The organism is Acidimicrobiia bacterium (assembly GCA_040289475.1).
Taxonomy (GTDB): Bacteria; Actinomycetota; Acidimicrobiia; order ATN3; family PSLF01; genus PSLF01.
Genome location: PSLF01000004.1, coordinates 90,862 through 148,532 on the forward strand (window position 1 = coordinate 90,862; position 57,671 = coordinate 148,532).

Below are 57,671 nucleotides of genomic sequence, written 5' to 3' on the forward strand. Positions count from 1 at the left end.
GCTGCCTCTTACTCCCTTAGTGAGTGGAACAAGAAAAATTCTTTTAGAGGGCGCTTCTTTCGTGTCTCTCGGCCCTCAAATACTGCTCCTCGGGGCGTGGGTGGTGGGATCTTCGATACTCGCCGTGTTCGGGTTCAAGAAACTGCTAGGGCACGAGTAGGAGTCGCGTGGGGAAGTACTTGTGATTAGGCGGGGTCAGAGCGGTCGCTTCGGTAGCTATTGTGAGGCCGTGCTAGTCGATAGTGCTCGATTAGAAGATGGCGTGCTAACGGCGGAGGAGCCACACAGAAACAATGAATCCGGCTGCTATGACCCTGTATATAACAAACGGTAGAAATGATCTGGTTTTCACCAACGTCGATAGAAACCAAGCTGCGGCGAATCCCGCGATAGCCGACGCTCCGATTCCTACTGCAAAGGGAAGCAAGAGCTGGGACTCCCAGCCTCCCTGGATCATAGAGATCACCTTGAAAGCGCCGGCGCCGGTAGTCACGGGAACCAACAGTAGAAACGAGAACTTAGTCGCGTTTGAGGAGTCAAAACCCCTGGCAAGCCCCGCGGTGATCGTTATGCCAGATCGACTTACGCCCGGTGACAGGGCGAGAACTTGGGCCGTACCAATTGTCAGGGCATCTGCAGTACCTATCTTGTCCAGATTTCTTCTTTTCGTTGAGATTCTTTCAACTATGAGAAGCAATACCCCGAATATGGCCAGTTGTACGGCGACCAGGAGCGGCGACCCGAGTCTTTCTTCTACAAACCGCTCACCTGCGACGCCAGCAAGGGCCGCAGGAATAGAGGCAACCACAACGAGTATCCCCAACCGTCTATACAGCCGAGTCTGTCGGTCGGAGTGCCTCGACAACGTCGAGCGCATCATCGCAAAAAGCTCCCGCCTGAGAAATACCGCGGCGGCCGCAGCGGTCCCAAGGTGCACAGCAGCATCAAAGCTTTTCTCTACAGCAGCGCTTCCGAGTTCCCACCCCAAAAGCCATCTCACAACAAGTAGGTGGCCAGACGAAGAGATCGGAAAAAACTCAGTGAGCCCCTGCACTATTCCCAGTACCAGTGCGCGCGCGAGACTCACAGACTTCCCATTCGGGTCGGATACCAACTAGAGATGCCTGTTATTTCCTTTTCCGCAAAGATCACCCTTGCGGTTCTGATCGGAATGCTCCTTTTGTCACTGGCACTACTCGCTGTCGAGGTGGCTACAGCAGATGATCTAAAACCTGCCCAAAAAGCTGGCTGGCTATTGGCTTTGCTCATCGGAACTTTCTTCACTGCGGTAATCTACTTCGCGCAAGGCCGAACAGGTAGGTTGGGAAGATTAGCTAGTGTTCTCATCGCATTGGGCATACTGCTGGCACTGGGCATAGTCGCGGTACTTGCGCTGAGACTTTGAGCCACTAACACTAGACTCGCTTCGGCCACTTGGCTTCTGCATATGAATAGGTACCTTTGTAAAGGTGCCCTGTCGAAAGAGCTCGCAAGAATTGGGTTGGATCCGAAGCGATCCGCTCGGGTGTGATTCCCTCAAAGGTCTCGGTTTCAACAAAAGCCCGGCCAACAAATTCGGGGTAGTGAGCGTCGCTAGCAGCAACCCCTATCAGGCCGTGATTCACAGCGAACGACAAGGCTCTTTCGTTCGCACAAGGCTGTGCTTTTGCGTTGTGAACCTCGACTATGTCGACCATCCCCTCCGCGACCAACTCTTCAAGCACCTCCATCTGCAAACCATTGTGTTGTCGACAGAAAGGATGCGGTATGTACACCAGCCCTGCCTGCTCTCGGATCCGAGCCACTACTTCGTGGGGATGAAGATTACCGGGAATACGCTCATACAAGAACAACCCGATGATTTCACCAGCCCACGTCCTGCACTCTTGCCCGATGACTATGCCTCCTTTCCACGGAGTGGAAGTCTCACTAGCTTTCTCTATGGCTTCTAACGCTCCATCTATTGTCCCGTGGTCGGTTATACACAACACGTCGATCCCAGCTTTATGCGCTGCCCGGAGAACTAAAGAGAGGGGAGATCTCGAGTCTCCGGACCTGTATGTGTGCACATGGGAATCGATCCTCATAGCGTGCCTCGCTCGGCTATTGTGAGGTTTGCCGTTCAAGCTGAAGTAGAATCGCACAGCACCAACTAAAAGAGGAGGATTACAAACGATGCAAGGCGATCCCAAAGTTATTGAAATTCTCAACAGAGCACTCGCTCTAGAGTTAACAGCGATAAACCAGTATCTCGTCAACTCAAAGCTCCTCGAAAACATCGGCGCCACCAAGCTTGCCAAGATGGCACGAGATGAGTCGTTTGGGGAAATGCGGCATGCCGAGTTGCTGATCGACCGAATTGTGTATCTAGAAGGCAAACCAGAGATGTCTTACTCGGCGTCGATAGTGACATGGTCTACCCTGGGCGAAATGCTCGGACAGCAGCTAGATCTAGAAAGAGACGCTGTAAAGCTTTACAACGATGGAATATCTGTAGCGCTCGCCTCCAACGACGCCGGTTCAAGAATGCTCATGGAAAAGATTCTCCAAGACGAAGAGGAAGAGGTGGAGTGGTACGAAGCGCAGCTGGAGCTGTTAGAGCGCATAGGAGAAGCAGCTTATTTGCAGCTGCAAGCCGAATCAGCCGAAGAAGATGACGAGTAGTACATCCGCAGGAATCGATGTCGGATCAGTGGGCCGAGCCTCGATGATCGTCGGAGCTTCGGACACCGCTCGCAGTCAGCACAGCGGTGACGTGGAAGTATTAGCGACACCCCGTCTTCTAGCACTGTGTGAAGAGGCTGCCGTGGCGACAATTTCTCCTTTTCTCCCGCCAGACAAGACCTCTGTCGGGGCCAGGGCCGAGATCGATCATCTGGCACCTTCTTTTATCGGAGCCCAGGTCGAGGCGACAGCGAAAGTTGTCGAGGTATCGGGCTCAAGAATCGTTTTCGACATTGAAGCTCTTGAAGGCGAAAAGCCAGTCGGGCGGTGCCGCCACGTCCGCGTAATCGTTGAGAGGAGCCGCTTCGACTTCGTGCAAAAAGGAGATCAAGATACCGGGCGCTAGATGAGCCTAGGAAACCCCATTTACACTCTTGACCCGGGATCTTGTCGCAGCAGATGGTATCGTCATCTTAACAGTCGTACGCCCCGCAGTCTCGATGTCCACCCAGGCGCCTACCATCTCCGCAACACGCCGCATAGTGGCTATGCCCAACTTACCATCCAATATGTACTCGTTCTCGGACTGCTCTCTAAAGCCTGGACCATCGTCAGAGACAGTAAGTTCGAGACCCGCTGTCGTTGCTGCCAATCTAAGCCTCGCTTTCTTGGGATGCGCATGCTGGAGGGCGTTTTCGAGAGCCTCGTTGGCGACTCTATAAATGGAAACTGCAACCTGACGGTCGACTGCTCCGGCCCAATCCCAGTCTGCCTCCACTGCAAGACCTTGGCGTCTATAAGCAGTGACCAATTCTTTAAGCGCCGCCTCCAGCCCCAGCTGCTCTAGGGTAGGCGGGTACACAGTAGTAACTAGTCCCCTCGCTTCGGCAATGTTCTCGGACAGGGAGGAAATTCCTTCATTTAGCAGTCGCGTTCCTGTCTCGCTGTCGCCTCGAACTAAGAGCATTCGCGCGTGTGACAGTTTTAGTAAAGACGCAGTCAGGGGCTGGACCAACCCGTCGTGGATCCTCGTAGCAACAGCACTACGCTCCCTGTCGACAGCCAGTAAGACCTCGTCGACCAGTGCTTTCTCGCCCATGAGCATGGAGGAGAGCACAGCAGAAGCTTTGAGCTCCGTCGATCTTTCGAATGCTAGCTTTGCGACCGACGCGGTCAAAGACACAGAGAATCCCGCGTAAAAAATGGCTCTGTGCACTACCGTCGCCTCGCTTTCTCTGCTAAAAGATGCAAGAAGAATGACAGCGAGAACGATGGGTCCGGCAACCGACACGAAAGGCCCTGCAATCCTTTTGAAATTTTGGGCGGAGGCGTCCGTACGAACTGCCATCTTGAGCGTGTCGATCTCCAAAGAGGGGTACAGCTCTCGTCGTAACCCTCCCCTTCCGCTGCGCAGCTGCGCCCCAACCCTATCGGCCTCGAAAGCCTCGCCGAAGGCTGCCGCTCCAATGATGAGAATGAGAGCAGCTTGGGCCGAGCCACCCGTGGGATGTCGCTCAAACGCGTTTAGAATCCGGGCCATAAGCATGGTGGTAGCCACACTTTGACATAGACAGCCCAAAAATATCCATCGGCTCGAGTGCTCGAAGAAGGTGTGGCCGTGCAAAAAGTTGACAAATGCACCGGCTACCGCTATAGACCAGCCTGCGATCTGCATGAGAGCGAGGACTTCTACCCAGGCAATGCTCGGGATCCCTTTAGGTATAGCGAGTACACTCTGGACAGCGAACAGGGCAGATCCCAAAGACAACACGTCCAGCGCTGCCAGGCGATGGTGATGTGGCTCTGGAAAAAACACTTTCGATCGCAAATACGCAGCACAGGCGATACCTACCAGAACCACCACTCCACTTGACCCGATTCCAAGAAACCATGCACTACCTGGGACAGTACCCGTTTGAGATAGAGAGGCGAGCGAGCCGCGCAAAATGCCAGCGAGGCCAAAGGCGAGCATCGTCCCAGAGGAGAAAAACCCTATAAATGCCAGTACCCTCCAAAAACGCTTCTCAAGATCTGGCATTGCTCTTGGAACCTGAAGCAACGAAGCTCCAGTAACAGCGAAGAAAAAGGCTGTGGGTAGCCACACAACGCCGGCATACGGCTTAGAGAGCGGATTCGCAAAGAACGCTATGGCAAGGACGAAAGATCCCGTCAGGACCACAGTTGCCCGACGGATTAGCGTAAGCTTGTGGGCTGCGTCGGCACGATCGATTGAAATTGTTCCAGCTTCCACCATTATCTCGCCGACGGGCGAGTGCTAAGTGGCGTACGGGCTTACTTTATCTTCACCGCTTTCTCCCATAGTTTTCGGGAGGCACTGCCGCCGTTATTACCCGAAGTTAGATCCCAGGCGGACAAGCTTGTAAGCTGCGGACAAACGAATCACAAGGCCGGTTGTCGCTACTAATCCCACAATACCTAAGGCAAGCGTTGGCTTGCCCAAGGCCATGAACACCGCCAAAATCAGCAGGCGCCCATCGCGTCCAGCAAGAAGATTGCCGATCAAGCGTTCGCTCCTTTCTATGTAGGAACGAACCTCTAAGGGAGCTACTAGCTCCAATCTATCCTTGGACGACATCGACAGTAGCGAGGAAGCCACCGAAATCCCCAAAAGCAATATCACATATTGAACCCGGGTTCCATATGCCAAAGATCGCAGTGCTACCCCCGTGAGGATGGCGGTGTCGCCGATCCGGTCAAAAACGCCGTCGAGAAGGCGGCCAAAGCGACTTTCTGAGAAAGTGGCCCTCGCGATCTCGCCGTCAACACCATCTATTACCGACACGAGCTGAATCAAAATTGCCACGAGCAACGGGGAAATTTCGCTGAGTGAAGCCGTCAGGGACGCCACTAATGCCAAAAACAAGGCGAAGGTCGATATCGCGTTGGGACTAGGTCGAAAACGCGCGATACCAGCCGTTATAGCCAAAGATAAGGGGCGGTTTATGTACCGAGCGATTATTCCATCTTTAGTACCGCGCAGCTCCTTGAGCGCTTTGCGCCTCGCCCAGGCCAGGTCTTGCGGAGTGTCTATGTCTTGCCAAGTACAGCCTTTTGGAACTTCCACGACGTACAGCGGGACGTCCTGTGCCATCGCTTCCAGAGCCGACGAAACGGTCACCTCCGACTGCACCCCGGTAGCCATGGAATCCAGGTAAGCAAAGACCTGAGAAGTGAGAAGGTGGGCCCCGGCGTCTAGGTACAGCCTGAAACAATCCACACCTTCGAGCTGCTTGCCAACCCTGATGACCCGCCCTTCCGCGTCACACAACACCTTGGTCGCTTCTTCTACGTCGACGCCCTCGGGTACCGAGGAGTCTACGAGGATAGAGGGTGCTCGTCCCTCGAGAAGTGCTTCGATACACCGCACCGGCGTGTAGTGATCTCCCGAAATCGAGACAAATCGTTCGCCCGGCTTTATAAAAGGCGCTACCGCTGTGAGGCTAGCACCGTTTCCCTCTTGCCACCGTGGAGCGTACACAACCTTCACTCGGCCTAGCTCGCCGTCTGTGCCGCCAAACACCCGCCTGCAATACTCTCCCACCTCGGGGTGAGCTCCGTAGACGACAATGACGGTGTCTAGGCCCGCTCTCAATAGCGTGTGAACCGCCCGCTCCACTAGAGGAACCCCGAGAAGGGGCTGAAGCATCTTGGGAGTGCGCGAATATCGGCTGAGACGCGTACCGCTGCCCGCAGCCAGTACCACGCCCTTGTTCGGGCGCACAATCGGTTCTGGTCTTTTAGGGTCGGTCCCTTGAACTTCTAAGGGCGGAGCCGACCAGTTGCGCGCGTACGATATGTCGCCAATTCCCATAGGTGTCGGGGCCTCCCGATTGAATCGAACGCCGCGACGAGATGACAGCCGAGTGCCTTAGCGTCAAGAAGCGATGTCGTGATCGCTGTAGTCTGATGGTTATGCTCTTGAAAATCGTCTGTATATCAATCTTAGCATCCAAAGCTATCTGCGCCGTAAGGGACTCAGTGCGCAATTTGGAAATCTCTAGGCCCCGTTTCTTCATTCGCGAGAAGTGGACGAAGTGATCCAAAAGGCTAAAAAGAACCGTTAAGCAGAGGACTCTAAGGTGGCCAAAGGGAGCGAGACCCCAACAAGAGGCGTAGCCAAAGAAGACAAAACTGGCAGAGACAACAAAACTATGAGACAAGAGCAAGAGAGGCGTCTATGAGGACCAGCGAAAATGCGTCAAATGCCGGCACGAGCAGTAACGACGAGTACGACAAGCTCCGCCGGCGAGTTCTGTGGAAGCTTCCGTATGGTCTCTACGTAGTAGGTAGTCGCTCGGGCGACCAAATGAACGGGATGACTCTCAACTGGGCTACTCAAGTTGCCTTCAAACCCAAACTTGTCGCTATCTCGGTCGAAAACGAAGCCTTTACGTACAAGCTGATATCTGAGGGTAAGGCTTTCTCTCTCAACATTCTCGACCGAGAAGACAGGGCCATTGTCCGAAAGTTCGTCAAGCCAGTGCAGGTCGATTTAGAGGCCCGCACATTGAACGGCTTTCCATTTCACCAGAGAAAAACCGGATGTCCGATCTTGGACCAGGCCGTTGCGTTCTTGGACTGCAGCCTCTGGAAAGCAGTACCGGTTGGATCCCACACTCTTTTTATAGGCGAGGTCGTCGATTGCGGGTTCCTAAAAGAAGAAGACACTCCAGCGCTTCGCATGGAAGACACCCGAATGAACTACGGAGGATAGACAAAGGCACAGTGTCTCGAAATTCCAGTGGTAAAAGCCAGCCTTAGGCCCCACGGAAAAGATCGACGGCAATCTGTATTCCACGGCTTTGACCTTCACAGTGGCATCAGCTTCCTAACTGATATTCCTGATGTCACGAGCCGATATCGGACCCCGCCGCAGGATCGCAGAGTATATAGGTGAACTTTTTCCCCACAATCGCAGAAGCGACCAAAGAGGGGTCTCGTCTTGCTAAACCCTGCACTACTCGTGCTTTTTTGGAACCGGAAGCCAAAAAAACCACTACTGAAGCGGAGTTCAAAGCAGCAGGGGTAAGCGTAAGACGCGGCCAATCGGGACCCGAAACACTAAGCACCAAAGGAGCTTCTGGATCTGTTGCTCGACAAGCCTCGGAGCCGGGAAACAACGAGGCTGTGTGACCATCTTCTCCTATCCCCAAAAGGGCCAGATCAATTTGGCGACGCCTCAAGGCAGCTTCATAGGCTTCCCCAGCACATCTCTCCGAAGAAAAGCGGTGAACCGTGGCTAGCAACCGACCAAAAAACGCGCGATAGGCAGCCCCAAAGTTTGAAGCACGGTGAGAGGGAGGGACACAGCGCTCGTCAGAAAAGAAAAACTCAGTCGAGTCAAGGGCTAGCCTATCGCGGGCTTTCAGAAGAACGGGATAGATGTGTCTAGGCGTCCTACCGCCAGGAAGTACGACCACACGGGGCCGGAGCTCGCACCATAGTTCTACGAGTCGAAGCGGCCACTCCGCGTCGACCAACGTAAGGATGTCGCTCCTAAAGGAGTGCAAAGGTCTCCCCAATGAGTCACCTCGTAACAGCGCCAGTGCCCGATGGCGCCTGCGATATTCAGGGCGCTAACTCAACCTGCGCCGAGTTAGAGTCACCCACCATTGAAATCCGCAACCCGCCAGAAAAAGTTCTCGGTCACGTCCAAGAGGCCAGCTGTGTCACGCAAGCAGCGCTCAATTTACAGCGCCCAATCTTTCGATGGCTATTTTGCGCGCTGAGGCATAGTCCACCTTTCCTGAAGGGGCTCTCCCCACCGAGTCTACGAAGACCACATGCTTGGGAGCTTTATAAGAGGCAATATTGGACTTTGCGTAGGATATGAGCTCATCGGGACTGACCTCCGCGCCTGGGCGCAGCTCTACTACGGCAGCCACTACCTCACCGAAACGATCGTTTGGGACGCCAACTGCTACTGCATCTTGTACCGCCGGATGCTCCTTTAACACCTCTTCTACCTCTTCAGGAAAGACCTTCTCCCCCCCGGTGTTGATGCATACAGACCCTCTCCCCAACAGCTTTATGGTCCCGTCCGCCTCCACTGTGGCAAAGTCACCGGGAATAACGTAGCGCTCCCCTCCAATCTGTCTGAAAGTCCTCGCGGTCTTTTCTGGATCTTTGTAATAGCCGATCGGATTGGGTCCTCTCAGCGCGACCATCCCTATCTCACCCGAGCCCGGCTCGACATCAGTACCGTCCTCTCTTATGACCCTGGCTCTCTCGCCGAGCTGAAACTTAGCCGTGTTCTCTGCTCGGCCACCAGCGGAAACCGACTGTCCCATCCCGAGCGCCTCAGAGGAGGAAAATGCGTCGACCAGTAGCATTCCCCGGTGGTGCGCTAGAAGACCCTTCTTTGTCTTCTGGCTCCACATCACACCAGAAGAGATCATAACTTTGAGGCTGGAGAGGTCCCACCGACCTGGGTTGGCATCCAACGCATCGAGAATGGGCTTTGCGAAAGCATCCCCCACGATCGACACCGAGTTCACTTTCTCGCGCTCTATAGTGTCGAGAAGTTCTATTGGATCGAAACTGCGGCTCTTCAGGGTGACAATGCAGCCCCCCAAGTTCAGAATTTGAAATGCTGTAATTGCCCCCGTTCCATGCATTAGAGGGCAGGCGGGAAGCCCCACAGGCCCGGGAGCTGAGGAGAGGCGTTTTGCAACTATGGCGAGGTCGGGCTCACCAGGATCACCGCCAGTTGACAGAGCAAATACGCGGTATAGATCGTCCTGGCGCCACATTACACCCTTGGGCATCCCGGTAGTGCCGCCCGTGTAGAGCATGTATATGTGATCTCCGCTCCGTCCCCATGGAGCAAGGCCATGGTCGTCATCGGATACGGAACAAGCTAGATCCTCGTAATCCAAAGCCCAAGAGGGTCTGTCGCCCGAGCCATCGTCCACCCAGATGAATAGCTTTATACGGTCCAGCTCTTTGCGCAACCGCTCCAGCCGATCTGAAAAAGTGCCGTGGAAGACGATGGCTTCGGTGTCGGAGTTGTCCCAAAGATAAAGGAGCTCCCTATCCTCGTACCTGTAATTCGTATTGACCGGTACCAGGCCGGCCTTGAAGCTGGCGTATACGGACTCAAGGTACTCGGGACAGTTGTACAAGTACTGCGCGACTTTCGACTGCTCTCCAAGTCCAGCATCGAGAAGGGCTCGGGCCAGACCCGAGGCGCGTCGCTCGAACTGTTGCCAGTTGTACTTTCGCTCGCCCTGGATCTGACAGATTTGTTGGGGGATGACTGCGGCGGCGGTGTCCCAGACATCTGCAAAGTTCCAGCCATCAGAGTGCATAGGCTACCTAACTCCTCGGTACTACTAGCAACAAAACGGGGCCTCGAACCTATCATTTTCTAGAAATCGCCTAGGATCCTCACGATAGCGAGCTGCCCCACCCCTGGGCTAACGATAGCAACCAGATGCTCTCAGCTCGGTATATGGCAACGGTAACCGGAGAGTGTATATCGTATGTGCCGCTATGGACTTAGAGCTTCCACCAGACGACGATCCTAGACGAGTCGAAATACGCAAGTGGCTCGCGGAACATCCTTCGCCCTCTGGCCGGGAGCTAGCTGAGGCAGGATATGTCGCCCCCCATTGGCCCCGGCCATGGGGACTAGAAGCCGACCCAATCCACCAACTCATCATCGAGGAAGAGCTCAAGCGCGCAGGGGTTCGCAAACCGACTAATCCGATAGGCATAGGATGGGCAGGACCCACGATACTGCACGCCGGAACCGAAGAGCAGAAACAGCGCTATTTGTTCCGAATCCTCTCGGGCGAAGACATATGGTGCCAGTTGTTTTCGGAGCCAGGAGCCGGCTCCGATCTTGCCTCCCTCCAAACAAAGGCCGTCGCCGACGGAGATGTCTTCATAGTCAACGGGCAAAAGATCTGGACCTCGCTGGCTCACATAGCGCGCTATGGAATTCTTCTTGCGCGCACAGATCCTACGGCACCCAAACGTGACGGAATTACATACTTCATCTGCCCGATGGATGCCGCAGGCATAACCATACGACCCATCGTGGAAATGACCGGTTCTCACACTTTCAACGAGGTGTTCTTTGACGATGTCCGCATACCAGCCGAAAACGTCGTGGGGGAGGTGAATAAAGGATGGTCCCTCGCCAAAGTCACTCTCGCCAACGAGAGAGTTTCTCTATCGGAGGAAGGAGCGATCTGGGGGGCGGGTCCTACGGCCCTAGATCTCATAGACCTAGTAAGGACAAGCGGCGGGGTGCGCGACGCTTGTCTTCGTCAGAGGCTTTCTAGGCTTTATACAGAGCACGAGATTCTACGTCTGTTGCGATTGAGGCAAATTACCTCTGCGATCAAAGGTTCAAATCCGGGTCCTTGGTCGTCTATAAGAAAACTTCTCGCAGACGAGCATGGCCAGCATGTGATGGAACTGGCAAAAGACCTGGCCGGAACTGGCGGCACCCTAGCGACAAAAGGACCTCTCGGCACCGGAGCAGGGATATGGCACTACGGCTTCTTATTCTCGCCCGCTCTAACCATTGGCGGTGGGACCTGGGCGATTCAGCGCAACATAATCGGCGAGAAAATTCTGGGGCTACCAAAGGATCCAGCCGTCAACTAAAGCGATCCACCAAGTCGAGACGGCCCTAAGCTGACGAGCTGAGAGCGCCGCGATCTAGTTCAACGGCCCATCTGCAGATGCTGTGGCCCCAGCTAAGAGCTCAGGCCTCCACAGTTTCCAGCTCAATCTCGGCAGCCTCGGATCCCTCTCCCAAGAACGCCTCTTCGTCGCTGAGTTGGAGAGCTTTCTCCATAACTTGGATTCGTCGCTCTACCTGATCGTAGCCGTTCTTTATAAAGCTGGAGATGAACTCTATCTCCCCGATGTCCACATTGAACGCATCCGCAAACGGCTGGGCCTTGTCGGTGAGGAATCGTCCTGACTCGTCAAAGAGAGAACTTACAGCCTCTTTAGGAAATCGGAACTGCCCGAAAAACTGGTCGGCCAGCTCGTACATGCGGGCCTTGCCAAACTCCATGAGCTCAGGGCTTTCTTGGAGGATTCTTCTGCATAGGTAGGTCCCATAAGTTATATGGCGTCCTTCGTCTCTCCGCACGAGTGAGAGGCCATGCTGTAATCCCGGCAGTACTTTCCACCTCTTGAAGAGCTCACCCCACAGCTTGTATCCAGAGATCGCAAGACAGCCCTCGATGAACTGGTTGTACGTAACCCCGCAGTCCAAGAAAGCCTTCGGTGACCTGTCGACGAGCACCCTACGCATAACTCTTGGAAGCTCGCTCTCGAACAACCCTGCGGTCGGATCCCGCTCCACCCCCATCTCTTTTCTGCGCTGCTGGCCTTCCTCGTAAAGGCGCTGAGGATCTTCTCCTACAGCGTCGAACCATCGTCTGAAAAAGTCCACATGCTTCGCCTCTTCCATAGCAAAGGTGGTGAGGTAAATAGCTTCCTCTACCCGTCCCTCGTCTGCAACGCCAACGATCAGCGGCACGATGTCAAGCGTTACAGATTCCTCGCCAACCATGAAGCCCCTTGCAAAAAACGCAATCGTGCGCCGTTGGGTCTCATCCATGGCCTCATAGTCTTCTCGGTCTTTGGAAAAATCGATCCTGGCCGGATCCCAAAACAGCTGCTTGGCCTTTTGGTACAGGCGCCATGGGACAATGTCGTATCGAAGTCCCCTGGAAGACTTCCACTCCGCTTCGTGGCGAACGATATCAAGAATCTCGGATCCGGTGGTGTCAGTAGCCATGAGCCTCTCCTAACTGGACTCGATACGCCCTACGTTCTTCATCCTACTCTATTAGACTACTTCACGTCCGCATGTCCGCATCCCCAAATCTCCACTTGGAAACCTGAGCGCGATATTCGAAAAGTGCACGGGAAACTAATGTACCCAGTTGGCCTGTGAAAGCTAGTAATGGCATCCTAGATGTGGCCGGTAAGGTAAACCATAAATCATCGCGAATAACGGTTCCTCGTTTCCGATTAAAATGCCTTTCCGACTTATTATCTGACGGAACATCTATGTCTTCAAACCGATGTCGATGAAACCACCGAATCCTGGAATTTCCCTCGGTCATATCAAAAAATTCCTTGGGCTCGGAAATGCAAAAAATCTTTCCGCTGTACCTCTTAGAAATAGGCCCTGCCTTTACTTCATAGAGCACAACACTTCCATTCTTCGCTTTTAGAGGGGCTTCTAATATCCTAAAGCCAATACGAGGAGGAATAAGTGCCGCTAGGTTTCCTGGCACAGAATAAAATCGAAACACCTCATCTTTTTCGGCTGCCACCTTGAAGGACGATTGAATCAGAACTCCTGGTCGCCCTCGGATTGGAGACATGAATTGTAAGGAACAATCTCCTTCAAACACCTCTTCTGGTAATACTTTTTTAGAAGTCAGCATTTTGATAGGCTTGAACAAATCTGCAAGTGCAACTTTTAACTCCGGAAAAGCAAAGTCAAACCCACCTTCCGCTAACTTCGATGGAATAACGCGCTGACCTTCTAATAGCGAAAGTGATCCCTCACCTAAAGCCAGCCTCAATGCTTCAGCAGGGATCGATAATCGTACCTTTGTGCCTAACTCCAAAGCTAAGCTCTGAACAAATTCTTTGTAAGTCGTCTCAGTGGGAGCAACCAGGTTGACAGGCCCTTCGAAAGTATCTTCTTCGACAAAGTTTGCCACTGCTCGGCAAACATCGGTTGTATGGATCCAAGAAAACGGTTGTTCTCCTGATGCGATCGATGCGCCCATTCCCGACCTGAACAGAGGCTCTAGGACCTCCAGCACGCCTCCAAACCGCCCTAGCACCACACCGAGCCTGGGAATTACGACCCGCATTCCCAACGAATCCGCACGCTGCGCAGCGTTTTCCCACCTTACACATAAATCGGAGAGAAACCCCGACCCGGGTGGATCTGACTCTTCAAAAGGGGGATTTGAAATAGATCCCGCACCGTAGTAGCCGACAGCGGAAGCTGACACGAGCACACGGGGCCTAAGAGAGGCTCCAGCCAAGGTTTTGACGAGCCGTTCGGTAAGGAGGATCCTGCTATTTTCTGCGTCTCGTATACGACGCTCGCTCCACCGCCTCCCAACCAACGGAGATCCAGCAACATTTACCACGGCATCACAGCGCGAGAGGGCGTCTTCGTCTGGGACTCCTGAGGGGTCGACAAAAAGCTCACAATCAAAACCGAGGACGCGCCGACCCTTTTCCTCCGATCGCACGCAAGCCAGAACAGCGTGGCCCCTGCTGCGCAAAAACAATGAAATTGCTTTACCTATGAACCCGGTTGCCCCGAGAACCGCGATCCGAATGAAATCACCCCTCTTCCTACATCATGGCACTTCTAGCATGCTGTTTTAGGATGCCCACCCAACTGAAGGATCAGTAGACCAAGTTCCCATTACAGGAATATCACCAGGTACGTGGCCATCGCAAAAGTCGGAAGCCCTCGGCGGTACCCCTTTACCATATACAACATTACTAGGAGGTACCATCTCAAGAATCATGCCGAAAGTATCTCCCGAGGGACTAAACACCGCCAAACAGAGATACTCGCCCCCCCTATAATCCACAGATACCTCTTTGAAATGGGTCGAGGGATTGGGCCCAATCCAGTAAAGCCCGTACTCTTCTGCCTGCAAAGCGTTGGTGTCGGAAGTAAAAACCTGCGCTCCTGACGAGTAGTAAGCCATCTCTGCAGTGACCGCAATTCTCAGGCTGGCTTGAGCCGCTCGGTTCATCGCTCTCCTCCTAGCCCCCACATACGTAGGTATCGCGATGGCCATCAGAATTGCAATGATCAAGACCACGACCATGAGCTCAACCATGGTAAAACCCGAGTCATTTCTGGAATGAAAATTGCAAGAAAGGCGTCTCATACGTGGGCTTTCTCGTATTTTTCTTTTAACCCTCACTAAACTGGCTTTTTTGTAAAGAACCGCCACTCCAGAGCACAGCGCAAAGGGGCAATCGTCTCACTCTTTGACAGAATTATCACGGTTAACAAAAAAAGGCAACAACCGACCACTGGTGTCGGTCGCTGCCCTCCCTTTGCTACGCCAATCTTCGGCACAACGAGCTCTAGAACTTTAGTGGAGCATTCGAACTCGGCCCCTATAGCGGGCGAGGAGCATAAAAAGAAGCGCCCCCGAGAGGGCGCTTCTTGCGGGTGGTGTCCAGGGGTCGGCACCCCAGCGCTGCCTCCCAGCCTTAGTTGACTTGTCTTACTCTCGCTTGAGAGGCGGGTTGCTCCGTTGGCTAAGCAACTATGGTGTCGAGCTCACGCTCCGCATCTTCTGCGCCGGCACCCAAAATTGCCTCTTCCTCACTGAGTTCCAACGCTTTCTCGAGAACCTGAATTCGCCGATCGACCTGATCCCAGGCGTTGTACATGAACGTCGCCAAGAACTCGACCAATCGCTGCTCGATCTGCATCAGCTCTGCAGGGGGAAGCTTCGACCTGTCCAAATTGCCATTTTCGTCGAAGAATCCCCGCACAACCTCTCTATCTATAGGGAACCCGAAAAAGTACCTGAAGTAGTAGTTTCCAAGTTCAACGAGGCGCTCTCTAGCAAAGTCCATCAATTCAGGATGCTCGGCCAATATACGCCTGCAGAGGTACGTCCCGTAAGTGATGTGGCGTCCCTCGTCTCTGCGCACCCACATCAGACCCTGCTGCAGTCCGGGAAAACCGCCTGTGTCCTCAAAGAACTGAGACCAAAGCTTGTATCCAGAGATAGCTAAGCACCCCTCGACAAACTGATTGTAAGTAAGGCCGCAGTCTAGAAAAGCCTGGGGTGAGCGGTCGAATAACACTCGCCTCATAACCTTTGGAAGCTGGCTGTTGAACATCCCCTCGGTTGGGTCGAATTGCACACCCGCCTGTTTGCGCCTCTCATCAGCCAAATCATAAATACGTTGGGGATCTTCACCGATGGCATCGAACCACAAACGGAAGAACTCGACGTGCTTGGCTTCTTCCAAAGCGAACGTCGTCAGATAAATGGCTTCCTCGGTTCGTCCCTCGTCTGCCACTCCAATAATGAGCGGGACAATATCCAAGGTGACTGATTCCTCGCCAACCATGAAACCTCTCGCCAAAACGGCAGCTGCGAGCCTCTCCTCCTCCGAAAGTCTCTGCCAGTCCTTGGCATCCTGACTGAAATCAATCTGAGCCGGGTCCCAGAAAAACTTCTTGGCCTTCTCGTACAACTTCCAGGGCACTGTGTCGTAGCGCAAGCCAGTGGACGACCGCCACTCGCCCTCGTGGCGCTTGATCTCTAGGATGTCTCTCTGGGTAAGCGTTTGGCTCATCGAGCTCCCTCCCCATGGTTCATATTTGGCAGATGACATGCGGCCAGCCGCCTTGCGCTAAAAGTCAGATCCTAACCGAAGGCCGAGTTCTCGGATCTTCCCGTCTGCTCGGTTGCGCAACTTATACAGTCAAACACTGAGACAAATTGCGTTGGTTTGTCTCACACCATCACGAATTTTATAGCGCTGTACTCAACGTGGCAATACTACGCCGGTATACTGTGCTAAATCTCACATTGCTGCCTGGAGGACTGCCGCCTACATTCAGCTTGTTAGCTCTTGCATAATTCCGAGCAGTTTACTAAGATTTGGCAGTGCTGTTTCGTAACCCCAACTAACGCTACGCCTTCCTTATCTCACACGAATGAGTTCAACAATGCACACTAACTTGAAATCCCAAAAACCCTATAACGAGCTGAATTCGGAGGCACGAGGCAGATGATCACAACCAGCCTAAGCTCCGATGTTGCAAAAGAGATAGATCGGTTCGAGGAGTCGATCAAGAAGTACCTAGCTGGACACCTCGACGAGGAGGTCTTCCGCCCTATCCGCTTGACCAATGGGATTTACGGAATCAGGCAAGGCAACAATCTTCAGATGGTGCGGGTCAAGATACCTCAGGGCAGGCTAAATCCCACTCAGCTCGAGACATTGGGACACATCGCAGAAGAATACTCCAGAGGCTTCGGTCACGTAACAACAAGACAGAACATTCAGTTCCACTTCGTGAGGCTAGAACGGTGCCCAGACGTCATGCGTCTCGTCAACTCCGTCGGGCTGACCACTCGAGAGGCTTGTGGCGATACCGTGCGAAACATAACAGGATGCCCACTTGCGGGAACTTGCCCGCTTGAGAACGCTGATATATCAGCGTGGGCACGTGCCGCAACCGACTACTTTTTGCGCCACCCTATATCGCAGAGACTGCCCCGCAAGTTCAAAATCTCTTTTTCCGGCTGCGAAAAGGACTGCTCTGCTGGAACTATCAACGACATCGGGGTCATAGCCGTAAAAGACGCTGATGGAAACCTCGCTTTTAGGCTTCTGGTCGGTGGTGGTCTCGGCACAACTCCGTACCCAGCCAAGCTGCTAGAGGAGTACACACCCCCTGAGGATTTGATCCTGACAATGGAAGCGATCCTTAGGATCTTCGATCGCAGAGGAAATAGAGAAAACAAGCTTCGAGCTCGGATGAAGTGGCTCGTCGAACAGATGGGCATAGAGGAATTTCGCAACGCTGTCTTTGACGAGAGAGAAAAGCTTCGCTCGGTAGTGGGAGAGCGCACTCCCTCGGGTATTCCCGACTCGGTGCTGACCGCAAGTCCGGAAACGTTCGGGCAATTGGGTCCCCTGGGAGACTCCCGCGTCTCCGAAAACGGGAGTCGCATCGAAAGATTCGTCAAGCCCACTTTCGAGAACTGGCGGGCATCTAACGTAGTTTCTCAGCGTCAAGATGGAAAGTTCGCCGCATTTGTTTCTCTTCCTATAGGAGACATAACCGCTGAACAGTTCAGAGAATTGGCAGACCTATGCCGGCAGTACGGAGAAGGCGAGGTCCGGGCGACAATCCGTCAGAACTTGGTATTTCGCTACCTTGAAGAGGCCGACCTCAAGCCGTTTTACGAAGAGCTTGAGCGTATAGGGCTTTCCAACATAGAGGGAGAGAGAGCCTCGGACGTGGTGGCTTGCCCTGGAGCCGACACCTGTAATCTCGCCATCACACAGAGTCGGGGGCTTGCCAAAGCAATTCGCCGTGAGCTTCAAGAGTCCGGACTCGCGGACCTCCCCGGCGTCAAGATAAACATCTCCGGCTGCTCGAACTCCTGCGGCCAACATCACATAGCCGACATAGGTCTTATGGGATTCGAAAAGCGTCTGGGAGGCAACTCCGCCCCCGGTGCTCAACTAATGCTCGGAGGAGGGGTGATCGAGGCGGGAGAGGTACGCTTCGGGAAGAGAAGCCTTAAACTGGCGGCAAAACGGGCACCCAAAGTAGTAAGCGCTATCCTGGCTTCCTACGCAGAACAACGGCTCCCTGGGCAGACATTCAAGGAGTGGATGGCCGCCAAGGGCGTGGAAACTATCGAGCGAGAAGTAGAAGAGCTTGGCAAACTCCGCCCCTTCGAAGAAGCTCCCGACGAGTATGTGGACTGGGATGAAGACGTCCAGTTTCAAGTGAAGTTAGGTCGAGGCGAGTGCGCCACCTGAGGAGTGACGCCGCTTAGAACGGCCCTGAGCGACAGTGCAGCCGTCGATCCTTTAGGCAATATGAAGGAGCTACCCTCCAACATGGCCAATCGGAATAGGAGAATCTGGACGCGGTCTTATCTTCGAGGTTGTAGAGACTGTGTTGTTGATCGGAAATTTGAGCGGGGGATGATTCGCGGACCGAATCCCTAGAAGAGTCCTGCAATTGCGGTGCGCATGGTAGGTGTTGTCATAACCTTGAACACCGTTATTTTAGGAGCGGTTGTCTTTCTCCCCTCGATCTATCAGGTCGTCTCCTTGTAGTGGCTGGCAATCCTTGCGATCACAGTGGTTGTAGGAGCGCTCAACGCCGTGGTGTCAGCATTTGTCTGCCACGCTTTCGGGCGCTCATGCTGTTGGTTATGAGCAAAGGACAACAGAGACTCACGAGAGTCACCGCCAACGCGTCCAATGATCTCTGCGACTTTCTGCACCGGGAAAGGAGCAGCTCGAGCACCTGGGGTATGCCAGAGGACAGACACTGAATAGGAGGCTCTGATGGGGGACAAAATTCCTAACAAAGTCGAGGAACTTACCTTAGAGGCCGCTCAGCAAAAGCTCGACGCTGGAGCGCTACTGCTCGATGTCAGGAACAAGGACGAGTGGGATGCAGGACACGCTCCCCAAGCCCGGTATCTGCCTCTGCCTCGCCTGAGAGAGGATCCCGCCGCAGCGCTGGCGGAAATCCGATTTTGGCTAGAGAACCGCTCCCCAGATGCGACTAGCTCCGAAGTTGTAGTAGTTTGTCGATCCGGTCAGCGCTCTCTCAAAGCAGCCGAGATCTTGATCTCTCACGGCATCCCAGCATCTAACCTCGCGGGGGGAATGAAAGCCTGGGCCGAGGCGGGACTTGAGATGGTAGCAGAAGGCAGTGACGAGCCCAAGGTGATCTAGCGGCACCTCTCGCATGCCTGTCAGTCCTACTTAGGTATTTACTTGGGTAGCTCGAAGATGACTCCACGCTGCCGAAAGATTTCGAAGAGGAGACAGATAGGGTGCGGTTCTCATCCAATCCTGCGAGCGAATAGGGTACCTTGACCGCAAAAAACTTTCGGATTGCGAAATCACCACTGTGCGCGTGTCTAAACAGCTGATTCTAATGCCAACGTTTTGTGCACTGTCAATCTTACTAAAAGCTTTTTTCGCAAACTCGTGATGGCTATTTATATCCCTCTGTCGATAATACGAAGCGTAGTTTGTCGAAATAACCTATGCACGTTAGAGCGTCCAAGCCACTGAGACTAAGATCGGAACCCAACTGCCTAGCAAGCGGTGACCCGAAGCCGAACGCCTAGAAAGCTTGTCCCGGCAAGAGCGATACGTCGCGCTGTCCTTTGACGGTCTCGACCAGCCATCGAATGACATAGCCTAAGCGTAAACGTTGCCCTCGTAGCTCAGGGGATAGAGCACCGGTCTCCTAAACCGGGTGTCGGAGGTTCGAGTCCTCCCGGGGGCGCTGAAGACTCGGCATACGCCGAGGTACGCCATTACGGATCTAAGTTCGTTCGACCATTATCCAGATCCGCTGCAAATGGGCATCGGTCCGTACCCAATCCCCGTTCACGGACACGCGAATGAGCGAGGTAATTCTCGCGGACATTCCAAAAACATTTACGCCCGTAGGAGTGTGGGCTTCGGCCGCAACTAGGAACTGAGGTGATCTAGCAACGTCGAAGGCCAACTCGACGTCTCCGTTTGAAGAATTTAGCGGAACGGTAATCATGCGTGTAGAAATGAGATAGCTAGCGGGAGAGAACCAGGAAACGGTCAAAAGCAAAGAGGCCCAGCAAGCCAATGTCTTAGACACTCAAGCGAGTGCTCCGATGTTGGAGATCGCCGATGAAGCAATTACCCAGCTCGGTCATGTCGATGTCGTTGCCCTCAACGCCGGGGTACTCGAGCCCTTTGACATCTACAACTTTGATGCAGGCGTATTCCACCGGCACCTCGATGTACATGTCATGAGCGCGGTTAACTGCGTAGAGGCCGTACTTCCCCAAATGCTCGACCGCAAATCCGGCACTTTGTTGCTCGTCGCTAGCTTGGCTGGTCTCACACCGCTGCCTCAATCTGCACCTTACTGCGCTGCCAAAAGCACTCTGGTGAGCCTCGCCCTTCCCTACGGAGAATGATCCTCTCCCAGGTCGTGGCCCGATTCGTCGCTTCTCCACCTGGAGGCAGAAAGGAAGAAAGGTGAGCCCCTCTAATAACTTCTACAAAAGGGTGTTCAAGAAGGGCAATTGAGCCAGATCGAAAATCAAAGTATGCAGTCGTTATCTGAATTGCTATAGGTCCAAAACCAAAAGGTGTTCGCCGCCCAGGAGGCCATCCTTAGAAATTAGCGATGACGCCAGAGGATTACGGGTCGAGGGGGAGGCAGAGAAGATGAAGCTCGAAGCAGCAGGCGAGTACCGTTACGAGGTAGCCCCTGAGGGTAAAATGCGGGTTCCTGCCGTGATTTTCGCATCTCCCGAACTGATCCCTGACATCGTAAATGACAAATCCATAGAGCAAGCTGCGAATGTAGCAACCCTACCAGGGATCGTACGGGCGTCTTTTGCTATGCCAGACATCCACTGGGGATACGGATTCCCCATAGGCGGAGTAGCTGCCACAGACGTAGAGGCCGGGGGCGTAATCTCTCCCGGAGGTGTCGGCTTTGACATCTCTTGCGGTGTCCGACTGCTGATCTCAGATTACGCGGCCCAAGAAATCTCCGACCAAATGGAGTCTTTGATGGATGAGCTCGCCCGCCGTATACCCAAAGGATTGGGGAAAGGAGGGGTCTGGAGCCTATCGGGAAGGCGGGACCTCATGCGTATTCTTTTGCGGGGATCTGCCCACGCGGTTGAGCAGGGATACGGTGTCCCTCAAGACGTTGAGAACTGTGAGGATCGGGGTTTTCTCGACACCGCTGATCCCGATGCTCTCAGCGAGCGGGCCTACGAGCGTGGATTCCTTCAAGTCGGATCGCTCGGATCGGGAAATCACTTCCTGGAGGTCCAGCGAGTCGATCGGATTTATGACCGTGATTTGGCAGACGCCTTCGGACTGGCCGACGACCAAGTGTGCGTAATGATCCACTGTGGATCTAGAGGACTCGGCCACCAAGTTTGCTCCGACTCGGTAAAAGAGATGCTCAGCGCAATGGCACGCTACGGCATTGAGGTTCCCGACAAACAGCTCGCCTGCGCACCAGTCAAGTCGCCTGAGGGACAGAAGTATCTCGCCGCGATGGCTGCTGCTGCCAACTACGGTAGGGCCAATCGCCAAGCCCTCACTCACGCCACCCGGCAGGCCTTCCAGGCAGCTCTCGGAGATGGTGGCCTGCGGCTTCTGTATGACGTCTCGCACAATCTCGCAAAGATAGAGATACATCTCGTCGACGACCGGGAACTCACACTTTGCGTTCATCGAAAAGGAGCCACGCGATCCCTTCCTCCAAATGATCCAGAGCTTCCCCATGTCTATAAGCGGACGGGACAGCCGGTTCTCGTTCCTGGATCCATGGGGACCGGGTCCTTTGTTTGCGCCGGCCTCCCAGATAACCCCGCATTTAATTCGACATGCCACGGTGCCGGAAGGAGGATGAGCAGGCATCAGGCGACGAAGAAAATCAGAGGGGAGGCGCTAAAAACACAGCTCGAGTCACAAGGTATTCGGGTACGAAGCGAGTCGATGAAAGGTCTCGCTGAAGAGGCCCCGTTTGCATATAAAAATGTTGACGAGGTCGTCGAGGTGTGTGAACGTGCCGGATTGGCAAAGCGGGTGGCACGGTTGGTCCCGATAGGAGTCGTCAAAGGATAGTCGCACTAGCGGGTTTCGAGGACTAGACCGCTGGTCTAATAAATACGGTTGCCTTAGACGTCGATAGTTATCCGGGCTCTCCAGAGACCGTCTGCTTTCTCGAATACGAGGTCCTCGTAGCTTACAGCCTTCGGAACAGCACCCGTCTCCTCTACGGCGTCCAATGGCAAGACATAGAATTTGCCTTCAACTCGGCCCGCTTCGATCCTTTCCACCTCGGTACGGATCGGCACCAATCCTTCGGTTTCGACGACGAACAATACCTCTTCTAGGAGCGCTACTAACGTATCTTCGAGTGTTGCTCTATCGCCCAACTCTATAGCGAAAGGCTGGGCCTCGAGCTCTGGTAATTCAGATCGCGACTGAACGAAACCAGCTACCAGGCCAGTAGCCAATTCAGAGGCACAATCTCTTTCCGTACTGCCCCACGCTTCTAAAATCTCGTCGGCCGTGTGCGGCAAATATCTGTATCCCGCCGTCGGCTCCTTCTCGCTCCTTCTCTGAGTCCTCAAGCACTTATCAGTGACCTACACAGGTCCCCCTGTTGAGATTAGCCATAGTTCTGTCTGGGCAAATCGTCTTGTGCCAACGAGTCCCGTCAAGCTTGGCCCCCTCCCAAGTCACCCCCGTAAGGACACCTCCGATGAAGTTACTACCTGTTAGGTCCGTGTTCGTCAAATTGGAGTTTTCGAGGCGCACGAAATTGAAGTGTGTATAGGTCACAACGGCGTTCTCAAGGGTGATCGCGCGCATGTTGGTAGCCGAGAAGTTGGCATCGTTGATGGTCGTGTTTGCCAAATTGGCACCGCGAAGTACGGTGCCGTCGTGCTTTGTCCGGCTGAGGTTGGAGCCCGAGAAGTCGACGTTCGCGAAGTTTCCCCCAGTCAAGTCGGCCCCGACCAAGTTAGCGTTACGAAGAACTGCCCCCTGCCATCGGGCAAACGTCAAGTTCGCATAGCTCAGATCGACACCGGTGAGATCGGCTCCGCTCAGGTTAGTCCCGGACATCGAAACCCCAGACATGTGAGCTGCCTTCATGTTCGAGTCGACAAAGCGCGTAGCGGTGAGGCTGGCCGCGCTCAGGCGAGCACCTTGCAACGCAGCTCCCGCGAGGTTTGCTGCATCTAGCTTGGTGCCATGAAGTCTGGCGTTGGTGAACACAGCATCTTGTGCGTCGACAAATCTAAGGTCTGCGAGGTCCAAAATCGCATCGACAAACGATGCGCTACGAAGGTTCGAGTTCGTGAACTTCGCTCGTGTGAGATCCGCTCCCGTGAAGTCTGCGCACTGGAGATCTTCGTTGGAAAAGTCGGCACCTGTCATGACTCTACCGGCCCAGCTTTTTGTTACACCCTCGGGGCAGAACTGAAAGTTCGCGGGTGGAAGAGCGCCGGGAGGCACGTTGTTCGTGACCGTGAGCCGCCCATCCTCGTACGGCGCGGCAGGTGCCCTAAGAACGCCTATCGTTGGAGAGGGCGAGGGCTGAGCATCGGGCTGAACCCTCGTTTGGGCAATACTCAAAACCGAGAGTAGCAGTGTTCCGACCGCCGTAGCCACAGCCGAACCCCAAATCAACAACCGCCGTTTCTCTAAAAGCCTCATCGCATTGAACCTCTCCGAACCATCGTACGCCCGGACAATCTTCGGTATCGTCGCAGACGCCAAATCACTTGATCAACAAAACAAGCACTCGCAGTCTACCCGATCCGCTTGCTTTGCTGCTTAGCGTACCATCGCAATCTTCTTCTTGGTGAATGTGCCTCTCCCACGAAAAACAGTCTGTCGCTTTTGAATTGCATACGGTTGAGACTCTAGCACTACGGAGCGGTACTCGAGATTCCGTCAAGAGACAGGGAATAGAAAACTTCTTTCGAATACCGCAAAGGCCCCTTTCGAGCTCTCGAATGTGGCCCTACGAGCCAAGGCTATGACAGCCCACATTTTGTCGGATCTGTTGAACAAAAAGCTCCCTTAGCGACAAGCTCCTCGGAGCTGAGAGAGTAGATAGAGGTGTCGGCCGTGCCCAAGTCGGCCACTATGACTCCTGCCTCTTGGCCGGGTGACCAGAGAAACTCCGCCCTAGAAGATACGTCCACCTGGGATGTCCAGGTAGCTGGGATAGCTGCGCGGTAGCCGAGTTGGCTGTCGTGAACTCGAAAACCAGGTGGCGCGTTTCCCTCCAATCCCCTGCTTAGTCGCGCGGATCTTGTGGACAACACCGCGGCAGCGACGAGAGCGAGCACTACTACTAAACCAATTGCAACACCTATCAAAACAGCTCAGGTTGAAAGCCCACGACCTCGAACCCGGGAAGTTGCGTAGTCGTACTGCAAAAATTGTTCAATGCCGGCCTGCGGCCCACGAAGCGACTCCGCCGAAGCGGGGATCACAGATCTCCCCTCTGAAGCAGCGCCTGTGGCTGGGGAAAGGGCGGACGAATCGGCGCGTGACGTTGTTAGCGCTGAAGGAGCAGATGATTCAGTCTCAGCCACCTGCGAGGCCCCGAAGTTCGGACGTGGCCCAAAAGAAGTGGAATTGTTCCCGAGGGCAGGAGCAGTCCCGAGAGCATACAAGCTTTCCTGCGATCTTGTGTGAGCTGGTGGGACTTGCTCACCTTCGAGCCATGCCCGAAGCTGTGACGCGGAAGGGCGAAGCTCGGGTTCTTTGGCAGTAGCCCGCTCGATTATCGTGCTAAATTCGGGAGAAATTGAAACTGAGGAAAAGTCGAGCGGCTCGGAGATTCTTTGACGGGTAGTACTCCATAACCAGATATAGATCGCTCCCTTCCTCGAGAACGTCGCAGAGAATGACGATCGCAGGGTGCAAGAGGCTCCCCATTTAATGAGCTTCACGCATAAAACGACGAACTGCTTCGTCCGATCCTACGCCTACTTCCGAGAGTTCCAATCGCTTTAGCGCTACGCTGCGCCCCAGCTTCCGGTCGCGTGCCAGGTAGACAGTCCCCATACCCGCCGTCCTATCACGCTTTCGATCTCGTAGCGGTTAGACACAATTTCTGTCATTGGGACCAGTTTGGAAAGCTCGGAAAAAAGCGGATGCGCGTTGCAATTATCGTCCAATGACATTACTGGGCGAGGAAAAAGAGCTTTTCTCTTCGCTAAGAGCGGGTATTCCCGAATCAGATGATAGGCTCACTTGCCCCGAAATACCTTGGTGGGGGCAGCGGATAGGACTATGAGATTGTCGGGCGGAAGCCGGTCTTTGGCCCACTGAACGACCTCTTCTTCTTGAGTGAACAAGACTACTTGAGAGATATTCGGGAACAATGAGTCGTCACTCGCCGCTGAATTCAATATCTCGAGCAGCTCGGAGAGCCTGGCTGAATCCGTGTGCACGGTGGACTCGTCGAAAAACATCGGTATCGAGTCTTTCGTAGCCACCTCATTAGCGACAATGAGGCGGAATAGAAGATATATTTGCTCAGCAGTTCCATAAGAGAGAAGCTCGGCCTCAATTGGCGGACCACTCGACCCATCGGATGTCGGTCGGCGCAGTCTAACCACGGGTGTCTCGTCGTCGAAAAAGACCTCCATATATCTACCGAGGGTGACCTTGGATATTGCTTCGCTGGCGACTTTTTGCAATCTCGGAGCCAACTTGTTGTGAACTCGGTGTCCGGCTTCTCCTAGCAGTTTTGCCGCCATTTCCAGCACAAATGCTTGCTGTTTCAACGTCTTAAGCTCCGCCTCCGCAGCCTCTAGAAGCTCTTCAGCCTCTGCTACGGAGACGAAATCGCTCGCCTCGCTGCCAAACTGAATCTCGAAAGCTTTTTTTTCGGCAGCCAGCTTCCGGGAAACCTCCTCGAGTTCTTCAGCACAAGCGGACATCTCGGACTGGAGCTCTGCCAGCGCTTTGTCCGACGACACGACGAGCTTGGCTCTGGACTCGACGCTCTCTTGAGAGGCACTGGCTGCATCAATAGCTTTGGTCGCGTCATCTGAAGCGGTTCGCACTTCAGCATCGAATTCTTCTAGGGACTTTCCACCTGTTAGTTCCGCGAGCCTACGCTGAGCATCACTACTGGCAGCGAAATCGGATTGCAAAGTTTCCTCTGCTTTGCGAAGCGCTGAGATCAGCTCCTTTGGACTGAAATCCTCAGCCCCTGGCGAAACGCTGCGCTCTCCATACTTTCGCAGCGCTTCTTGCGCAGCGCGCAACGCGTCTTCATATCGCTTCCTTGCCACTAAAGCCGCTTCCAGTTCAACTTTCGTCTGGTACTTCTTGCGAGCTTCGGCGATCTCGCTTAGATAACGACAAACAATCTTGTAGGCTCGATCCAAAGCCGCAAAGGTGCTGCTGTCAGGCAATTCACCACTCGCGTCGAACTCTTCACCAAAAATGTCGGGCTCTTTCAACCCAGCTTTTCGGCACAGCCATACAAGCCGCTGAGCTAGGCTGGAAGCAGCATTTACTAGCCGCTGCCTTGTCGAAACGAGCTGTGCTTCGATGGCTTGGCGACTCTGTACAGCGAATTCATACTGCTGCCAACGCTTGTACAGCTCTTCTAATCCTTCTTTAGTTGCAGGCAGTCCCAGCGATCGAGCTTCTTCCAAGGCTTCAGCTGCTTCCCGCCTAGATCGCTCAAAAGCTTCTTGTTGAACCCCGTAGATCGTCCTGAGCTTATGAAGTTCATTTGAGTTCTTGGCAGACGAGGTCAGAGCTAGGAAGGCCACTGCCAGAACAGCCAAACCTAAAAGCCCTGTAGCAGCCCCAAGTAGCGGAGATTTCATCAGAAATACGATGGAGCCAATGAGCAATCCAACGCCGGCGACAACGCCAACTATGGATAAAGCGCGGGTGGTCAACGCCGTCGCTATCTGTTTCTCCTTTTCATCGATGGCACGCAAGATGCTCTCTTCTAAAGGAAATGGCTCTGCCGAGGCTTTCAACCGTAGCCGTGATAGCTGATCGGGAGTAGCCCGTCCGAGATCGGGTGGCTCGATCTTGTCGACGCCGGCAGCCTGCATGCTTGCTAATGCATCCCTGGTGTGGCGGTACACGCTCTCCAAATCCTTCAGAGATGCGAGCGCTTCGACAGGATCGACTCCAATGTCAGGCGGTGGAGTCACTTCAGCTAGTTCGTCCAAGCGCGAACGAATCTCCTCTTCGCTCATTCCGGTGTGTTCTGCGATATCATCAAGGGCGCGCACCAACTCCCCTCGGGCCTCAGCGAGCTTTCGGGAGGCCTCCACGGCTGTTCCCCAATCAGCTGTTTCAATACCAGGTATCTCCTGTACGAGGCGATGGGCCGCCTGCAATCTTTCGGACAGCGATATCGCTTCGGCACGCTTCAAAACCGCTTCGCAATAGGCTCTTCGAGAGCGCAGATCAGCCTCTTTTTCTTCGAGGCTTTTGATTTTCCGGTCCAGCAAAACTAGTTTTTCGTGCTGAGATTTCGCGCGCTCGTAAGCTTCTTGGGCCTCCTTGAGTTTCTTCCGCGCCACGTTCAGAGGCTTAGAACCATCTCGATCCTCCCTGCCAAGCTGATCGCGGGCCTCGGCTAGCCGGCGAAGAGCATCGGCAATGCTCTCAGAGCTACCCGAGACCGCAGCAGCCCTCGAAATGAATGTCCGGATGGCCTCGGCAGCGCTCCCTTTAGTCGACACGGAATCTCTGCGTGTGATTTCTAAAACTCTTCCCTGAGGAACTATGGCTACGTGTCGGAAGAACACCCGATCGACCCCACAAGCAATCGTCAAATCGGGCATACCGCGCTTGCGGCCTTTGATGAACTGTGCTGTCACATCTTTTCCGTTTGAAAGATCCGTCACGTAACCGGATTTTTTGTGGAGCCTTTGGACAGCCTCGATTCGACGGCCGTCGTCGAGGACGACTACACACGAGACCTTCCACTCCCCTCCATCCCAGGGTTCGTAGCGGTCTTCGAAGTTCCGCTCCGCGCTGGATCGCCGACCAGCTGCAATGCCACACAGCGCGCAATACAGAGCATGCAGCCAGGTACTTTTTCCTGATTCGTTGGGTCCATAAACTACGACTAGCCCAGGCGGAAACGTGAGGCGCTGTTCCCGAAGCGCCCCAAAGGCGTGGACCTGTACCTCCTCGATCCTCATTGCTTCCTATCGTGCACTCTTACTCTGTGAAGGTTGTTGTGTATCCCTACTGGTCTCCGCCACGCAAAAACCGTCATTGCAAAAGGTCATCGCGGCCCTCCAATGCCGCAATACCGACAGATATGACTTTCTGCTTAATAGACTCTTCCAGCTCGGACGAGCGCAGAACGGCTCGCACGAACTCGCCCCTAACTGATACCTCTTCCAAATAGTCAGCGTAATCGGCGCACCGGGTAAGCTGCTCTGTATCAACCACGACTGCAGCAGCCGAGTCAAGCTGGGACGCTATCAAGACATCGAGAGAGTCGAAATCGAAATCTCCTCTGACGCGCCCTACCAGCGAGATCTTGATGTACGAACCATCTACCCTTCCGCCAGTGGTATCGTCCACGCAGCGAATCACTGCGTCGAGTAACTGACTCTTGTCAGAATCCTCTTGGATTTGCACATCGACACTGAGAACTCGTGAAACCGATACATCATGCGGTGCTTGGACCTCCACCTCTCCAGATTGATGGATCTCGGCAAGAACAACCCCTCTTGGGTTGATATCACGATCCTCTCCGAATGTAAGAGGGTCTGGATTGCCTGGGTAGGTGCATAACGGACTTTGAGAAGCCCGGTGATAGTGGCCTGCGAACAAGTGAGCAAGTCCAGCCCTCTCGATGTCAGCTTCCCTAAACGGAGCGTGAGCGAACTTATTCGAATCGTCAGCTCGCTCGTTGCTCAATCGAGACATTTCGGAGCCGTGGAAAAGTCCTATATGAACGCCGCTTGAGGGCACTTTCAATCCTTCAAGGAAATTTTTGTCAGTACGAGACGCTACATGGGCAGCACCCCACACCCAAAGGCCATCCTCTAGCTGGAAGGGCATAGGCTGAGAGGCGTCAAAGATATGGACGTTTTTTCCCCAAGGAGTAAGCGCATAAAGGCTTTCAGGCCCCCACCAATCGTGATTACCGGGCGCGATCACAACTGGCCGGGGGGAAAAGCTCTCAAAAACGCGGGCGAGAAAACGCCCTGTGTCAGCAGAAAATCGCTCCTGCTCGTAGAGGTCTCCTGCCACCAACAAAGCATCGGCGCCTTTCTCGTTGGCCAATGCGACAGCACGCTCGAGAGTCTTTCTGAGGTTCTCTCTCCGCAAGGCAGCAGCTCGCCCAAGTTTCGCGAATCTGGTGTCTAAGTGTATGTCAGCGATTACAGCGACACGCATGGCTCAAGATGTCTCATATCATTTAGGAATGTCTCGTAGGAATGTCTCGCCCGGGAATGGCTAGCCACAAGATCTGCCCCACCTGCGACGCTCTCAACCGCTCTGAAGCGAAGGCGTGTTATGCCTGTGGAGACCCTCTCGAAAGTGAGAAACATGGCGAGGCCATCGCCTCGACACTAACCAATTTATCGTCGCCGCCCTCCGTGAAGATCTGGGAGCGATCTCTTTACTTAGAATCGGCAGGGCTGAGAACGCCCTCAAGGGCAACGGCGTAGCGGCAGAAGAGATAATTGGAGGTTTGGCTACGCTGCAGACCTTACTTCTCTTCGCCAACATGCTCACGAAGCCTCTTGCACTCGATTGAGCTCGCAACGGAGATGGCGCGTCATTTTCATCCCCAGAGACGGTCCCTTCCAGGATCTCAGCAATTCCAGTAGGGTGAGCGAACACGATCTCGATCCGACCCGGTTGCCCAAAAGAAACTCAAGAGGTTTTACGTCAGCATGAATAACTGGCATCCCTCCGCCTTTCCAATCACTGTCCTAGAGGTATGTCCGTTCACTGCATCTCGTTTGTGTCACTACTTCCTCTGTGCCAAAACCGTTTCTTGTACGTATCAGATGCGAGCAAGAGAAGTGAATAACACGTCAACCGGTGACCGAGTCGGTATCGGCTCATCGATCTCTCTGATCGCACGTCGCTCCAGGAGGATCTTAGATCACACTTAGGACAGTGGGACGGCAACTACGGCTCACAGACTGGCGAGATCTCGCTTCAGCCACCTAATGGGGCCAGACGCAGCTAGATCGGGCTATTCTTGAATAGTTGGCTAGAGCAGGTTAAGTGGGGAAATGGCCGCTGAAAAGACTCCTATACAAGCCTACCTCGGCGAAGACTTTGAGCAAATACCTGACACCAGTGACGCCAGAGTGCTGGTGGGGAACGGATATGTAGTCAAGCTCGCGTCTCCGGCCCTCACCGAGCGAGAGAGGCGCGTACTCGAACTGGCAATACAAGGATTTCCTGTGCGCGTGCCGCGGCTGGTCGAGGGAGGGATCTCCTGGGTAATTATGAAAGAGATCCCTCACGCTGTCGAGGAGTGGTCGGATGCCGACTTAGAGCAAGCCCTAACCGAGCTTGCAGCGCTTCACGAAGCTTTTCTCGGTTCCGAAATTCTCGAACAGCCCTGGCTTAGGGATCCACTAGACCGCGACCTCGAGATGCTTCTGGCAGAGGCTCGCACGCCCAGCTCGATTCTCGACAGTGAGTTGCAAGAGCTGGTACGAGACCCATCCGAGATAGTCGAGTTTTTGCGGGCACAGCCAAAAACGCTTCTACATGGAGATCCATTTCCCAGAAACGTTCTAAGAGCACGAAGCAACGTAGACATAGACAGTGTTGCCACATCGGGAAGCAATTCGCATTTAGTATGGATCGACTGGTGCCACGCCTCAGTAGGTCCACCTGCTGGCGACCTCGCGAGCTGGCTTGACCAAACCCCCTGGGCAGTGGACAGGCCCATCGACCGCCTCACTCACATAAATACCTACTTGTCCGCTTGGAAAAACCCACCCGATAGAGATGCTTTTTTGAAGTCACTAGATGCCTCCAGGGTCCTGTGGTTTTTCGCCTACGACCTACCGCGACTACGGGACTTGGCTGACTCCAAGCCCGAGATAGTTGCAAAAATCAATGAGGAGGCCCTCAGAGCCTACGAGGCATTCAGACGGGGTTGAGCGAACTGGAAAAGGTGGAGCTTTCCCCAAAGTTCCTTTCCCATCTGCAACAGAAGCTGGTCGGTCGCGTGTACGACACCGTTGGGACGCGAGCACTGTACGCGAGCGACGCATCTAACTACCGCCACCTTCCCCTAGCAGTTGCAATCCCTGCGTGCGTCGAGGATTTGGTCTCGATAGTTCGGGAGTGCTCGAAGGAAGGAGTGCCTGTGACCGCTCGGGGTGCTGGCACCTCGCTGGCAGGCCAAGCATGCAACGAAACTTTAGTTGTCGACTGCTCGAAGTATTTGGACAGAGTACTCGACGTAGATCCTGACCTGATGGCTGCGACGGTCGAGCCAGGAGTTGCGCTCCAGCTTCTCGACGACTATGCCTCTCAATTTGGTTTGCGCTTCGGACCGGATCCTTCGACAAAAGACGTTGCAACCCTGGGCGGCATGTACTCGAACAATTCTTGCGGGGTACGGTCTGTACGATACGGTCCTACTGCCTTGAATGTGCGAGCGGTGCAGGGGATAACTGCTGAAGGCTTTGAATTCTCCTTGGGTCCCGCTGCGACGAGTTCAGGTCACAACCCCAGCTCTTGCAATCCCGGCCCCGAAGATTTGATCGCATCTAACCCTTACCTAGCCCAAAGCGCTACACTCGCTGCCGAGCTCGCAACGGAGATCTCTGCCAAGTTTCCCGCCATTCCGCGCCGTATCTCTGGCTACAACCTAGATGCATTTTTGCCCGAGGCTCTAGATCCGGTAAGAGGGGTTTGTGGAAGCGAGGGAACTCTCGCTGTCATCACTCAGCTTCAGGTGCGACTAGTCCCCGATCACAAGCACAAATTTCTGGTGGTCCTTCCTTTCTCGAGTATTGAACAGGCTGCTGCTGCCGTTCCAGATCTTCTAAAATTCGACCCTTCGGGACTCGAAGCGATAGATCACGAACTGGTCGAGCGGTGCAAGATTGCGGGCCGGCACATAGAAGTGATTGCGAGACTCCCCGAGGGCGCCGCGTGGCTTTTACTGGAGATAGACGGCCAATCCGAAGATGAGGCACACGAGCGGCTCTCATCTCTGCTGCGACAGATCGAATCCAGACCGGGATCCCAAAGCAAATGCACGCCGGACTTTGTGGTTCTAGAAGGACTCGACGCCGACGCCGTTTGGAGTATCCGCAAGTCTGCTCTGGCTATGGCAACCCTCAATCCCAAAGGGATACGCGAATCTGTGGGATGGGAGGACGCGGCCGTGCCTCCCCAGAAACTCGCTATCTATCTCGAGGCCTTCCGGCAGCTCCAAAGCGAGTACGGACTGTCGGGTGCTATCTTTGGTCACTTCGGAGACGGGTGTGTCCACACGCACTTGTCCTTCGAATTCGAGACTGCCAGCGGACGGGACCGTTTCCACAGATTCATCCATGACGCAGCTCGATTAGTCGTCGAGCATAATGGATCGCTGTCGGGAGAACACGGGGACGGTCAAGCCCGGGCCGCACTCTTAGAAACGATGTTCGGAGCCCGCATTGTCGATGGGTTCCGAAGGCTCAAGACTATCTGGGATCCAGACGGTCTTCTTAATCCTGGGCGCATCGTCCAAGCTCCTTCACCTACCTCAAACCTTCGAAGTGCATTGCCCAAGGTTATAAGCGCACGCAGGAAGGGAATGGCCTTCGCCTCCAATCGAGCCACATTTGCCACGGAGTTCGACCGCTGTGTGGGAGCCGGGCTGTGTGTGCGGAAGCAGGCATGGGGGGGCAACGGGACCATGTGCCCTACGTACATGGCCACTTTAGAAGAGCGCCATTCCACGAGAGGGAGAGCCAGGTTGCTATTTGAGATGGCTATTGGCGCCACCCTAAAGAAAGGATGGGGCGACCAAGAAGTGGCCGAGGCTCTGGAAGCGTGCATAGGGTGCAAGGCATGCAAAGCCGAGTGCCCTGCTGCCGTGGACATCGCAACTTATCGATCGGAGTTCTTCTATCAGAAGTACGGAGCGCTCGGACTGGGCAGAAAGTCCCTCGCTGATCTTGTGTTGGGAACAAGTCCATTGTGGCTTCAGGCTACTAGCATGCCTCTAGTCAGAAGGGGGATAGACTTAGCCGGGAACTCGCCCGCACTGAGGCGAATGCTCGGCATAGCTCGCGACGCTGAATTACCCCGGGTCTCATCTCGTCGACCCTCGATTCCGGAAGCAGTCATTGCCACGAACGTTCCAACCGCACAGGTGATACTTTGGCCCGACTGCTTCACCCAATTCTTCCATCCCGGTGTCTTCGAGTCCGCGTGGAGAGCGCTCTGCGCCTTGGGAATTGAACCCGTCGCTATTCGAAGACGGCGTATGTCGCGATTTCCTCTCTGTTGTGCTCGTCCCTTGATAGAAGCAGGAATGTTGGGGATCGCAAAACGGCTTCTCAAGCGTACTGCCAAAGCTCTTTTCTCTCGACAGTATGGGGGATTGCCAGTGGTATTCCTAGAGCCGTCTTGTCTTTCAGTGTTCCGCTCCGAACTCAAGGAACTACTAGACATTGAGGAGGCGGAACGCCTCTCCGAGCGTGCCTTGTCTTTCTCGGAGGCCGTCTTTGGCCTTAGCAAATCTATCTCGAGACGTGCTAGCTTCGACCGCGGTCGAACCACAGACACGGGGCCTGGTGGCCAGCAGACAGAAGGCCTCGGTCCGTCCGGGAGCGCTCGCAAATCAGCTTCGGTGTTCATGCACTGCCACCAACGAGCGCTGTGGGGTGGTGGAATCGATGCGAAGGTCCTAGATGCAATCGGAATCGAGGCCGAGCTTGTACCCGCTGGATGCTGCGGAATGGCAGGAAAATTCGGTCTCTCGAGAAAAACGCGCGGCTTGTCCATGTCTATTTTCGAACACCAGACCAGGCCAGCGCTGGACCTCACGCCCCTCGACAGGCCGGTCATAGCCGATGGGTTCAGCTGTAGAACAAGGCTCTCCTCATCCCAATCCCGACCGGTCATGCATCTGGCCGAATATCTGTATATGGCCGTTTCAGGTCAGTCAGCAATTGATCCCCATTGAGCGAAGCCGTGGTACCTTCACATCGCGGGCGACGTGGCGTTCCCGAAGAAATCGTCCGATACGTGGGCGAAGACGCCGAAATAGTCCTATCGACTGACGATCTTACGGTATTGACAGGCTCCGGCTACTGCGCCCATTACGGTCTTCCAGAAGTGATAGCAAGGGAGCGCGCAGTCCTACTGCGAGAGTTCGACGGGAATCCACTAGTGCTGCCTCAAGTAATCGACTGGGACATTACCTGGATTATCACCGAGAACCTCGAGGTGACATCGGAGTGGAGCGACGAAGAAGTGTTCGAAGCAGTGCGAGAGCTTGCACGCTTTCACGATACCTTCGAAGATTCACCTCATCTGGTTAGCCCCATCTTGAGACGACCGTTTGGCAGAGACTTACCGGAGCTGCTTGCCCCAGCACGCGCATCTGGGTGGCAACTTCCCTCTCCTCTCGACGAGATTCTCCTCGACCCTTCCCCACTTATCAAAGCGCTTGAAGAAATGCCCTTTACCATCTTGCACGGGGATCCCTGGCCTGCGAATGTAGCAAAACGGGGTTCGGAGTTCGTGTGGTTGAACTGGTGGCAAACTTCGCTAGGTCCGGGGGTAGCCGACTTTGCTGCCTGGCTCGACCAAACTCCCTTTCAGTTAGGAAGGACGGTGGACAGACTTGGCCAAATAGAAGCTTACCTTGAGGCCCGAGGCGAGCCACTGGACAGAAAGACATTCTCACGGGGCCTCGACGCAGCAAGGATCTTCTGGTTTTTAGCTTACGACGTCCCCCAATTGAGGGCACTGGCCCAGGAGAGACCCGACCTCGCAGAAACAATGAACATCGAGGCCCACAGGGCTTGGCAAGCCTTTGAGAAAAGCTCCAGGGAGTGAACCTAGGAAGGAAGCGGCTCTCGGAAACCAAGGGATGCTCGAGTTGCTATCACACGATGCGGTAGGTCTGCACCGCGTGCGCCACGACCTTACCTTCCTCATCTGTCGCCGTAATCTCAGTGAAAATCAACTCTTTGCCACGTTTCACGGTCCGAGCGTGGCACAAAAGGTCCGACCGCTTCGCAGCTCCTATGAATTGGATAGAAAGACTCACCGTGGAGGCTCTTATTCCCTTCTCAAAATCATGGTTAGACCAAGCTGCAGCAGCCCCTGCGGTATCTATGGCAGAGGCTATGACTCCTCCGTGATACACGGATCCATCATTAGTTAGCTCGTGCCTAAAAGGCAGTCTCATCACGACATCGTCCGGTTCGTATTTTTCGAACCCCATACCCAACAATCCTATGAATGGCGTCTTTGGCATGACCTCGCGCACTGCCTGTCGTCTGGCGTGCTGCTCCTCGTCACTCAGGCTCTTACGCGAGACCCCCCCGATGTTGTCTGCGTCTCCTCCCATCCGACCCCCTAACTACTACGATCTCCCAAAGCGCACTGGCTGGTGTGCAAGAGCGCACAATGCCATATATTACCGAGTGGTAGCATACGGTATCACCAGATCAAGTGAGGGGATGCACCACGATGGCCACAGAACCATCTTCTTTGGGTGATCTAGCGAGGGGCGGCACGGTATCGCCCGCCACAGCGGAGAGCGTTGCGCTTTCGGTCTTCAATCCCTTCGATCCCAACTTTAGAAAGGATCCTTACAAGCGATACAACGCATTGCGGGAGTCGATGCCGGTACTTCAGACTCCTCTTGGTGCGACGCTTTTCTCTCGCTACGACGACTGCGTGGCGATTCTCAAAGATCATCACCGCTTCAGCTCGGATTTTCGGCACTCCCGGGCATTTCAAGACATGCTCGAACAAATGCAACGCGCCGGTACCGAACTCGACCCCACCCTAACTGACGCTCGACCTTTCATTTTTTTAGACCCTCCAGAGCACACGCGCTTGAGGGGTTTGGTACAAAAAGCCTTCACGCCCAAAGTTGTGGAGTCCCTCAGTCCGAGGGTCGAGGAGATTGCTCAGGAAATTCTTGACAAAGTCGTTGACAGAGGTGAAGGACGAATGGACGGGGTGGAGGATTTTGCTTATCCTCTGCCCGTCAGGGTCATATGCGAGATGCTCGGCGTGCCTCCCGAAGACAATGCCTTGTTCAAAAACTGGTCCAAAATCCTAGCCCGCAGCATAGACCCAGACTTTTTCACGATCCGAAACAACAGGTTCGATCCACCAGAAGAGGTGGTCGTAGCGAGAGCCTCTTTTGCGGTCTATTTCTCTAACTTGATTGAGGAACGCTCGAATGACTTAGGGGACGACCTTCTTTCCGGACTGATTCTCGCCGAGCACGAGGGCCAGAAACTTACCAGGGCTGAGCTCATATCTACTGCAATCCTGCTGCTTGTAGCAGGACATGAGACGACTGTGAGCCTGATATCTAAGGGAATCCTCCAGCTTCTTCGCCACCCCGACCAACTAGAAATCTTCAAATCCGATCCGACAATCGCCAAGAGCGCTGTAGAAGAGATCCTGCGTTTCGACCCGCCGGTGCACCTAACTGGCAGAGTAGCCGTCGAAGACACGGAGCTGGGTGGCGTGACCATTGAAAAAGGGCAGTCAGCTATAGCTCTTATCGCGGGAGCCCATCGAGATCCCGAACACTTCGAGAATCCCGACGTATTTGACATCAGGCGAGGCGCTTCTAACCACATAGCCTTCGGTTTCGGAATACACCACTGCCTCGGGGCACCCCTCGCCAGATTGGAGAGTAGAATTGCATTGACCACGCTGTTCCAGCGGTTCCCCACGTTGGCTCTAGATGGCGAGCCTGTCTTCAAAGACAACTTCGTTCTCCACGGGCTCGAGCATTTACCTCTGAGATGGGATGATTGATTTCTCCACCCGAAGGGGATTCAAGCGAGTGGTCGTAGGATTGCACAAGTACTTTCACAGCCCAGGCGAGAGAACATAAATACAGGAAAATTGGCAAGAGTCGAAGGACGAGAAAGGGAAGAGAGGATCAATGGGCAACAAGGTGTACGTGGTAGGCGTGGGGATGACCAAATTCGAAAAGCCCCAGTCAAAACAGTGGGACTACCCTGACATGGCAAAGGAGGCTGCTACCAAGGCCTTGGAGGACGCCGGCATAGAGTTTACCAGCGTAGAACAAGCAACGGTTGGATACGTCTACGGGGAGACTACGTCGGGCCAGCGTGCCGTGTACCAGTTAGGTATGACCGGAATTCCGGTCTATAACGTCAACAACGCCTGCTCCACGGGATCCACTGCGCTTTTCATGGCCAAACAACTCGTGGAGGGAGGAGTTGCAGACTGCGTTCTGGCCCTCGGCTTCGAGAAAATGGAGAAAGGATCGCTGGCACCGAAATTCTCCGATCGCACCAATCCAATGGACAAGCATTTCAGTCAAATGATCAAGCTGCGCGGCTTCTCTAACGCTCCAGGTGCGCCCCAGATATTCGGCAACGCAGGCAGAGAGCATCAAGAAAAGTACGGCACTACTAAAGAACAGTTCGCCAAAGTCGCCGAGAAGAACCACCGTCACTCCGCCAACAATCCCTACTCGCAGTTCCAAGACGTCTACACTCTTGAGGAGATTTTGGAATCGCCGGTGGTCTACGATCCTTTGACCAAACTTCAGTGCTGCCCGACTTCGGATGGCGCAGCGGCTGCGATCCTAGCCAGCGAGCGCTTTGTGCGAGAGAAGAACCTGTGGGACAAGGCCGTCGAGATAGTGGCCCAGTCGATGAAGACCGACTTCCCTTCGACCTTTGAAGACAAAAGTTGCATAAAACTTGTTGGATTCGATCTCTCGAGAAGAGCGGCACAAGAAGTCTATGAACAGTCCGGCTACGGGCCTGAAGACATAGACGTTATCGAACTTCACGACTGCTTTTCCACTAACGAACTGATCACCTACGAAGCTTTGGGCCTTTGCGAGGTTGGAAAGGGCGGGGAGCTGATCGACTCTGGAGCCGTCACATATGGCGGAAAGTGGGTCGTGAACCCATCTGGGGGACTGATCTCTAAAGGACATCCACTAGGTGCGACAGGGCTAGCTCAATGCGCCGAGCTCAACTGGCAGCTGCGCGGCGAGGCAGGCTCCCGCCAAATAAAAGATGCCAAGCTTGCACTCCAACACAATCTCGGGCTTGGGGGAGCGGCAGTCGTCACAATGTACAAAAAGGCCCAGCCACCGGCCCAAAGCTAATCTGGACATGATCGTTGGACGTGACACCGGTAGTACTCCCCTCCGATTTCTCGAAAGAGACGATTAGTTGTCCGACAAGGCACCTATAAAAATCGGGGTTTTTCCCCCTTCTCAGGTTGTGACCGGCCCTCAGCAGGTGTTGGCGGAGTACCTGCGTGCTGTAGAGGATGCGGGACTCGACTACGTCTGCTGCGGAGACCACATCAGTTTTTACATCGGATTCGGGAGCGACGGGCTTCTTACGGCTGCTGCCTACGCGGCTATGACCAACTCTCTTCCGGTATCAATCGGGATATATCTACTGGTACTTCGGCACCCAGTAGCCGTGGCCCGCCAGATCGCAACGTTCGAGTCACTTTTTCCCGGCCGCCTCATATTCGGAGTTGGTATCGGAGGAGAGGACCCTCATGAAGTCGAAATCTGCGGCGTCGAGCCCAAAACCCGGGGGCGCAGAATGAATGAGTGCCTGCAAATTCTTCACGGACTCCTTGAGGGAACCCCCTTCTCGTTCGAGGGCGAGTTTTTTCGAATAAAAGACGCTCTTATTTTGCCGGCACCGAAGACAAAACCTCCGATCCTAATCGGAGGCCGCTCGGATGCGGCGCTTCGACGCGCTGCCCTCTATGGCGACGGGTGGCTTCCTATTTGGGTATCGGCCCGCCGCTTCAAAGAAGCGACGGGCCAGATAGCAGAAGTTGCTGAACGGAACGGGCGTAGAGCTGATTCGTTCACTCATGGACTACAGGTGTGGTGCGCTACCGGTCGAGACAGGTCGGATGCCAGAAATCGACTAGCGGCAGCAATGGAATCTCTTTATCAGATTCCATTCGAACGGTTCGAGAAGTGGAGCCCTTATGGCTCCACCCAGGAGATTGCCGAAGCCCTAAGTCCATATATAGATGTCGGGTGCAAATACATCAATCTCACGTTGCAGGCGCCCGATCCCCACTCTCAAATAGAAACGGCAGCCGCAATTCGCGAGTATTTGATAAACCGGTAGGCAGTGAGTGTCGCGTCAAAAGTGGCGGTATGTCAATGAAAACAAATGCTGAAGTAGTAGTCGTCGGAGCCGGCTTAGCAGGCCTTTCAGCTGCATGGATTTTAGCTAACTCAGGAGTCGAAGTCGTCGTCCTGGAAGCCAGAGAGAGGCCCGGCGGACGAGTCTTGACGTCTAGGGTAGAGAGCACCTGGATTGACGAAGGCGGGCAGTGGCTCGGCGCGGGACATGTAAGGGCTTACAATCTCGTATCTGAGTTAGGTTTGAGTACTTTCCCCACTTTCGAAACAGGTGACTCGATAGCGATTCTCAATGGTCGCCGCATCCGTTTCTCCGGGCAGCTTCCCAAGCTCAATCCCCTTGCAACAGCCGATCTCGCACAGGGAATCCTCCGGTTCGAGCGGCTCGTTCGGGGGGTGAGTTCGGAGGCTCCATGGAACCATCCGCGTGCCAAAGATCTAGATGCCAAAACATTACAGAGCTGGATGGATCGCACTCTGGTTTCTACCACTGCTAAAAGGTTGTTCGGGCTGTTGAGCGCTGCGGTGTACGCGGCGGACCCCGCAGAGATATCTCTCCTCTTTGCGCTCTTCTATACAAAGGCTGGGCGCAGCTTCCAAACGCTACTAGGAACGTCAGGCGGTGCTCAACAAGACCGCGTTATCGGAGGCACTATGCAGCTTGCCGAGGGTCTAGCTCGGCGCCTAGGCGACGCCGTGCGCTTTGGCAGGCCAGTCAAAAGCATCTCGCAGCGCAACGGTAAAGTCGAAATCGCAGCAGGCAAGGCAACTGTGCTGTGTAAGAGAGCCATAGTCGCCGTTCCCCCTGTCCTGGCTTGGCGAATCGACTATGATCCTCCACTATCGCCTGCCAAGGACCGTCTCCTCCGTTCTTTGCTTCCAGGGTATGCAATAAAGGCGCATGCGGTGTATTCCGAACCCTTCTGGCGCAGCGAAGGCCTGTGCGGACAGGCAGGATGTCCAGACCTTCCGATCACGTTCACGTTCGACAACTCCCCGCCGGACGGCAGTGCGGGAGTGCTCGTGGGGTTCGCAGAGGGAGCGCACGCCTTAGAGCTGTCTCGTCTAGAGGATGCAGACCGGCGGAAAATAGTACTCGACTGTTTCAGACAGTACTTCGGCCCTCAAGCTTTGGAACCCAGCCACTACGCCGAGCGTGACTGGAGTAGAGAAACCTGGACTAGGGGGTGCTACGCAGCTCACGCCCCTACAGGAATACTTTCGACTTGCGGTGCGGAACTGCGATCGCCCCACGGAGCAGTACACTTCGCGGGATCCGAAACTGCGACGAGCTGGACAGGGTACATGGAGGGAGCGCTCGAGTCGGGTGAGCGGGTCGCTCGGGAGGTAATGCGTTCGATTGGCGTCGCAACAGATTAGAGGGTCGTGGGACGAAGCTTTCTCCCCCTTGGTGTCGAAGCTTCAAAGCCAGCTAGAAGCTGGACAGCACATGGGGGGTGCTTTGGCCGTATGGAAAGAGGGTAGCCCCGTAGTCGACGTTCACTTTGGGGAGCGCAACCCGCAAGGCGATCCGTGGGAGGCAGACACCATGGTTGTTGCCTTCTCCACGACCAAGGGAATGGCAAGTCTAGCCTTGCACATGCTCGCCGACGCCGGGGAGATCGAGTACGACTCCCCAGTAGCTCGTTACTGGCCCACCTTCGCTAAGGCCGGTAAGGAGGGGATAACCGTACGTCACATTCTCACCCACGAAGCTGGTCTCCACCGCATACGCGATTATGTCGACGATCCTGCCACGATCATGGACTGGAATCGGATGATCTCCATCATCGAGTCCATGGAGCCCGCTTATCCACCAGGGACAGCTAACGGATATCACGCCACGAGCTTCGGTTGGCTCGTGGGCGAACTGATTCGCAGGGTGTCCGGCACCGACATCTGCAGTTTTGTGCGGAAAGAGATCGCAGAGCCTTTGGGACTCGACGGATTCTACATTGGCATGCCAATATCCGAGGCAGACCGCGTCGCCAAGCTCTCGCTGGAAGCCACTACGACGCCTCAGATTCCTATGGCCATGCGCCCCCCTGTAGTGACCCAGGATGCTGACAGCCTTTCAAATAACCGGGATCACGGCAATTCGGGTGAGCAAGCAGCCTCGGGGACGGGACTGAGACAATTCCCGATCGCACCCAACCCATTAATCGAGGGCGCCAAGGCCTTGGCACCTGGCTTAGAGCGAATCGTAGCCAACGACACCGAGGTACTGACGGTGCCGCTCCCGGCAGCAAACGGAGTTTTTACGGCTCGATCGCTGGCAAAGGCGTACTCAGCAATAGCCGACACAACTGACGGGCCGCAGGGGCCCAAAGCGCCGCTACTCTCCCCTCGCACGAGAGAAAAAGTCCGTGCAATCTACAACTCGAGGCCAGATCTGGTCATCGGTATCCCCATGATGTGGAGACTTGGCTACCACTCAGTGTTCACAGGAACAGGAGTTATACCAAACGCCATTGGTCACTTCGGCTTCGGAGGATCCGGAGCCTTTTTGGATCTCGACACCCACCTCTCTGCCGCACTCCTGGTGAATAAGATCTCGCTCTCGTTCACTGCCCATTTGCGATTCGTCGAACTGGCCGGTGTTGCGCTACAGTGCGCCACTAAATGAAAAGTTCGAGAAGCACATCACGTCGAGGAATTGCTGCGATTCTAGTCGTCGCCGTAACAGTTGGAGCATGTACCAACACGACGAGCCAGGCCCGCAAGGCTATCTGTGAAAATCCAGCTCCTATCGGTACTCCCGAGGGCGAGCTGACCGACTTGGCTCCGACACAGAGCGGTCCCATCGGCGCGCCGTCTATCAAACCCACTCCAGTAGAAGGGAGTGGCGCCCCGTTTCTCTACTACTCGTCGAACGAATCGGGTCAGTTTCAGATCTACAAAGTACGAGCCACACTCGCCAAAACCGACTCAGCGAGTGTGGCCGATTCCAAACTACAACTCACGGATTCCGGCCGAGATCAGGGGTCGTCAAATGTCACCCCTTATGCGAGCTCGCTCGGGTACATCACGTTCAGCTCCAACCGTACGGGCAACTACGAGATCTTCGTTATGCGAGCAGATGGATCCGGGCAGACACGCCTCACCAATACCCCGGGCAACGAGCTAGGGCCAGTTCTATCTCCCGACGGACGTGCAGTAGCTTTTTCATCCGATTGCTATGGCAATGAGGACATATTTGTCGCCTCAACGAACGGACAATCAATCAAGAGAATCACGGCTTCGCCGGCAAACGAAACCGCCCCAGATTGGTCCCCCGACGGAAGCACGATAGCTTTTAGAAGCGATACAGATGGGCTGGAGGCCATTTATCTGGCCAACTCCGACGGCCAGAATCCCCGCAGGCTTACCAACAACGACTATCCCGAGTCAGCTCCAGCCTTTTCTCCTGATGGAACATCGATTGCTTTTCAGGCAAAGAAGGGCAAGTACTGGCAGATACACATCTTGCGATTCGATAGCGGAGAAGAGAGCGTTGTGTCTGACGGAAAAGGCAATGACTTCCGGCCTCGTTGGTCCCTCGATGGATCCAAACTGTACTTCGTCTCCGATCGCGATGGACACGACGCTATCTATGTGATGAACGCAGATGGATCGGCAGTGACCTTACTCGCCGGAGACTCCTATGAGGCGCGAAATCCCTCCGAAGCCTTGGCCTAGGAGGGCGAAGAAAGAACCGCCAACTCGGGATCTCTTTTTGACATTGACGCCCCGCTCACGGATGCCGCAGTGGAAATCGTCTTCATTGCCGATTTTGGAGGAGGTCCAGAACAACAAACGATTGCCGAGTCAATGCTCCGGTATGCCCGAACCACCTTCTTCTCACAGGTTAGGTCCCGCCGAAGTGTTCGTCCTCAACTCCAACCGTGTAGACGATGCTCAGACCAAATAGCTAGATGAGCGACTCCAGGTATCGAAGGCAAAAGTGCGAGTGGTCGTGTTTCACCACCCTGTTTTTTCGTGCGGACCTCATGGATCGACAAAGGAGATCCAAAGACTGTGGCTTCCAGTGCTGGAGTCTCACAGAGTAGAGCTCGTGGTCAGTGGCCACGATCACAACTACCAACGAATCGTAGAGCCGCTCGGCGAAAATGTAAGGCCGCGCGCCGTTACCTCTGCTGCTACAGTGATCGACTCTTACCGAGGAAAGATCAACTCGAGGCTACAATCATGAGTCGACTTGCCGCATGGAACTGGTGCCCCATTTGCAAGGAAAAGCTGAGACGTGCCATACCCGAAGGAGACGACAGAGAGCGCCTCTGCTGCACAGCGTGTGGCTTGATCATTTATGACAACCCTGCACCGTGTGCCTGTGCTGTAGTCGTAAGAGACGAAAAAGTGTTGCTTACTAGACGAGCTGTAGAGCCCGCTCTAGGCCTCTGGGACCTTCCGGGGGGTTACATAGAGATCGGGGAGACCCCTGAAGAGACCCTCAAAAGAGAGCTACTCGAAGAAACCGGTCTAGAAGTGCGAATCGCAGGATTCATCGGGTTTTTTGTTGATACTTACGGCGATGGGGGCTCAGACACCTTGAATATCTCCTACGAGTGCGCAGTCGTAGCAGGCCTCGAATCTCCTGGGTCTGACGTTGCAGAGCTTGGATGGTTCTTGCCAGACGCTCTACCGGCCCCCCACCAACTCGCGTTTCGCAATACCCGAGAAGCCTTGGAGCGCTGGCTGGCATCCCGTGGACAGCGCAGAGCTGCGCAGTCCAAGCAATAGGAGACAAGAAGAGATGGGGGCGATTAGGCGTTTTGCATTTGCGCTGGCGATTCTTGTGATACTGGCCTATGCAGACGTAATCGTGTTGGAGCACATCTACAAACCTATCTCGACGACTTACGCGATTCCTTGGGAAAGCTTTTCTGCCGGCCTTTCTTGGGCGCCGGAGGCGCTATGGTGGCACGTGGCTTTTGTACCCCTGTCAGCAGGGTTTTTTCTTTTGACCGGACTAGCTGCCAGAGACCTCAGGTTCTCGGTTGGAGGTTTCGTATTGTTCTTGACGGGGTGGGAGGACACGTTTTACTACATGCTGCTCAGACAATTCCCACCCTCCAGGCTCCCATGGCTGGACAATGCCTGGGGAATCGCCTGGACGAGGGTGTTTCAGCCTTCCCAAAGCGTGTCTCGGTGGGGGCTGTTCGCCGCAAATGCAGTAGGCCTCGCCTTGGCTTACTGGATCTTTTCGAGAGGAAGACACAATCCTGCCTCAAGAGCGAGAACTCGGCACTGAAGCACTTTACAAGCCGATAGCAGATACAACGTACAAGCAAGGTTGTCTGCACTCTACAGCCGAATCTAAGCCAGACTCGAGAGCTGTGCTTTCCCTCCTCGGGATAGCAGCGGTATGGGGATTGTCTTTTCCCGCAATGAAGGCGGCCCTCGAGTATGTCACTCCCTTCGAACTCTTAGCCATGCGCAATCTTTTGGGATTTCTGGCTCTTGCCGTGTTATGGGGGCCCAAGTTGTGTAAGAGAGCAAACAACCGGGATGCTTTCATAGACGCCTACACAATGCTAGCTGGGGTGGTCTTAGGAGCAGCGCTGGTGGCTGGCCTAGCACTTCAAGTCGTGGGATTGCAAACGACCACATCAGTAAAGGCCGGCTTCATCTCGGGACTGTATGTGATATTCACACCCTTTGTCGCAATCCCTGTATTGGATAGACAACCATCGCTGGCAGTCATCCTCTCTGCCATCGCCGCAACCGTGGGTCTCTTCTTACTTACAGTGGGGGACGTAAAAGGAATCTCTTCGGTGTCCCTTGGAGACGTGCTCAATGTGGGAGCTGCGGTTAGCTTCGCTGTTCACGTCGCACTAACAGGAAAATATGCTCCCCGGTGTGACTACAAGAGGCTCTGTCTCGTAGAGGCATTTGTAAAAGCCCTTGCTTTTTCACCTGCTCTTCTCCGCCTCGACCTTGAGATCGTTTTGGTTTCAAAGGTCGCAGTAGCTGTACTCGTCACAGGATTGGGGGCTACAGCTTTAGGCCTCGCAGTACAGACTTGGGCCCAGCGCAGGGTCTCCGCCCCCGCCACAGCTGTGATCTTCTCATCCGAACCAGCATTTGCGGGTCTTTTCGGCCTCCTATTATTGGGAGAATCCCTTAGCACAAGAGGACTTTTGGGTGCAGGCATCTTGCTGATAGCGATCGTCGTTGCAGCGCGACACTCTAGCGACGACACGCTCTCTGCGCCGGCTTAGCGTCTCTATATGTTCGGAGCGCTAACCTACAGCACTGGTGTGGGATTCCCGTATTTAGGATCCCGGATCTAGGTCTCGAGTTAGCTTTTCTTTGCGCGCTGCTATGTCTTCGACGAGTCTTTTCGCCATAGCCTCATCCGAGAGGGAGAACACACGGGCAGCTAAGTACGCCGCGTTCTCGGCTCCGGCTCCCCCAATAGCGAGAGTCCCCACTGGAACGCCAGCAGGCATCTGAACAATAGACAGCAACGAGTCGAGACCGCCCAGCGACTCGGTTTTCATGGGCACTCCAAAGACTGGAAGTCGGGTCTGAGAGGCTACCACCCCTGGTAGGTGAGCTGCCCCCCCAGCACCCGCAATAACAAGTCCAAAGCCGCGAGCCTCGAGCTCTTTTACGTACTCAGAGAGCAGATCGGGCATACGATGCGCCGAGATGACCTTGGCTTCGTACTCGATCCCTAATTTATCCAAAGTATCCGCAGCTCGCTTCATCGTGGGCCAATCGCTCTTCGAGCCCATAAGGATCGCTACCTTGTTAGTTGCCATCGTCTATCTCATCTCCTACCCGGTTCTACTACTTTCAGTCCTCGCCCTGAGCCTTGGTGTAGCCGAGTTCACCGTCGATGCTCAGAAGTTTCTGAATTTTCACCCACTCGAACTCCGAACTCACGGCTCGAATCAAAGCGGAAATAGATTCGTCCGAAAGCGATTGCTTATCGGAGCCAGCTGCCGTGAAACGACACTGCCAGAGGTCGACCATATCCAAGTTCGCACCGGTTGGAGGGTAGACTTGCGTCCCCCTCGACGAGATCATCCACAGTTCGAAACCGGTTCCCTCAGCCAGTTCTTGGAGCTTCTCGCCTATCTCCTGGGGGGTCTTGAATGACTCGATGAAAATATCGACCCCCGCAATTCTCACTTCTGTAGCGCGTACGTAATCTGGTCTGGGGTCGACAGGGGGAATCTCAATTCTCTTGTAACTCCTAGGCTTCCAAGAGCTTGGATGGGCACCAAGGTTCGAGATAATTGCCTTTGTGAACTCTGTGGTCTTCACCCCTTTCTCGTCACCCAAGACATCTCTTGTTGCTATACCGTCTTCCAAGGTCTTGGCAAGAGCGTTCTCGATCAATGTTGCTGCATCGAACTCGTCTATATACCGCAACATCATGGTCGCACTAAGCAACACAGCGGACGGATTGATCACGTTCTTCCCAGCGTATTTAGGAGCGGAGCCGTGGACCGCCTCGAAGATAGCGAAATCGTTTCCTAGATTGGCCGAGGGAGCAAATCCAAGACCACCAACAAGGGCGGAGGTGAGATCCGAGAGGATGTCCCCGTTCATGTTGGTGGTTACTATGACATCGAACTGCTCAGGCCGGCGCACAAGCTGGTGAGCGCAATTGTCGACGATGATGTGCCAGGACTCAATGTCAGGATACTCTTTGGCCACTTCCTCGAAAGTGCGTTTGAGCATCCCTTCGGTGAGCTTCAGGATGTTGGATTTAGTGGCGCATGCCACACTTTTTCGCCCCTCTGCCCTAGCCAGCTCGAACGCAAGCCGCGTTACTTTCTCACATCCCTTTCGGGTTACGAGTTTGAGCGCCTCAGCTACTCCTGGAGTATCCATAAACTCGATGGCCGCGTAAAGATCCTCGATGTTCTCTCGTACTACTACCAGGTCGATTCCTCGACCGGTATAGGGAGTTCTGACCCCCGGCAGCTCGCGCACCGGACGAACATTTGCAAACGTCTCAAAAAGTTTGCGTAGTGTGACATTGGCCGATTTTTCGCCGAAGCCTACAGGGGTCTCAAGCGGTCCTTTTAAAACGACTCGCGTTTTTTTGACCGACTCAACGGTCTCCGGAAGGACACCTGAGGGATGCCCCATCTGGAACACCTTTGCTCCGGCGAGTCTCTCTTCCCATGCAACCGCCGCTCCCGAAGCCTCGACAATTTGCCTAACTGCGTCGATAATTTCGGGACCGGTCCCATCTCCGGGTATCAAGGTGACCAGTTTTTTGCCGTCCGCAGTCTTGTAATATCGAGGGCTGTGACTCATATTCGATCCTCCGATCGCCGAAGTCATAAAAAGTTGCCGGCCCGATTGTCGTATCCACGATAATTTCCTGGCAAACCACGGCTCTTTGTTTCTAAGTGTGGACGGCTCGCACGTTCTAGACCGAAGAGGGAGCAGACAGCGCTTGACGGGGGTTTTCAAGAGACTGACCGAACCTCTCGAACATCTGGAGACTCAAAAGATCCGGAAAATTTCTTCGACCGTAAAAGGGGCAAAGCCCATCGCCGAGCTTGAACCACGTAAAAGAACCAAGGTTGCTGGGCTGGTTCAGAACATGAGAATAGACCCAAAAAACCACACAGGAACATTGGACGTCACCCGCAACGACGGCACCGGACTCGTCAAAGCTAGATGGTCCGGAAGACTTCGAATCCCAGGGATCGATGTCGGACGCTATATATCGGTCGAGGGAACTCCTATCATCGGCGAACAAGAAGAGCTGGTTTTCCTGAATCCGTTCTACGAGTTGGTCCCCTCCGAATAGCGCTCTTCCCTCATCCCGTCTTTCCGTCAGCACCACCCCTTCGTCCCGAAAGCACCTCCTCGAGTAAGCCTTCTGTTTCGGGAGGTGCGAAGGCTACAACTTCATCTCCATCCAATAGGGGTATGTCGGCGCGCGGCTCTAAAACATGATGGCTTCTTATAACGCCCACAATGGCACATCCACCGGGCAACTCAAGCTCGGAGATGCGCCGCCCTACGGCTGGGGAATTCGATGTGAGGGTGAAACTAACAAAAGGCACCTTTCCGCGCTCCAAAGTGAGCAATCGAACAATGTCGCCGACAGCGACAGCCTCTTCAACCAGCGAAGCAAGCATGTGTGGGGGGCTTACAGCTATATCCACGCCCCACATGTCGTTGAAAAGCCAGAGGTTCTTGGGATGGTTGACTCTCGCAAGAACCCTCGATATTCCGAACTCCTGCTTCGCAAGCAAGGAAATAACCAGGTTGTCCTCGTCATCGCCGGTAGCCGCTATCATAACGTCGCACTTGTCAAGCTCTGAATCTGCCAGATCCTGAGGCTCACACGCGTCCGCTCTTATCCAAAAGCATTTGATCTCAGAGCGGTAATGGTCTACCACCTGGGGGTCTTGCTCGATCAAGATAACTTGGTGACCTCGTTGCGTTAGATCGGCTGCAATGTATCGCCCTACTTTTCCGGCACCTGCTACAGCTACCTTCATTTGGTCACCCCTCGCCTTTCCTCTGCTCTCGCAGATGCGTAGCTAGAATTCACGATCTCTAAATATAGTCGAGCTCCAAGACAGCGATGACCAGCTCACCATCAGATTCCATCCCTGGGAGGCTCCAAAGCTTCTGTCAACTCGCTTCTATACTCTCTTAGCACAGCAATGTGCAAGAGATCGTTCTCTTGCATGAGCGTTCGCTCATCGGGAAAGAAAGTCCTTCCTCCTCGAGTGACCGCGAACACACTCCACTTCGATGGTTCCGAGATAACTTTTAGCGATTCTCCAATGAGATGTCGGGGGGCGGGCAGAGTTATAACGACCCCACCTCCCGATCCCATCGTCCACTCGTCAGAGGCTTCAGTCGGGAGGATGCGAGCCATGATCTGATCGGTCGTCCAGGCAACCGTTGCCACGGTCGAGATTCCCAACCTCTCGTAGATAGTGGCTCTTCTTGGATCGTAGATTCGGGCAACAACTCTAGGAACTTTGTAGAATTCGCTAGCTACCCTAGCCGAGACGATATTGGAGTTGTCGCCGTTGGTGACGGCGACAAATATGTCGGCTTCTTTGATTCCTGCTTCGTCAAGAACGTCCTGGTCGAAAGCACGCCCCAATATGAAGCGCGCTTTGGAGCCCTTGTGCAGTCGTTCCCGAGCCCGGGGATTCTTGTCGATTATAGCTACGGTGTGGCCAAGTTCCTCGAGCCTGTCGGCTAATTCGGCGCCCACTCGTCCACAACCAACAATCACAACGTGCATCTTTTCCGCCTTGTCGTGTCCACCCCAAAGGATTGTTATACCCCAACACTCATGCCTTGCTAGCTATCTTTGGCGATGTAGGTAGGGCTTCGCTGTAGCAGAACGCCACTATATAGACACCTTGGAGCAAACGCCACATTGCGATTGTCGTAGCTGTTTTGGCAGGTACTTGCAGACCCCTCGATCTCGTGGGCAACTAGGTCACCAGTTAGCTCCGGCGTTAGATGATCCTCTTGTGGCCATTTCTGTGAGAAATTCTTGGATAGTTCGGGATACGTCGGCCTCGACGTACCTGGCCGCCCTGAAGATGCACCATGTTCCAAAGCCGACCACCGTCACTGTGTTCAAGAACAAAGACCATCGCAAACTTTCCGCGTCATCGAGGCCCCGAGATTGCAGGAAATCGGAAGTCCACCCTATAAGAATAGGAGCGACTGCTGCACCGCAGACGGCGAGCGCCAGTCCAAACACCGCAAATGACTGGCTTCGAACCCTCGGAGGAGAGCAGGCCGCAACGACCGCAATCAATCCGGGTAACCCGTATGAGGCCACAAAGGCCCCCACCGACATAGCCACGATGACAGCCACTGGATTCGTCACGGCAAAGGCTACGGGCCAGACTAAAGCCAGCACCGCCACTCCGCTAGCCCCAAACACTGTAAGGTGTCTGAATCCTTTCTTGAGTTCTCTGTCCGCCCGCGGCGATCCTAGCCAAGTGCCTATAAAAGATGCGACTCCGAGCACTCCTAAAACATAAGAGGCCTGTCTCGGAGCGTAACCGTAGCGGCGCTCGAAGAGCGCGGGAAGCCAGAAGAGGACCCCCACAAGAGCAAAACCGACCGTCGCATTGGCGGCAATGAGAAGCACAAGTGTTTTGCGACCGCGAATCGTAGACAGGCTCGCAAAAAATCCCTTCTTGTCTTCTGGCTCTCGTAAAAACGCCGCTAGAAGCGGGTTTTGCTTGGAAACCTGCTCGAGATCGGACTCGCCCCTCCTTGGTTCCCGTAGAGTGAGCGCGTATAACCCGAAGATCAAGCCTGGTAATGCAGCCGCTACGAACGCCCACCGCCATCCGAAAGACGAAACAACTATTCCTCCCAGCACCGCGCCGAGCATCTGCCCGGCGGGATTGGCAGACCGGTGGTAGCCCAAAACTCTTCCACGAACATTGATCGGGTAATAGTCGCTCAGCAAGCTGAGATGGGTCGGTCCGATCGTTCCCTGGCCCGCCCCCAGTAGAACCCTTGTTGCAAAAAGCTGAACAAAGTTACGCGAGGCAGCAGCAAGCAGCCCTGCGCTCCCCCAGGCAATTGCTCCGATGGTGATGATGTACTTGCGTATCCACCGGTCAGCCCAGGTTCCTGCTGGAACACCTATGACTCCAGCCAGCAACACAAACGCGAAGGGAAGCAAGGCTACGACGGTGTCGCTGGCCTCGAACTCTTTGCGGATGCTCTCCATAGCCACTGCCAAGACTGAACGATCGAACTCGTCTACAGCGTTGAGGATAAACAGCAACGTTATCGGCTTTATCCCGTAGTCTCGGATCTTTCCCCAACCGACCTCGAGTCCTGCAGTCTCCGCTGCCCCCTCGGTCTCGATTCTCAGGTGAGTCCGGGAAGCTTCTTCGACAAGCTCTGCGATCCTTTCGCTAGACTCCGCTCTGCTAGCTGAAGGCTTCTCGACCACCTCTCTCTCCGGTATCTTGAAGAAAGTAAGGTGAGTTATCAGCGCATCTCACATCCGAAGAGCGAACCCCTCGTTTGATGTTGATGACCGAGATCCTACACTGTGAGGCGCGCGAAAGTGGCTTTCTGGCGGACACCCGAGGGCCGCAGTGGTCTCGATTGTCTTCGGGATAGTAGGGGATAGGTTTGGGGCGATAATCCTCACAGTTGCACGGACATGGGAGTTCGCCAAGTTGGCACAAACAATCGTGCAGGTGCTATCGGTGCAGTGTATTCCTCGCCACGCGAGGCTTTGCGCTAGAGCTGGAGTGGCCGAGCCCGGGTACTTACCAGGGATTCATTAGGGTCGTGAATGGGTGGCAGCTGGCGATGACGATAGTAAGGGTCGAGGTAGCCGAGCAGACCGCCCCCTACCCAAGAGGCGAAACAACTTCCCAAGAGGAGCTGCTTCCAATGTCCTTGGTGGGAAGAAACATCCTTTCAGACCACAAGCAGTAGGCTGGCACCACCCTGGCTAGAGCCCGCAGCGCACGTTGGCCTCACTGCGCTCGCTGCGGCGGGGCTTACACTGGTAATAGTCACACCTCGACGAATGTCGCAAGAGAGGTTTGTTCAGAGAGTGAAAAGGGGCTTGGCCAGCTGTGGGCTTCGCGTCACTGCTATTGGCATCACTGCCTTACTGGTGGCAACAGCGTGTTCCAAATCCCTACCTCCGCCGGAGATAGTGAGCGCACCTCCAGATAATTCCTCGGCACCTGAGCAGACCGGAATTTCAGATATCTTATCCCAGTCAATGCCTGCTGAAGATCCTCACCTCCTGATACGCGCGCGATTTCCCACAGCACTAGCCGTCTCACCCTCAAGGCAGCTTTTCTTTGCTGAGCGTGAAGGCCGAATTTGGAAAGTCGATTTATCCGGAGGCAAAAAAGACAAGGAACCTCCGGTCCATCTGATAGAAGAGATCGCGGTTTCCACAGAGGGCGAACGAGGCCTTTTAGGCTTGGCTCTCGACCCCGACTTCGTACAGCACCCATACCTTTACGTCTTCGCTTCGCCAGCATCCAACAAGGAGATCTCGACTGTACACCGCATAGAGCTCAAAGATGACCAGGTCGTAAAAGACGAAGTAATCATAGAGCTCCCAGCCGGTAGGGCGTGCTGCCACAAAGGCGGGCGACTCGCCTTCGGACCCGACGGCAAGCTCTATGTGACAGTCGGAGATGGGCTGGCCCCGTCAGCCTCCCCCGACATTAACGATCTGCGAGGAAAGATTCTCCGTTACGAACCCGATGGTTCCATACCAAGAGATGGGGCGTTCGGCCCGCAAACACCAGTGTGGGCAACTGGGTTGCGCAACTCGTTCGGCCTTGTCTTTTCCAGCTCGGGGGAGGCATATGCTACCGACAACGGACCATCTGGTAGCGACGGACCTCACTGCTGTGACGAGGTAAACAGGGTACGGCCGGGCGAGCATTACGGTTGGCCTAACTCGTATGGATCTAGATATCGAGAGGGCACTCCCCCGATATGGCACTCCGGAGAGGAAGTTGTCGTGCCAACGGGGATAACTGTAGTCTCGTCATCACGCTTCGGAGCCCTAAACGGTGCCGTGGCCTTCTGCTCCTTTGCCCTAAGACAGATGTTCGTCATCGACGAAGCCGGGCGGAAGTGGACGGAAGGCCTGTCCGAACCTGGGCGGGGCCCATCCGGATGCGCTCTCGATATAGTCCAAGGACCAGATGCGAGGCTATATTTCGCCGACACCGACGCTATCTACGCTTGGGGATAGCAGGTTTTATCGAGAAGTTTGTCTTCCCTTGATTAAGGGGCCCGAGGCCCTGCGAGAAATCCTTCACTGTTCACTCTCGAACGGCCGATTTCCATAAGTGTCTACGTGAGTTACCGCCGTAACGGGTTTCCTCGTGGTTGGACCATAGCGTCCTTTTGGCCAGCCCATAGGAATCAGACATATCGGCTCCACAGACAACGGTAGGCGCAGCAGCCGCTTGATGGCCCACTTGTTCCACAGTGGCAACGTCACGACGCCCGCACCCAGACCCACAGCTCGGGCGCCAAGCAATAAGTTCTGCACCGCTGGGTAGATAGATCCGTAGTAGGTCGAGTACGCCACAGATGGCTGGGGAAGAATGAAAGGAAGCCGCCACCCCCTGAGGCAAGCCACAACTACAACGGGCACCTCCTCAAAGTGATCGATCTGGTACTGGACTGCTTTCATAATTTTGATAGTCCGCTCATCGCGGCGGACACGCCGCCCCACCGATCCGTAGACGCGCCATGCTTTTCCGTACAGATCTTGGAGAGCCCGTTTTTTCTTATGATCCTTGACCAAAACGAACTCCCAATTCTGGGCATTTGACCCAGTGGGCGCTTTGGTAGCCAGCTCGATCAAGCGTAGCAATATCCGATCGTCGACAGGGTCCGGCAACAAGCGTCGGATTGATCGCTGGGTCTCTATGACCTGAACAAAAGGCCGAGATAGTCCCTCGACAGCTAACTCGTAAGTTTTTGATCCCTCTGACATCCTCATTCCTCATTGACAGACACAAAGGCAGATTTCTGGACATGAAACAGTAAAAAGCGTTTGGAAACCGGGCCTTTTGTAGACCCTTCCAAAATTTGCATTATCCGAGAGCAAATTCCTAAGTTCCGAGATAGGCCAGTGCTCAGTAGGACTTGGGAAGACCAAGCGAGTGCTGGGCCACGAAGTTGAGGATCATTTCCCGGCTGACGGGCGCTGTTCTCATCAATCTCGCCATAGGCCACAAGTCACCGACTCCATACTCTACGGTCAACCCGTTACCGCCGAGAACTTGCATAGCTTGATCAATACAACCGATAGCCGCCTCAGCAGCAGAAAACTTGGCCATATTCGCTGCTTCACCTGCAGGAAGCCCTCTGTCGAATAGCCACGCCGCCTTGCGGGTCATTAGCGCCGCTAACTCTAGTTGAATCTTTTTCTCGGCGAGCGGGTGAGCTAGGCCCTGATGCGCGCCGATGGGAACACCCCACACCGCCCTCTCTCTTGCGTAGCGACACGCACGCTCGAGCGCATAGCGCCCAAGTCCTATAGCCATCGCAGCAGAGGTAATCCTCTCCGGGTTCAGCCCATGAAAGACAGCCTTCAGCCCTTGATTTTCATGGCCAATTAGGCGCTCGGAACCGACGACTACATCGTCGAAGTGGAGTAGCCACTGCTTCTCGGGCGCGGGGATCACCGTCTCGATGAGGCTTTTCTCCAAACCCTCGGCGTCTGCGTCGACAACCATCAGCGACAATGCAGCCCTTCCTTGATCGTCGGTTCCCGTCCTAGTCACTACCAAAATCCACTCAGCTTCATCAGCGCCAGAGATGAAGGTTTTCGTTCCCCGTATTACATAGCAATCTCCATCTCGTCTGGCGGTCGTGGCAATCTTGTGAGAGTTAGATCCCGCGTCCGGTTCTGTAATCGCAAAAGCCATGACGGCTTCGCCTGAAGCGAGCTTAGGAAGGAAGAAACTTTTCTGATCTTCGGTACCGAAAGCAGAGATAACAGTAGCTCCGATTGCTTGGGAGACAACTAGCAACAAGAGGGGTACTCCTGCCGCCGCTGTTTCCTCGCACAAAATGCACAGCTCGGTAATTCCGCCACCAGCCCCTCCGTAAGCCTCATCCACGTTGAGGCCAATGAACCCCCGATCACCGAGCATCCGCCAAAGTTCGGTCGACTTCTCTCCCTTGGCGACACGCTCTTGAAACCATGCCCGGCCATAATCCTTGCAGATCCGAGCGATGGCCTCCCGAATCAAACTGTGTTCTTCTGGCTCCTGAAAGTCCGTGTCAACCTCCCAAGTCGTGACCGGTTCGTCAAAGATGAGGCTCGCTATATCCTAGGGCACCTAAGTGGTAGCTTTACCAAACTGGCTTGCTGCTTCGATACCGGACCTAATTGCACCCTCGATACTCGGAGAACTAGTCCAGTCCCCGGCGAAGACCACTGGGGGCGCCTGTTTCCAAGAAGCCAGGTTTTTTAAATGCCCGAGGCCGAACACGGGCATCGCCTCGGGCCATCTAACGACTTCCACCGAATAGCAGCAATCGATGCCAAAGAGCTCGGGGTCAATAGCAGCACCTCGCTCCCACAAAAGTTTTTCTACCTTCTCATCTGGCTCGTCGAGTAGATCCGCGGCTAACCGCCCTACGGCACTGACCACTGCTGCCGAGTGGCCCCGGGGTACCGGACCGAACAGCCATTCTCCGCCACTTCGAGACACCGAGACTTGCTCGTCGGCGAGGCCCGCCGGGTAAACATCCGCTCTACGTGCGGATCCGATCCTTACGCCATACACGCGAACGCACGGCGCGTACCTGACGCTGTAGGCCCACGGCGGTAGTTCGATTCCGTCAAGAATCTCTTTCACTCGTGTTATTGGAGCGGCCACAACACATCCGTCAAAGCACATCGCAGTTCCAGAATCGAACACTAATTCGACCCCACTTCGCTCTCGGGCTACTATCCGTCGCACAGGCTTCGCAACCTCTACTTCTAAGTGAGTTGCCACCCTCTTCCAGAGAGAGTCCATTCCATGAGCGAGTGAGTAGAACCTACCCGAGAAATAATCCCTGGCAAGGACCCGAACCGCAGCTGCAGACAGCTGTGAGAGAGTAAAACAGGCCGTGGCCGCCATCGGCTCAAAGATCGCAGACACAGCATATTCACCGATGCACTCGACTATGTGGCTCTCTGCACGTACTTCGTCTAAGTGTAGGTTTCCTGCTCCGGGATAGAGGTGCTCTCGCACCCTCAGTCCGGCTAACCAGGCAGCGAGTCTTATTCGCTCCCGCAACGGCAACTTATGGCCCGAAGTACCCGATTGAAACGCAAATCCTCCGGCTATCTTGAGGAGAGTACCGCTCCGAGAGATATGAACATGATTTCTCACATCCACAGGAGTCAGCTCGTCAGCTATTCCTACAGAGGAACAAAAACCCAGGGTTTCTCGGTGAGTATTGGATATCCAGCCCGCACCCGAGTCGAAGTGATGGCCTGGGCCTAAGTGGATGGTCTTTGTCCTGCCCCCAACCGTGTCGTCTGACTCAAAGACAACAGGGTGGTGACCCGAGAGCTTTAAAAGATACGCGGCCGTCAGCCCTGCGGGCCCGGCACCTACGACTCCTACGTTCATTCCTCTCCGCTATCCGGCCCCACTCGGCGAGCATGATCCAGCCTTTAGCTGGAACAATCGCAGGTGCTGTTATAACTCCAGCTTCCGAATCTCCTATCGACATACACGGGTTCACAATGAAGTCTCAGCTCCCGAGATTCGAGACCTCAGGAAAATCCCATGGCCAGGCCTCTTCGAAGGCAGCGGCGAAACGCAAGATCAGATCTTCCCGAAACCTTGGCGCGATCACCTGAAGCCCGACCGGAAGCCCCATGGACGTCTTTCCACACGGAACAGAAGCTGCGGGATGTCCTGTGTAGTTGAACGGGTATGTTCTGATAAAACCAGTGGGACCCACTGGCTGGCCTGCTATCTGGATCGGGTGCGGCCCCTCCGCAGAAAAAGGCGGCGTGGCCGTGACGACACAGAAGAGCAACTTGTCTTCATCGAGAAGCTCGTCAAGCTCTTTTACAAATGCGTAGCGCTTAGCTAGAGCCAACTGATAGGTTTGCGTGGCAACCGCCCTCCCGACCTGTAGCGACATCAAAAACATCGGGTCGTACAGATCCGCCTTTTCGTCTATTGACTTTCCCTGATTGAAAGCACTGTCAGCGGTGGACAACGAGAGAGCATAGTTCGCCGGATCCTCAGAAAACACGCGGTCAATCTCTTGGAGTTTCACACCGATCTGATCCAGTCTGTCGAGGGCAGCTCTTACGACCGTCTCTACTTCAGGCTCTATCGGCCCCCATCCCAAATTCAGACATACATATCCAAATGCTCCTTTATAAGGCTCATCGAGCGCTTTTCTGTACGAGCCTAAAGGTGGTGGTATAGCAAAGGGATCGCCAGGGGCTGGGCCAGCGGTGACGTCTAGTAGGAGCGCTGCATCTTTTACATGCTTTGTGAGTGGACCGTGGCAAGCCAGGAATTGCCAACCGTCAGCGATGTTGTGACCTACCCGTCCCAAGTTTGGCTTAATACCAAAGAGACCAGAAAAGGCAGCGGGAATCCGTATAGATCCGAGCCCATCCGAGGCCGTAGCAATTGGCACCATCCTGGCAGCAACGGCCACAGCCGAGCCCCCAGACGAACCCCCAGGTGTGAGCTGTGGATTCCACGGGTTGCGAGCCGGCCCAAAAGCTGGAGGGCTTGTGTATCCGCTCCAGCCAAACTCGGGCGTGTTCGTTTTGCCAACGACAATGGCTCCTGCCTTTTTTAGTAGGGCCACCTCC

General features: G+C 54.6%; 55 protein-coding genes, 1 tRNA gene and 1 pseudogene (2 of these 57 only partly in view). 27 read left to right on the top strand and 30 right to left on the bottom strand.

Features of this window, described 5'->3' with window-relative positions; all coding sequences use genetic code 11:
• Nucleotides 1-160, top strand: partial view of a hypothetical protein gene (locus tag C4318_03470; GenBank protein MER3454201.1) — the end only. 953 nt of this gene lie to the left of the window's left edge; only the last 160 of its 1,113 coding nucleotides appear in the window; its start codon lies off the left edge, out of view; its stop codon occupies nt 158-160.
• A gap of 105 nt (nt 161-265) precedes the next feature.
• Here C4318_03470 and C4318_03475 read toward each other — a convergent pair whose 3' ends face one another.
• On the bottom strand, nt 266-1,114 hold the full coding sequence (locus C4318_03475) for an undecaprenyl-diphosphatase (GenBank protein MER3454202.1): 849 nt from the start codon (nt 1,112-1,114) through the stop codon (nt 266-268).
• A 6-nt stretch (nt 1,115-1,120) separates the two neighbouring features.
• Between C4318_03475 and C4318_03480 the strand changes: the two genes are divergently transcribed.
• Nucleotides 1,121-1,405, top strand: coding sequence for a hypothetical protein (locus C4318_03480; protein ID MER3454203.1), 285 nt, complete (start codon nt 1,121-1,123; stop codon nt 1,403-1,405).
• Between the two features lie 10 nt (nt 1,406-1,415).
• On the opposite strand, the gene C4318_03485 is transcribed toward C4318_03480, so the two are convergent.
• The gene (locus C4318_03485; protein ID MER3454204.1) at nt 1,416-2,279 is read right to left on the bottom strand and encodes a hypothetical protein; all 864 of its coding nucleotides are present in this window, start codon (nt 2,277-2,279) and stop codon (nt 1,416-1,418) included.
• Between C4318_03485 and bfr the strand changes: the two genes are divergently transcribed.
• Nucleotides 2,176-2,664 (top strand): bacterioferritin, encoded by a 489-nt coding sequence (bfr, locus tag C4318_03490; GenBank protein MER3454205.1) that lies wholly within the window; start codon nt 2,176-2,178, stop codon nt 2,662-2,664. The two genes, C4318_03485 and bfr, sit on opposite strands and share 104 nt — an antisense overlap.
• Nucleotides 2,654-3,070 (top strand): thioesterase, encoded by a 417-nt coding sequence (locus tag C4318_03495; GenBank protein MER3454206.1) that lies wholly within the window; start codon nt 2,654-2,656, stop codon nt 3,068-3,070. Before bfr ends, C4318_03495 begins: the two co-directional genes overlap by 11 nt.
• 6 nt (nt 3,071-3,076) lie before the next feature.
• Here C4318_03495 and C4318_03500 read toward each other — a convergent pair whose 3' ends face one another.
• Complete coding sequence (locus C4318_03500; GenBank protein ID MER3454207.1) at nt 3,077-4,918, bottom strand: hypothetical protein; 1,842 nt, start codon at nt 4,916-4,918, stop codon at nt 3,077-3,079.
• Nucleotides 4,919-5,011: 93 nt separating this feature from the next.
• Nucleotides 5,012-6,496, bottom strand: coding sequence for a hypothetical protein (locus tag C4318_03505; GenBank protein ID MER3454208.1), 1,485 nt, complete (start codon nt 6,494-6,496; stop codon nt 5,012-5,014).
• 366 nt (nt 6,497-6,862) lie between these two features.
• Here C4318_03505 and C4318_03510 point away from each other — a divergent pair, with 366 nt between their 5' ends.
• Nucleotides 6,863-7,399: a hypothetical protein gene (locus C4318_03510; protein MER3454209.1), complete on the top strand. Its 537-nt coding sequence runs from the start codon at nt 6,863-6,865 to the stop codon at nt 7,397-7,399.
• A gap of 133 nt (nt 7,400-7,532) precedes the next feature.
• Here the strand turns inward: C4318_03510 and C4318_03515 are convergent, their stop codons facing one another.
• Together C4318_03515 and C4318_03520 are read right to left on the bottom strand one after the other, a co-directional pair.
• The gene (locus C4318_03515; protein MER3454210.1) at nt 7,533-8,231 is read right to left on the bottom strand and encodes a hypothetical protein; all 699 of its coding nucleotides are present in this window, start codon (nt 8,229-8,231) and stop codon (nt 7,533-7,535) included.
• Between the two features lie 138 nt (nt 8,232-8,369).
• Entirely contained in the window at nt 8,370-9,995 is a 1,626-nt protein-coding gene (locus C4318_03520) for an acyl-CoA synthetase (protein ID MER3454211.1), read from the bottom strand.
• A gap of 184 nt (nt 9,996-10,179) precedes the next feature.
• Between C4318_03520 and C4318_03525 the strand changes: the two genes are divergently transcribed.
• Nucleotides 10,180-11,304, top strand: a complete 1,125-nt coding sequence (locus C4318_03525; GenBank protein ID MER3454212.1) for an acyl-CoA dehydrogenase — start codon at nt 10,180-10,182, stop codon at nt 11,302-11,304.
• Nucleotides 11,305-11,404: 100 nt separating this feature from the next.
• On the opposite strand, the gene C4318_03530 is transcribed toward C4318_03525, so the two are convergent.
• From C4318_03530 to C4318_03550, 5 genes are all read right to left on the bottom strand, one after another.
• A complete protein-coding gene (locus tag C4318_03530) occupies nt 11,405-12,454 on the bottom strand; it encodes a R2-like ligand-binding oxidase (GenBank protein MER3454213.1) in 1,050 nt (349 codons plus the stop codon).
• A 61-nt stretch (nt 12,455-12,515) separates the two neighbouring features.
• Nucleotides 12,516-14,030 (bottom strand): TIGR01777 family protein, encoded by a 1,515-nt coding sequence (locus tag C4318_03535; GenBank protein ID MER3454214.1) that lies wholly within the window; start codon nt 14,028-14,030, stop codon nt 12,516-12,518.
• 45 nt (nt 14,031-14,075) lie between these two features.
• A complete protein-coding gene (locus C4318_03540) occupies nt 14,076-14,597 on the bottom strand; it encodes a hypothetical protein (GenBank protein MER3454215.1) in 522 nt (173 codons plus the stop codon).
• Between the two features lie 35 nt (nt 14,598-14,632).
• A complete protein-coding gene (locus tag C4318_03545) occupies nt 14,633-14,908 on the bottom strand; it encodes a hypothetical protein (protein MER3454216.1) in 276 nt (91 codons plus the stop codon).
• A gap of 68 nt (nt 14,909-14,976) precedes the next feature.
• Nucleotides 14,977-16,071 carry a R2-like ligand-binding oxidase gene (locus tag C4318_03550; GenBank protein ID MER3454217.1) on the bottom strand — a complete coding sequence of 365 codons (1,095 nt, stop codon included), beginning with the start codon at nt 16,069-16,071 and terminating at the stop codon, nt 14,977-14,979.
• Nucleotides 16,072-16,470: 399 nt separating this feature from the next.
• Between C4318_03550 and C4318_03555 the strand changes: the two genes are divergently transcribed.
• Nucleotides 16,471-18,240, top strand: coding sequence for a ferredoxin--nitrite reductase (locus tag C4318_03555; protein MER3454218.1), 1,770 nt, complete (start codon nt 16,471-16,473; stop codon nt 18,238-18,240).
• Between the two features lie 284 nt (nt 18,241-18,524).
• On the opposite strand, the gene C4318_03560 is transcribed toward C4318_03555, so the two are convergent.
• The gene (locus tag C4318_03560) at nt 18,525-18,713 is read right to left on the bottom strand and encodes a hypothetical protein (protein MER3454219.1); all 189 of its coding nucleotides are present in this window, start codon (nt 18,711-18,713) and stop codon (nt 18,525-18,527) included.
• Between the two features lie 64 nt (nt 18,714-18,777).
• Between C4318_03560 and C4318_03565 the strand changes: the two genes are divergently transcribed.
• The gene (locus C4318_03565) at nt 18,778-19,173 is read left to right on the top strand and encodes a hypothetical protein (protein MER3454220.1); all 396 of its coding nucleotides are present in this window, start codon (nt 18,778-18,780) and stop codon (nt 19,171-19,173) included.
• Nucleotides 19,174-19,662: 489 nt separating this feature from the next.
• Nucleotides 19,663-19,735, top strand: a tRNA-Arg gene (locus C4318_03570).
• Nucleotides 19,736-19,774: 39 nt separating this feature from the next.
• Here C4318_03570 and C4318_03575 read toward each other — a convergent pair.
• Nucleotides 19,775-20,086: a hypothetical protein gene (locus C4318_03575; protein MER3454221.1), complete on the bottom strand. Its 312-nt coding sequence runs from the start codon at nt 20,084-20,086 to the stop codon at nt 19,775-19,777.
• A 16-nt stretch (nt 20,087-20,102) separates the two neighbouring features.
• Between C4318_03575 and C4318_03580 the strand changes: the two genes are divergently transcribed.
• Together C4318_03580 and C4318_03585 are read left to right on the top strand one after the other, a co-directional pair.
• Nucleotides 20,103-20,411 carry a hypothetical protein gene (locus C4318_03580; GenBank protein MER3454222.1) on the top strand — a complete coding sequence of 103 codons (309 nt, stop codon included), beginning with the start codon at nt 20,103-20,105 and terminating at the stop codon, nt 20,409-20,411.
• 253 nt (nt 20,412-20,664) lie between these two features.
• Nucleotides 20,665-22,086, top strand: coding sequence for an RNA-splicing ligase RtcB (locus C4318_03585; protein MER3454223.1), 1,422 nt, complete (start codon nt 20,665-20,667; stop codon nt 22,084-22,086).
• A gap of 53 nt (nt 22,087-22,139) precedes the next feature.
• Here C4318_03585 and C4318_03590 read toward each other — a convergent pair whose 3' ends face one another.
• The 7 genes and pseudogenes from C4318_03590 to C4318_03620 all read right to left on the bottom strand — a co-directional run bounded on the left by C4318_03590 (nt 22,140) and on the right by C4318_03620 (nt 29,862).
• Nucleotides 22,140-22,598, bottom strand: coding sequence for an archease (locus C4318_03590; protein ID MER3454224.1), 459 nt, complete (start codon nt 22,596-22,598; stop codon nt 22,140-22,142).
• Nucleotides 22,599-22,605: 7 nt separating this feature from the next.
• Complete coding sequence (locus tag C4318_03595) at nt 22,606-23,688, bottom strand: hypothetical protein (GenBank protein MER3454225.1); 1,083 nt, start codon at nt 23,686-23,688, stop codon at nt 22,606-22,608.
• A gap of 323 nt (nt 23,689-24,011) precedes the next feature.
• On the bottom strand, nt 24,012-24,359 hold the full coding sequence (locus tag C4318_03600; protein ID MER3454226.1) for a hypothetical protein: 348 nt from the start codon (nt 24,357-24,359) through the stop codon (nt 24,012-24,014).
• Between the two features lie 6 nt (nt 24,360-24,365).
• Complete coding sequence (locus C4318_03605; protein ID MER3454227.1) at nt 24,366-24,938, bottom strand: hypothetical protein; 573 nt, start codon at nt 24,936-24,938, stop codon at nt 24,366-24,368.
• A gap of 300 nt (nt 24,939-25,238) precedes the next feature.
• A complete protein-coding gene (locus C4318_03610) occupies nt 25,239-28,178 on the bottom strand; it encodes a hypothetical protein (GenBank protein ID MER3454228.1) in 2,940 nt (979 codons plus the stop codon).
• A gap of 73 nt (nt 28,179-28,251) precedes the next feature.
• Nucleotides 28,252-29,391, bottom strand: coding sequence for a metallophosphoesterase (locus tag C4318_03615; GenBank protein MER3454229.1), 1,140 nt, complete (start codon nt 29,389-29,391; stop codon nt 28,252-28,254).
• Between the two features lie 393 nt (nt 29,392-29,784).
• Nucleotides 29,785-29,862: pseudogene (locus C4318_03620) on the bottom strand (fatty acid-binding-like protein).
• A 380-nt stretch (nt 29,863-30,242) separates the two neighbouring features.
• Here C4318_03620 and C4318_03625 point away from each other — a divergent pair.
• The 3 genes from C4318_03625 to C4318_03635 all read left to right on the top strand — a co-directional run bounded on the left by C4318_03625 (nt 30,243) and on the right by C4318_03635 (nt 35,034).
• Nucleotides 30,243-31,127, top strand: a complete 885-nt coding sequence (locus C4318_03625) for a hypothetical protein (protein ID MER3454230.1) — start codon at nt 30,243-30,245, stop codon at nt 31,125-31,127.
• Nucleotides 31,124-34,156: an FAD-binding oxidoreductase gene (locus tag C4318_03630; GenBank protein ID MER3454231.1), complete on the top strand. Its 3,033-nt coding sequence runs from the start codon at nt 31,124-31,126 to the stop codon at nt 34,154-34,156. Before C4318_03625 ends, C4318_03630 begins: the two co-directional genes overlap by 4 nt.
• 62 nt (nt 34,157-34,218) lie before the next feature.
• On the top strand, nt 34,219-35,034 hold the full coding sequence (locus C4318_03635; protein MER3454232.1) for a hypothetical protein: 816 nt from the start codon (nt 34,219-34,221) through the stop codon (nt 35,032-35,034).
• A 49-nt stretch (nt 35,035-35,083) separates the two neighbouring features.
• Here C4318_03635 and C4318_03640 read toward each other — a convergent pair whose 3' ends face one another.
• Complete coding sequence (locus C4318_03640; GenBank protein ID MER3454233.1) at nt 35,084-35,551, bottom strand: thioesterase; 468 nt, start codon at nt 35,549-35,551, stop codon at nt 35,084-35,086.
• 122 nt (nt 35,552-35,673) lie between these two features.
• Between C4318_03640 and C4318_03645 the strand changes: the two genes are divergently transcribed.
• From C4318_03645 to C4318_03690, 10 genes are all read left to right on the top strand, one after another.
• The gene (locus tag C4318_03645; GenBank protein ID MER3454234.1) at nt 35,674-36,987 is read left to right on the top strand and encodes a cytochrome P450; all 1,314 of its coding nucleotides are present in this window, start codon (nt 35,674-35,676) and stop codon (nt 36,985-36,987) included.
• A gap of 130 nt (nt 36,988-37,117) precedes the next feature.
• Entirely contained in the window at nt 37,118-38,323 is a 1,206-nt protein-coding gene (locus C4318_03650; GenBank protein MER3454235.1) for a lipid-transfer protein, read from the top strand.
• 67 nt (nt 38,324-38,390) lie between these two features.
• Entirely contained in the window at nt 38,391-39,323 is a 933-nt protein-coding gene (locus C4318_03655; protein ID MER3454236.1) for an LLM class flavin-dependent oxidoreductase, read from the top strand.
• A 29-nt stretch (nt 39,324-39,352) separates the two neighbouring features.
• Nucleotides 39,353-40,720 (top strand): oxidoreductase, encoded by a 1,368-nt coding sequence (locus C4318_03660; protein MER3454237.1) that lies wholly within the window; start codon nt 39,353-39,355, stop codon nt 40,718-40,720.
• Nucleotides 40,701-41,966: an esterase gene (locus C4318_03665; GenBank protein ID MER3454238.1), complete on the top strand. Its 1,266-nt coding sequence runs from the start codon at nt 40,701-40,703 to the stop codon at nt 41,964-41,966. The genes C4318_03660 and C4318_03665 overlap by 20 nt, the downstream gene beginning before the upstream one ends.
• Nucleotides 41,963-43,018 (top strand): hypothetical protein, encoded by a 1,056-nt coding sequence (locus C4318_03670; GenBank protein MER3454239.1) that lies wholly within the window; start codon nt 41,963-41,965, stop codon nt 43,016-43,018. Before C4318_03665 ends, C4318_03670 begins: the two co-directional genes overlap by 4 nt.
• Before the next feature lie 265 nt (nt 43,019-43,283).
• Nucleotides 43,284-43,532, top strand: coding sequence for a hypothetical protein (locus C4318_03675; protein MER3454240.1), 249 nt, complete (start codon nt 43,284-43,286; stop codon nt 43,530-43,532).
• Complete coding sequence (locus C4318_03680; protein MER3454241.1) at nt 43,529-44,080, top strand: NUDIX hydrolase; 552 nt, start codon at nt 43,529-43,531, stop codon at nt 44,078-44,080. Before C4318_03675 ends, C4318_03680 begins: the two co-directional genes overlap by 4 nt.
• Nucleotides 44,081-44,093: 13 nt before the next feature.
• Nucleotides 44,094-44,591 carry a hypothetical protein gene (locus tag C4318_03685; GenBank protein ID MER3454242.1) on the top strand — a complete coding sequence of 166 codons (498 nt, stop codon included), beginning with the start codon at nt 44,094-44,096 and terminating at the stop codon, nt 44,589-44,591.
• A gap of 85 nt (nt 44,592-44,676) precedes the next feature.
• The gene (locus C4318_03690) at nt 44,677-45,561 is read left to right on the top strand and encodes a hypothetical protein (GenBank protein ID MER3454243.1); all 885 of its coding nucleotides are present in this window, start codon (nt 44,677-44,679) and stop codon (nt 45,559-45,561) included.
• Nucleotides 45,562-45,615: 54 nt separating this feature from the next.
• Here C4318_03690 and purE read toward each other — a convergent pair whose 3' ends face one another.
• Together purE and C4318_03700 are read right to left on the bottom strand one after the other, a co-directional pair.
• The gene (gene purE, locus C4318_03695) at nt 45,616-46,107 is read right to left on the bottom strand and encodes a 5-(carboxyamino)imidazole ribonucleotide mutase (protein MER3454244.1); all 492 of its coding nucleotides are present in this window, start codon (nt 46,105-46,107) and stop codon (nt 45,616-45,618) included.
• Nucleotides 46,108-46,141: 34 nt separating this feature from the next.
• Nucleotides 46,142-47,620, bottom strand: a complete 1,479-nt coding sequence (locus tag C4318_03700; GenBank protein MER3454245.1) for an NADP-dependent isocitrate dehydrogenase — start codon at nt 47,618-47,620, stop codon at nt 46,142-46,144.
• A gap of 142 nt (nt 47,621-47,762) precedes the next feature.
• Here C4318_03700 and C4318_03705 point away from each other — a divergent pair, with 142 nt between their 5' ends.
• The gene (locus C4318_03705) at nt 47,763-48,122 is read left to right on the top strand and encodes a hypothetical protein (protein ID MER3454246.1); all 360 of its coding nucleotides are present in this window, start codon (nt 47,763-47,765) and stop codon (nt 48,120-48,122) included.
• Nucleotides 48,123-48,132: 10 nt separating this feature from the next.
• Here C4318_03705 and C4318_03710 read toward each other — a convergent pair whose 3' ends face one another.
• The 3 genes from C4318_03710 to C4318_03720 form a co-directional block, all read right to left on the bottom strand.
• Complete coding sequence (locus C4318_03710; protein ID MER3454247.1) at nt 48,133-48,822, bottom strand: potassium transporter TrkA; 690 nt, start codon at nt 48,820-48,822, stop codon at nt 48,133-48,135.
• A 101-nt stretch (nt 48,823-48,923) separates the two neighbouring features.
• Entirely contained in the window at nt 48,924-49,586 is a 663-nt protein-coding gene (locus C4318_03715) for a potassium transporter TrkA (protein ID MER3454248.1), read from the bottom strand.
• A gap of 201 nt (nt 49,587-49,787) precedes the next feature.
• Nucleotides 49,788-51,317: a hypothetical protein gene (locus C4318_03720; GenBank protein MER3454249.1), complete on the bottom strand. Its 1,530-nt coding sequence runs from the start codon at nt 51,315-51,317 to the stop codon at nt 49,788-49,790.
• A gap of 106 nt (nt 51,318-51,423) precedes the next feature.
• Between C4318_03720 and C4318_03725 the strand changes: the two genes are divergently transcribed.
• Together C4318_03725 and C4318_03730 are read left to right on the top strand one after the other, a co-directional pair.
• Complete coding sequence (locus C4318_03725; GenBank protein ID MER3454250.1) at nt 51,424-51,618, top strand: hypothetical protein; 195 nt, start codon at nt 51,424-51,426, stop codon at nt 51,616-51,618.
• Between the two features lie 248 nt (nt 51,619-51,866).
• Nucleotides 51,867-53,063, top strand: coding sequence for a hypothetical protein (locus C4318_03730; GenBank protein ID MER3454251.1), 1,197 nt, complete (start codon nt 51,867-51,869; stop codon nt 53,061-53,063).
• A 63-nt stretch (nt 53,064-53,126) separates the two neighbouring features.
• Here C4318_03730 and C4318_03735 read toward each other — a convergent pair whose 3' ends face one another.
• From C4318_03735 to C4318_03750, 4 genes are all read right to left on the bottom strand, one after another.
• Nucleotides 53,127-53,816, bottom strand: coding sequence for a nitroreductase (locus tag C4318_03735; GenBank protein ID MER3454252.1), 690 nt, complete (start codon nt 53,814-53,816; stop codon nt 53,127-53,129).
• Nucleotides 53,817-53,958: 142 nt separating this feature from the next.
• A complete protein-coding gene (locus tag C4318_03740; protein ID MER3454253.1) occupies nt 53,959-55,146 on the bottom strand; it encodes an acyl-CoA dehydrogenase in 1,188 nt (395 codons plus the stop codon).
• A gap of 24 nt (nt 55,147-55,170) precedes the next feature.
• Nucleotides 55,171-56,457 (bottom strand): hypothetical protein, encoded by a 1,287-nt coding sequence (locus C4318_03745; GenBank protein ID MER3454254.1) that lies wholly within the window; start codon nt 56,455-56,457, stop codon nt 55,171-55,173.
• 124 nt (nt 56,458-56,581) lie between these two features.
• A protein-coding gene (locus C4318_03750) for an amidase (GenBank protein ID MER3454255.1) crosses the window boundary here: on the bottom strand, nt 56,582-57,671 show its 3' portion. Its footprint extends 320 nt past the window's final position; the window shows 1,090 of its 1,410 coding nt (coding positions 321-1,410); its start codon lies beyond the right edge, outside the window; the stop codon is at nt 56,582-56,584.

Bases quoted from the DNA above. Each gene is read 5' to 3' on its own strand.
- C4318_03495 (MER3454206.1), top strand. From the start codon at position 2,654: ATGACGAGTAGTACATCCGCAGGAATCGATGTCGGATCAGTGGGCCGA.
- C4318_03700 (MER3454245.1), bottom strand. From the start codon at position 47,620: ATGAGTCACAGCCCTCGATATTACAAGACTGCGGACGGCAAAAAACTG.
- C4318_03735 (MER3454252.1), bottom strand. From the start codon at position 53,816: ATGTCAGAGGGATCAAAAACTTACGAGTTAGCTGTCGAGGGACTATCT.
- C4318_03660 (MER3454237.1), top strand. From the start codon at position 39,353: ATGTCAATGAAAACAAATGCTGAAGTAGTAGTCGTCGGAGCCGGCTTA.
- C4318_03540 (MER3454215.1), bottom strand. From the start codon at position 14,597: ATGAGACGCCTTTCTTGCAATTTTCATTCCAGAAATGACTCGGGTTTT.
- C4318_03615 (MER3454229.1), bottom strand. From the start codon at position 29,391: ATGCGTGTCGCTGTAATCGCTGACATACACTTAGACACCAGATTCGCG.
- C4318_03500 (MER3454207.1), bottom strand. From the start codon at position 4,918: ATGGTGGAAGCTGGAACAATTTCAATCGATCGTGCCGACGCAGCCCAC.
- C4318_03595 (MER3454225.1), bottom strand. From the start codon at position 23,688: ATGAGGCTTTTAGAGAAACGGCGGTTGTTGATTTGGGGTTCGGCTGTG.
- C4318_03565 (MER3454220.1), top strand. From the start codon at position 18,778: ATGGGGGACAAAATTCCTAACAAAGTCGAGGAACTTACCTTAGAGGCC.
- C4318_03625 (MER3454230.1), top strand. From the start codon at position 30,243: ATGGCCGCTGAAAAGACTCCTATACAAGCCTACCTCGGCGAAGACTTT.
- C4318_03505 (MER3454208.1), bottom strand. From the start codon at position 6,496: ATGGGAATTGGCGACATATCGTACGCGCGCAACTGGTCGGCTCCGCCC.
- C4318_03685 (MER3454242.1), top strand. From the start codon at position 44,094: ATGGGGGCGATTAGGCGTTTTGCATTTGCGCTGGCGATTCTTGTGATA.
- C4318_03745 (MER3454254.1), bottom strand. From the start codon at position 56,457: ATGAACGTAGGAGTCGTAGGTGCCGGGCCCGCAGGGCTGACGGCCGCG.
- C4318_03510 (MER3454209.1), top strand. From the start codon at position 6,863: ATGAGGACCAGCGAAAATGCGTCAAATGCCGGCACGAGCAGTAACGAC.
- C4318_03580 (MER3454222.1), top strand. From the start codon at position 20,103: ATGTTGGAGATCGCCGATGAAGCAATTACCCAGCTCGGTCATGTCGAT.
- C4318_03715 (MER3454248.1), bottom strand. From the start codon at position 49,586: ATGCACGTTGTGATTGTTGGTTGTGGACGAGTGGGCGCCGAATTAGCC.
- C4318_03520 (MER3454211.1), bottom strand. From the start codon at position 9,995: ATGCACTCTGATGGCTGGAACTTTGCAGATGTCTGGGACACCGCCGCC.
- C4318_03610 (MER3454228.1), bottom strand. From the start codon at position 28,178: ATGAGGATCGAGGAGGTACAGGTCCACGCCTTTGGGGCGCTTCGGGAA.
- C4318_03645 (MER3454234.1), top strand. From the start codon at position 35,674: ATGGCCACAGAACCATCTTCTTTGGGTGATCTAGCGAGGGGCGGCACG.
- C4318_03640 (MER3454233.1), bottom strand. From the start codon at position 35,551: ATGGGAGGAGACGCAGACAACATCGGGGGGGTCTCGCGTAAGAGCCTG.
- C4318_03530 (MER3454213.1), bottom strand. From the start codon at position 12,454: ATGGCTACTGACACCACCGGATCCGAGATTCTTGATATCGTTCGCCAC.
- bfr (MER3454205.1), top strand. From the start codon at position 2,176: ATGCAAGGCGATCCCAAAGTTATTGAAATTCTCAACAGAGCACTCGCT.
- C4318_03650 (MER3454235.1), top strand. From the start codon at position 37,118: ATGGGCAACAAGGTGTACGTGGTAGGCGTGGGGATGACCAAATTCGAA.
- C4318_03670 (MER3454239.1), top strand. From the start codon at position 41,963: ATGAAAAGTTCGAGAAGCACATCACGTCGAGGAATTGCTGCGATTCTA.
- purE (MER3454244.1), bottom strand. From the start codon at position 46,107: ATGGCAACTAACAAGGTAGCGATCCTTATGGGCTCGAAGAGCGATTGG.
- C4318_03480 (MER3454203.1), top strand. From the start codon at position 1,121: ATGCCTGTTATTTCCTTTTCCGCAAAGATCACCCTTGCGGTTCTGATC.
- C4318_03550 (MER3454217.1), bottom strand. From the start codon at position 16,071: ATGTCATCTGCCAAATATGAACCATGGGGAGGGAGCTCGATGAGCCAA.
- C4318_03730 (MER3454251.1), top strand. From the start codon at position 51,867: ATGTCGCAAGAGAGGTTTGTTCAGAGAGTGAAAAGGGGCTTGGCCAGC.
- C4318_03585 (MER3454223.1), top strand. From the start codon at position 20,665: ATGAAGCTCGAAGCAGCAGGCGAGTACCGTTACGAGGTAGCCCCTGAG.
- C4318_03485 (MER3454204.1), bottom strand. From the start codon at position 2,279: ATGTTTTCGAGGAGCTTTGAGTTGACGAGATACTGGTTTATCGCTGTT.
- C4318_03525 (MER3454212.1), top strand. From the start codon at position 10,180: ATGGACTTAGAGCTTCCACCAGACGACGATCCTAGACGAGTCGAAATA.
- C4318_03680 (MER3454241.1), top strand. From the start codon at position 43,529: ATGAGTCGACTTGCCGCATGGAACTGGTGCCCCATTTGCAAGGAAAAG.
- C4318_03710 (MER3454247.1), bottom strand. From the start codon at position 48,822: ATGAAGGTAGCTGTAGCAGGTGCCGGAAAAGTAGGGCGATACATTGCA.
- C4318_03555 (MER3454218.1), top strand. From the start codon at position 16,471: ATGATCACAACCAGCCTAAGCTCCGATGTTGCAAAAGAGATAGATCGG.